Here is a 56,124-nt window from a genome sequence, read left to right as displayed (position 1 = left end):
CCTCAAGCCGGTGGGCGGCGCAGCACTGCTGGAGAAGACCGGCATCGACGGAACGCGGCGCGCGGAAACGCTCAGCGTCGAAGAATTTGTCGCTCTGGCAAATGCCTATCGCCCGATCGGGTAATCAGTGATGGCGGCTGCCCTTCCCGGAAGCCGTTTTCGTGGCTTCGGGCATCTTCGGGATAACCGGCAGCTTCATTTCGTTGACGATCTGGCCGACATGATCGATTTCTTCGCGGAAGCTGCTGAGTGACGAGCCCGTCAGTTTTTCACCCGCGTTGAGCCGAGCCGTCAGCGGATCGACATACTGATCGCCAACCTTGAGCTCATAGTAGAGATGCGGGCCGGTTGAGTAGCCCGTCGAGCCGACATAGGCGATCACCTCTCCCTGTTTGACGTGATCGCCGGCTTTCAAACCTTTTCTGGCCGAAGAGACATGGGCATAGGTCGTGCTGTAACCGCCCTGATGGCGGATGCGGACATATTTTCCGTAGCCTTTCTCGTAGGACACCAGTTCGACCACGCCATCGCCAGCTGCAACGATTGGCGAGCCGATCGGCGCGTCGTAATCGACGCCGTTATGGTGCTTGCGGACATGCAGGACTGGATGGACGCGCCAGCCAAAACCATCATTGAGACGGCCATTCGGCAATGGCTTCTGCATGAGATATTTCGTCATGGACGAACCGTCCTCATTGAAATAGTCCGCACCATTGCCGCCTTCGTGGCGGTACAGGCGGCGGCTTTTTCCGCCGGTCGTGAACTCGACAAAAACCAGTTCGGGTTCTGTCTCGGCGCTCCTGCGGAACAGCAAGTCGATCAGGTCCGGCTTTCTGACGCCGTCCAGCGCAATGCCGTTCTGCGAAGCCAGCTTCTCAACCTCACCAACGATCACTTTCGGCGCGCCTGCCTGCTCCAGTCGCGCCGGAATTGAGCCGCTGTTGCCGAATGCACTTTGCGGGCGATAGGCGGTGAGCATCGCATCCCGCGACAGGCGGGCAAAGAGGCGTTCATCGCCTGTGGCGCGGAACATGCCATCATCGGCGCGGCCATAGATAGCCTTGCTGAAATCGCCGTGTTCGAAGCGCGCAAGCGCTATGTGTTGTTCTCCATCGGGGCGCTGTCTGGATTTATCGACCAGCAGTTCGAGGTTGTCGCCGGGCACGAGTTCCGTGCGCGCCAAGGCTTCTTCAAGACGCTTGCTGTCCTCAACTGCGATACCGGCCGCTTGCAGCAATGCACCCAAGCGCTCACGCGACTGCGGCGCAACGATGATCTCGTGAACCTTCGCCCCAGTAGCGGAAGCCGGTTTGGCGAGGCTGACATTGATGGGAACGCCGCGCTCCAGTTCCTCCTCAGGCCGTTTCGACAGGGATTTCTGTGCCGAAATCCCGCCGCGCAGCGTGTCGTCGGCTCCGGCCCGCTGCGGCTCTTTAAGGTCGAGAACCACATGCTGATAGGTGTAAAGGCGCGCGTCGCCGTCCTCGACGCCCTCAGCGATATCGATACGGCGCGATATGGAGCTGGCCGGGTCGCCGATCACTGCCGGCGCCAGGCGCGCCTCCTTCGGCGCGGCGTGGCTGTGAACCAGCGTTGCAGGATTGACCATGACGGGCTGGGCAGCGTGGCCACGACGCACCAGCCGCCCCGTCGTGAACAGGAGCCCACCACCGGCGATGGCAGTGGCAGCCAACAGCGCCAGACAGAAGCGCATATGCGTATGGAGGGAGAAACGGACCTGCCGGAATGGCTTCAGGCTCTGGGGGGAAAGCGGCTCGCCCTTCAGGGCGGCGCCGAAGGCTGCAAGCTCACGCTCCGCCGTCGCAGCAACCTTTCTCTCGCTTGCTGGCGCTGACCAGAAGACCATACCGAAATTCTCCGTCGCGGATTATCGACGGAAGAAGGGCAAAGACCGCGGCTAAAATATGTCTTCCGGCAGGATATCCACCGGAAGAAAGGCCCATTTACGAATCGTGATGTTCAGCCCTTGGTCCGGCTGCGCCGATGCTCGACCAGCATCGACCAGGTATAGAGCGCCAGCCCCGCCCATATCAGGGCGAAAGCGCCAAGCTGGGCCATTGAAAACGGCTCGTGGAAGATGAAGATCGCAAAGAAAAACAACATCGTCGGCGTCATGTATTGCATGAGGCCCAGCGTCGTATAGCGCAGCAGCTTCGCACCGCCTGCATAAAGGATCAGCGGGATTGCCGTGAAAGGACCGGCCAAAAGCAGCATCGTCACATTGAAGGCCGGACCCGTAGAGAAATGGTCCTGACCATTTGCCGCCAGCCACAGCACATAGCCGAGGGCCGGAATGCACAGGATCAGCACTTCAAGGGTAAAGCCCTGGAGCGGCGCCATCGGCAGCGATTTGCGGAAGAACCCATAGAGACCGAATGTGAGCGGCAAGGCCAGGGAAACCCAGGGCAGACCACCGGCATTGACGGTGAGCAAGAGGACTGCCGCGAAAGCGAAACCGACAGCCACATACTGGACCCTTGTCAGCCGTTCGCCGAGAAACAGGCCGCCCAGAACGACATTGAACAGCGGATTGATATAGTAGCCGAGCGCCGCGCCCATCACCTGGTCGTGCGCGACCGCCCAGACATAAATCGACCAGTTGGCCGTGATGAGGGCGGCTGTCAAGGCAGCCATTGCAAGCATGCGCGGCTGGCGCACCGCGTTGAGAATGTCCCGGAACTGCCCAAGAGCGACCAGCAGGAGCAGCGCAACCGGCACCGACCAGATCACACGATGCGAGACGACTTCCATTGCCGGAATGTGGCCGAGAGCCTTGAGATAGAATGGCAGCGCGCCCCAGAGCCCATAGGCTGCCAGCGCCATCAGAAATCCGCGCGTACCGTCGGAAAGGCGCATATCGGTGATGGTCTGATCGGACATGCCTCTCTCCTCGTAAAAACAAAATGGCCCGCCTGCCGCAATCGGCAGGCGGATCACCATGGAACCGCTATGCGCTCAATGAATCATAAAATCCATTCAATTAAACTGATAAAAGCATCAAATCCCGTGAATAGATAAACTACTCGGCAGCGACCAGCCCGGCCATCGAACGGTTCTTCATCAGCTTGTAATTGACCGAGTCCATCAGCGCCTGGAAAGACGCGTCGATGATGTTGTCCGACACGCCGACCGTGCGCCAGCGGGCGCCGGTCGCATCTCCGGACTCGATCAGGACACGCGTGATAGCCGCCGTACCGCCATTGAGGATACGCACCTTGAAATCGACCAGCTCAAGATCCTCGATCTCGGCCTGAAAGCGCCCTAGATCCTTGCGCAACGCGATATCGAGCGCGTTGACCGGGCCATGCCCTTCCGCCACCGACATGCGAACCTCGCCATCGACCTCAACCTTGACCACGGCCTCGGATACGGTCTTCAACATGCCGTTGGCATCAAAACGCCGCTCGACAAGACAGCGGAAGGATTCGACCTTGAAGAATTCGGCCTGCGGATTGAGCATGTTGCGAGCGAGAAGCTCGAAACTGGCATCAGCGCCTTCATAGGCGTAGCCTTCCGCCTCGCGCTCCTTGACCAGCGCTATCAACGTATCGAGGCGCACATCGTCCTTCGCAACGCGAATACCCCGGCGCTCCAGTTCAGCAATGAAATTGGACTTTCCGCCCTGATCCGACACCATGACCCGGCGGCTGTTGCCGACCGATTCCGGCGGTATATGTTCATAGGTCTGCGGCTCCTTGAGCAGCGCCGACGCATGAATGCCCGCCTTGGTCGCGAAAGCCGAAGTGCCGGTATAAGGGGCCTGCTCCGTCGGCGGGCGGTTCAGTATATCGTCAAAGGCGCGCGAAATGCGCGTGATCCCCTTCAGCGCAGCCGGCTTGATGCCCAGTTCGAAACGCTCGGCCCAATAGGGCTTCAGCGCAAGTGTCGGGATCAGCGAAACGAGATTGGCATTGCCGCAGCGCTCCCCGATGCCGTTGAGCGTGCCCTGCACATGACGCACACCTGCGTCGATTGCGGCCAGCGAGACGGCAACCGCCTGTTCCGTATCGTTGTGCGCATGGATGCCCAGGCTTTCGCCCGGAACGACGGCCTTTACGGCAGCAATGATTTCGGCCACCTCCGATGGCTGCGTGCCGCCATTCGTATCGCACAGCACGATCCAGCGCGCCCCTGCGGAATAGGCTGCTTTGGCACAGGCAAGCGCATATTCGGGATTGGCCTTGTATCCGTCGAAGAAGTGCTCGCAATCGACCAGCGCTTCTCGCCCTGCCATGCGCGCCGCAGTCACCGAGGCCGTGATCGACTCCAGATTTTCTTCATTGGTGCAGCCGAGCGCAAGGCGCACATGATAGTCCCAGCTTTTGGCGACGAAGCAGACGGCATCGGCGGAAGCTTGCAACAGGCTGGAAAGGCCGGGATCATTGGAGGCAGAAACACCCGCACGCTTTGTCATGCCGAAGGCCGCAAATTTAGCACGCGTGGTCTGGCGATGCTTGAAGAAGGCCGTGTCGGTCGGGTTGGCACCCGGATAGCCACCTTCCACATAGTCGACGCCAAGCTCTTCAAGCAGCGCGACGATCGACTTCTTGTCCTCAACGGAAAAGTCGACGCCGGGCGTTTGCTGTCCATCCCGCAAGGTGGTGTCATAGATGTAGATGCGTTCGCGTGCCATTATTCTGCCCCCTGCATTCGGGCTGGACAGCAACCACCCGCTTCAATTTTTGTCCGTCCTCGCACGCTTCGCGGCTGCGGGCGGACGGGTGAGATTTGCTGTCCATCCCGCAAGGTGGTGTCGTAGATGTAGATGCGTTCGCGTGCCATTGTGCCTGCCTGTCGGTGGGTATGCGGTCCGGTCAACCTTGCTGTTGCGGCCAGCTTTCAGTGTCGTAATCGGGGTGCTGGTAGGAAATCATCGTTCTGACAAACTCGATGCTCTCCGGGTCGCGTTCCGTTATATAGCCGGGAAGACTTGCAAGCTTAGGCACATAGGGCAGCTGCTTCTCGATCCCCCATTGAATGGTTGGCTCGATCTCCTCCGGCGCGTCGAAAGCGCCGATGGCAAGCGCGATCCCGTCAGGTGCTTCATAGGTGAGCGGGGTGCCGCATTCAGGACAGAAGCCCCGCTGCACATGATTGGACGAGCGGAAGCGCTTCGGCTCGTTGCGCGTCCATTCCAGTCTGGCATTCCCCACTGAAACAAGCGGTGCATAGAAATTGCCGAAGGCCTTCTGGCACATGCGGCAGTGACAGATCGATGCAGAGCCCATCGCGCCATCGACGCGAAAGCGCACCGCGCCACATTGGCAACCGCCGGTATAGATCGGTTTGTTATCAAGCGTCATGTCGTCCTCCCTGCTTCAAAAGCTTGTTAAGCTACCACATCCCAGCTGGTTATGCGTTCGCCCGTTGCCGGGTCCTTGCCATCCTTGAGCTGAATGCCTTCCTTGAGCAGCTCGTCGCGAATGCGGTCCGCCTCGGCCCAATTCTTCTCATGAATGAAGCGAAGGCGGTCGGCGATACGGGCTTCGATAGCTTCGCTATCCACGTCTGCCTTTGCAAAGACCGGGATGTCTTCAGCCGAAACGAAATGCGGATCGAACAGGCCCAAGAGCGCCATGCCCTCGCCCAAACCCGCAACGTCCTTCGCCTTGAACGCCTTGCGCAAAGCCGTGATCGCCGTCCAGCTGTTCAGGTCGTCGGACAGGGCTTCCACCACCTCGCCAACTGCGGTGAGCGTTTCCGGCAGGGTGAAATTCCTGTCGCGCAGCAGGCCATACCAGCGGTGCAGCTCGTCGGCGGATTCCGCCAGACGCTGCGCCGTCCAGTTGATCGGCTCGCGATAATGCGTCTGCAACATCGACAGGCGCGCCGCCAGGCCCACCCAACGGTCACGCGCATCAACATCATCCCAGACACCCAGTTGCGGTAGCCCTTCGTTCAGCACATCGCGAATGGTGATGAAATTGCCAAGCGATTTCGACATCTTCTGCCCTTCGACTTGCAGGAAGCCGTTATGCATCCAGATGCTTGCCATCCGCTCCGTGCCGAACGCGCAGCATGATTGCGCGATTTCGTTCTCGTGATGCGGAAAGACGAGATCGATGCCGCCGCCATGAATGTCGAACTGGTTCTTCAGCGGATCGTCGCATTTGAGGCCACCGCCAAACGGCTCAAGCAGCTTTGCCATCGACATGGCCGAGCACTCGATATGCCAGCCCGGACGGCCCAGCACCTCGATCCCTGCTGGCGAAGGCCAACCCGGTTCGCCCTCCTTCGACGGCTTCCACAGGACGAAATCCATTTCGTCGCGCTTGTAGGATGCGACGTCCACGCGGGCGCCCGCCAGCATCTCGTCCAGCGAGCGGTGGGCGAGCGCGCCATAGCGCGGCCCCTTTCGCTCGTTCATGGCGGAAGGAGAGAAGAGAACATGATCCTCGGCCACATAGGCCACACCGAGCTTCACCAGACGATCGATCATGGCGCGCATCTCGTCCATATGCTCGGTCGCCCGCGGCTGAACGCTTGGCGCCAGATTGCCGAGCGCCGTCACATCCGCCTGAAACTGCGCATTGGTGCTTTCCGTCACCCGGCGGATTGCCTCGTTGAACGGCAGATCGGGATAATCACGCGCGGCGCGGGCATTGATCTTGTCATCCACGTCGGTGATGTTGCGCGCATAGGTGACATGATCCGCGCCATAGACATGACGCAGCAGGCGAAACAGCACGTCAAAGACGATCACCGGACGGGCATTGCCGATATGCGCGAAGTCATAAACCGTGGGACCGCAGACATACATGCGCACATTGTCGGCATCGATAGGGGAAAACTCCTCCTTCGTGCGGGTCAGCGTGTTGTACAGACGCAAGTTTGGCGCATGAGCCATCGTAAATATTCCCCAGGAAGACCATTGAAATAAGTGCGCAACTGAGCGCAGCCATCTGGCCGGGGCGTTATCATCCAATTTTTATGAAAGGGAGACGAAAACGGCCGGGCCAGCAAGCTGCTAGCCAATAATAATCGCACAAATACAAATGATCGTGGTCGGCGTTTTCATAGTCGCACTTATCCTCAGCGGGAGTGCTCCCGTCAAGAACTTTCGCCATGTGCCTGAGAGTTTAACCAGATCGCCGGGAATGTTGTATTTTTGCAACCCGCGAACGTCCCTTCCCGCATTAACCGGAAAACCCCAAAACCGGCTCCAAACAGCCTTCATTCGGTCTCAATCAATCACAAAATGGTGATCAGGCATTATGAAAGGAAGGACCAATGTCTAAGAATGAACTGCAACCCCGCCAAGACCGACTCGTTGATAAATACCGCGAGATCGGGCCTGCCGTGCTTGTTGCAGCATTGCTGAACGCAACACGGCGCACGACCGACGGCCGTAACGACAATCGCCGTCGCTCCATTCTCGCCGTCAAGAAGACCGGCTGAACAGTCTGACATCGTTCAGCGCCGAGCTTCACAGGCGCGACGAGAAGAGACAGCGGATTCGTAGAAACCAGCGCCAGTCCGGGAGACTGGCGACACGCTCAGAACATCGAAAGCTGCCCGCCATCACCGTCATCGGATCCGGGCTTGCTTTTCCGCTTCGGCTTTGCATTCTCCGAGGAAACCTGTTCCTCGATACGCTCCTGCAAGTCGGGCGTTGTGTTGGCCACCTTGTTGACCTTGTCCGACACGGGAATGGCTTCAAAGAAATCATCCTGAGCCGGACGCATGATATCCGCCACTTCGCGCGGCGGGAAGCGCTTGCAGTCCAGCCAGCGGGCAAAATCTTCCGGCTGCACGACAACGGGCATTCGTTCATGGATCGGACGCAACAGGCTGTTTGCGCTCGTGGTCAATATGCCGCCGGTATCGATCTGCGACCCGTCCCCACTGCTCCATGTCTCGATCAAGCCGCCGAAAGCCACGATGCCGCCCATGCGCGGGCGCACCCAGTAAGCTTGCGCCTTGTTCTTCCCCTCGCGACGCCATTCGTAGAAACCCGAGGCCGGGATCAAAACACGCCGGTGGTTCAAGGCAGCGCGAAACGAATTTTTCTCGCCAGCCGTTTCGGAGCGGATATTGAACATCAGCGGCCAGTCGTTGGGGTCCTTGACCCATGACGGAACGAACCCCCAACGCACCAGCAGACCGACGCGATCCGGCCTGTTGCTGCCTGGCGGGGGCGTTTCGCCATCCAGAATAGTCAATATGGGCTGCGTCGGCGCGATGTTATATCGTGGAGGAAAGTCCTCTGCGATCAATGCGGCCACGAAGGCTTCCAGCTCTTCCCGGCTTGCAGTCAATGAAAAACGTCCACACATAGTGGGCATGTTCAAGCTTTTTGGTGAGCGGTCAAGGGGCGCTTTGCCATTGCCAACCAGTGTCTGCACGATCATAGCTAGGGCATGATGAAAACAGTTCCCGTATTTCCGATTCCCGCCAAGGTTCATGGTGTGTCGCTGATCTGCCGGCGCGAGAGGCGCTTTCTTCTGGTCGAGCGGGGGAAAGAGCCATGGAAGGGCTGGCTTGCTTTTCCGGGCGGCAGCATTGAACCGGGTGAAACCCCGGAACAGGCCGCGATCCGCGAACTCAAGGAAGAAACGGCGCTCGATGCGCGGGAACTGTCCCACGTCATTACCGTCGATCTCGCCCTCGAAGGCCAGGCATATGACAGAAGCTATTACCTGTCCGTCTTCCGGGCCAAGGTGGTTTCCGGTCGGGAAACAGCCGGAGACGATGCCGCCTCCATTCACTGGCTGACGATAGAAGAAATGACGACCGCAAAAGTGACGGACAGTACGCTCGATGTCGCCCGGTCGGTGGCGGAGGCTGAAGACGAACGCTCGGATATTAATCCTGTTTAGCGATCTGCCTTGAAGAGGCCCCTATTTATAGCAATAGCTCATTTCCAAGTGAGAGGTTTTCGATTGAAAAGCATTCCGTTTTTTCGACCGGCTGCCTGCTTCTCGATTGCTTTATGGGTCGGGGCGGCATTTCCGGCTTTCGCTCAGGACGCGCCCTATGGAGGGAAGATGTTGCGGCTCGCCGAAATTCTCGGCTCGCTTCACTATCTGCGCAATCTGTGCGGTGAGGCGGGCAGCGAATGGCGCGACCGGATGGATGCGATCGTGACGGCGGAAAAGCCTTCCGAAGCCGAAAGGGTACGCCTCATTTCGAGCTTCAACCAGGGCTACCGCGTGTTCAGCGACAACTATACCCGCTGCACCCCTTCGGCGCTTGCGGCGATAGACCGCTACATGAAGGAAGGCGAGGCCTTGTCGAACGAGATCGTCTCGCGCTATGGAAATTAACCAATCATTCACTCTTGTGCGGATTGACAGGATTAGTTCGTTCAAATCCGTGATAATCTGTTAACACTGTCTTAAGAAGGCAGTCACGTTGCCAGGTGGTTGAGCTCCCGCAAAACGGTGAGACACCGACAGAGCAATAGAAAGGCGAAAGCCAGGATGAAGTCTATGGAACATGCACCGGCCGATCTGGACGAAATGATCGCGCGCGAGAAGAAGCTCGTCGCAATCGAATATCATAACGAGGCCTGGGCAGACGGTATCTCTGAAGGTATCGAACCGGAAATCCTTGCCGAAGCAGCCTTTGCAACTGCGCTCACCGAGTTGATCCGTGAAGCAGGCGACGACTGTGCGCTGGAACTGATCGAAAAAATGCGCGAACAGATCGTGGCGGGAACCTTCCTGCCGCAGCGCATTCTTCAATAGCACCGAAAGAACGCCGGTCGCGGGACCAGACCGGCGCAGCAGTTCCCTCCCGGCGTCCCTCTTCTTGCGCCAAATGTCATTCCCGATCAGGAACTCCGCTTCGCCCCGAATTTTATTGGCCGGGATAATCCTTGCCTGTGGCATCGCCTTGCCCGCAACTGCGTCGAACTCTTTTGACGTCGCACTGGTGGATCAGTCGGAATTCCTGCAACGCCCCGGCACCCGCGCGGTTGCCGACGAAAGTGACGGCGCCTCGGCCATTCCCCTCCCCGGTGCGCTTCCGCGTGCGGTGCCAAGGGTATCGCCGGACTACGTGCCTGCCGCAGCTGCCTCCAAGCCTATGCCGGAAATCCACCGGGATTTCGACAAGCTCCCGGAGCCCGTGAAGCTGATGCGGGAGCGCATGTTGCAAGCCGCCCGTTCCGGCGACATCGAGCAATTGCGTCCGCTTCTCGGCGTCGAGGACAAGGCCACCCAACTGTCGCTGGAGGATCACGAGGAAGACGTTATCGATTTCCTCAAATCGCTTTCGGGCGACGAGGCAGGCCGCGAGGTGCTGGCCATCATCGTCGATCTGCTGAACACAGGCTATGTGCATCTGAATGCAGGCAAGGACGATGAAGTCTATGTCTGGCCCTATTTCTACGCCATGCCTCTCGACAGGCTGACGCCGCCGCAGATCGTTGAGCTTTTCCAGATCGTCACCGCGGGTGATTTCGAGGATATGAAGAAAGCTGGCGGCTATATCTTCTACAGCATCGGCATCGGGCCTGATGGGAGCTGGCGTTTTTTCACTGCTGGCGAATAATCAGGCTGGAAGACGAACCCTGCTCGGCGGCTCGTTGTAGATGCGCTGCCAGACCCGGCGAAACTGCCGTGCAGAAGCAAAGCCCGCCTTTGTCGCAACATTCTCAATATCCAGTTCCGAATTGAGAAGTATTTCGCGGGCGAGACTGATCTTGAGCCGGTTGACATAATCCGTCACCGTCATTCCGGCATATTCGTTGAAAAGCCGCGAAAAATTGCGCGGGCTGGCCCCGCCGATATGTGCCAGCCTTTCCACCGACCAATCCGCTGCGGGATCATGCGCGATGGCATCCTGTGCGCGGTGCACGACAGGGTTCAGGTGATTTCGTCCCTCAAGCCAGGGTGATAGCTGCGGGTCGTTGCCGCTGCGCCGCAAGTAAACGACCAGATAGCGCGCGACGGCCAGCGCCGTGGCGTGATCGGTCAGTCCGGCAACTATGTGCAGCATGAGGTCGATGCCTGCGGTGATGCCCGCGCTCGTCAGCCGCTCGCCATCTTCCACGAAGAGCCTGTTTTCATAAACATGTGCTGCCGGGGCCAGCTTCTCAAGCTCACCGATCGTCAGGTGGTGGGTGGTGCAGGAATAACCGTCGAGCAGCCCGGCGCGCGCGGCCAGCAGCGCACCGGAGCAGATCGTTGCCAGCCGCACGCCCGGACGAACAGCGCGGCGAAGCCATAGAACGATCTCATTTTCCAGAGCCGCATCGGCGGATCGATCGATCTCCGCATTTCCGAGCGGAACATCAGCCGCGCCTGAAACAACAAGCAGAGCACCTTTCGGCAGCTCTTCGGGCAAGGGTTCTACCCCAGCCACCGGCAGGCCGATGGAACTGATCGCAGTTGGCGCAGGCCCGACATAGTGAACGTCGAACCGCACCTTGTTCTGTTCAAGATTTGCCTTGCGCAAAACCTCAAGCGGTCCCGCCACGTCGAGCAGAAGCACACGTGGCGGAATGACGACATAAACCGGGATCATCCGGGTAATGTCCGCTTGATTACTCATGCCGCCTTCCGTTCTCGGGGCGCAGCGAGTGCCTGTTCCACGGTTACGATACGGGCAAAGCGATTGGCCAGCACAAGCTCGGTGCGGGCCCTGATTTCAGCAGCGCTCCACTCACGGCCAGTTGCGTCCGTCATCGGGAAGGTCAATGTCGCTTCGCTGACGAAATCGACATCATATCCAAAATCCGATGCCTGCCGCGTTGTGGTCTCGCAGCACTGCTCGGTGCGAATGCCGGAGACCAGAACACGGCGGATGCCATTGGCGACCAGCCAGACGTCAAGCCCGCTTCCGACCAGCGCGCTGTGGCGACGCTTGCGGAAAACCGCATCAGGTTCAATCGATAGCGGCGAAATTGCCTTCACCAGACCCGAGGCTTCCGAGAACGGCCCTTCGTTCTCGACATGAAAAATCTGAACCACCGGAATACCGGCACGTTTAGCACCGGTGATCAGAGCCTGCTGGCGCTCGATATAGGCACCAACCTCTTCGTCCCGGTAATAAGGCCGATGGCGAAACGACTCCTGAGCGTCGATAACCAGCAGAGCTGTATTGTGAGCGGACATTTTTGTTCTCCCTATGAAAAGACTATAGGGAGAGAATATGCCTTGCAACCGGGACCGAAAGTCACCTTGCGGACAAAGAGAGGACAAATCACGCCAATTTTTTCCCGAAGAAAAACCGCCTTTTGACGCTCGCCCAGGAACAAGAAACGGTTTTCGAATAGAGGTGCGTCAGAACAACAGGACAAAGCGCCCATCTGATTTTCGATCAGATGGGCTCGCATTATCCTGTTATTGCCTCATACAGCCTTAAGAATCCACGCCTGAGCATCCGGATGGAGATATGCGGGATGAATAGATTCTGACATCAGGTGCAGGTATAGAGACGTGCCAGTAGCACTGATGTAATACTCGCCATCAACCCCACCTGTAGGCGTGAAAGTGAACATTAGCGGATCTGTTTCGTCCGGAGCTTTAGAAATAACATCCTTAAGACCCTCCGGGTTCTTCCAAGTGCTGGCGTATAGATATACCTCATGCCCCGATATATATGCATGAATCTTACTCTCAAGATAAGGTTCTACCTCGTCTATATCCAGATTCCAAACATCGACCGACGAGGATTTTCCGTAAACAGGAGCGTATAACCCGTCACCAGCATAGGATGATGTCAAATAAAGCCCAAGGCTCGAATTAAATAAGCTATAAGATGCCATTAATTTCTCCCTTAAATGTATAATATCCCTAATTTGAACAACTTAAAAAGTATACCTGACACATATTCCAGGTAACATTGTATATTCAATGCGAAGGGCGGTGGGGGCGATAAGGAGAGCGCAAACGGTAAATAGTTTCGCTTTTCCGAGAGCATTTGCGCTCGTCGAAATGCGGCTTCTGCAAGCGCTCTAGTCCCCGTGCCACGCTATAGCAGATGCAAGCCATCCGCTCTTGGAACGAGGCATCTACTTCGCCGTCTCAATCAGAATCGGTCCACCACAGGGTCAATCCAGACTTTTTCGGGCTCCGGCTCTGCTTTCCTAGAGGAGATCGCCCAACAGTGGAGAAAACTTCGCTGGCGTAAATTCAATGACATCATAAGTCGCCAGTTGATGCCGCCAGAAAGGATCAAGCTCAATTATCGCTTCCAGTTCGCTTCTGCTGACCTTGCCGTTTGCTAAGATCACGCCGCCGTCCCGTGGGTTTTTCGGCCCGGAAGCCAGAAAAACGCCATCCGCATATTGCCGGTCCAGAAACTCCCGATGCGCTTCGAGATGCCTCCCGATTTCTTCAAGAGGCTTGATGTAGGTCAGGTTGACAACAAACATGAGGAGCGGTCCTCAACGATGCGGCAGGGCTTCGAGGAACTCAACCGGCTCGCCCTTGTGGGCGTTCACGATTTCCGCCTCCCACATCACCTTGATACCGCGCACGAAAGTGCCAATCGGCCATCCGGTGACGGTCTTGCCGTGATAGGGCGTCCAGCCAGCTTTCGAACCGGCCTGCTCATGGGTGATCGTTTCGCGGCGCTTCATGTCCACGATGGTTAGGTCGGCATCGTAGCCGACAGCGATGCGTCCCTTGCGGGCCATGCCGAAAATGCGATTCGGGCCGTGGCTGGAAAGATCGACGAAGCGCTCCAGTGTCAGTCTGCCAGCATTGATGTGGTCGAGCATGATCGGCACCAGCGTCTGCACGCCCGTCATGCCCGAAGGGGAAGCCGGATAAGGCTTCTGCTTTTCTTCCAGCGTGTGCGGCGCATGGTCGGAACCGAGCACATCGACAATCCCCTGATCGATCCCTTTCCACACGCCATCGCGGTGGCGTTTGTCGCGGACAGGCGGGTTCATCTGGATGAGATTGCCGAGCGTCTTGTAGTCATCTGCCGACAAGGTGAGATGATGCGGCGTTGCTTCGCACGTCGCGACATCCTTGTGATCCTTCAGAAAGTCGATTTCTTCGGCAGTGGAGATATGCAGCACGTGAATGCGGGCGCCGGTATCGCGCGCGATGCGCACAAGGCGTTCCGTGCACTGAAGTGCTGCGATTTCATCGCGCCAGACCGGGTGGCTCGACGGATCGCCTTCAATACGCAGGCCCTTGCGCTCCTCCAGCCGGAACTCGTCTTCGGAATGGAACGCCGCGCGGCGACGGGTGTTCTTCAGGATTGAACGAACGCCGTCATCGTCCTCGACCAGCAGATCACCGGTTGATGATCCCATGAACACCTTGATGCCGGCAGCGCCCGGCAGGCGCTCCAGTTCGGCAACGTCCTTCGCATTGTCGCGCGTACCGCCGACCCAGAAGGCAAAATCGCAGTGCATGCGATGACGACCGCGACGAATCTTGTCTTCCAACGTCTCGGCGGAAGTGGTGAGCGGCTTGGTGTTCGGCATCTCGAAAACGGAAGTCACCCCGCCCAGAACGGCGGCAAGAGAACCGGTTTCGAGATCTTCCTTATGCTCAAGGCCGGGCTCGCGGAAATGCACCTGGCTGTCGACCACGCCGGGCAGGATATGCAGGCCGGTGCAGTCGATCACCTCGCCCGCCGTGTGGGTAGCAAGAGAGCCTATGGCAGCGATGCGCCCATTGCGAATACCGATGTCGCGCTGGCCTATACCGTCGTGGTTGACGATGGTTGCGCCCTTCAAAATCGTATCGAATGTTTCGGCCATGGTTGTCTCCTGCCAGATTGATGGGACTTGCGAGCCTGTCCATTGGGGCTTACGTAACGAGGGCGCGAAAGGCAAGGACGAAGCGATGACGACGGCAGCTGAAACGGTAAATCTTTCCAACAGGGCATTGGTTCATATCACGGGCGAGGAAGCAGAAAAATTTCTGCAGGCGGTGATTACCACCGATCTCGACAAGCTTGGACCGGACGACCTGAAACCCGGAGCATTGCTCGCTCCGCAAGGGAAAATCCTGTTCGACTTTCTCGTTTCACGCATCGATGGCGGCTTGCGCTTCGATCTCCCGGCAAGCATCGCCGCCGATTTTTGCAAGCGCATCACCCTCTACCGGCTGCGTGCGAAAGCCGAGATAACCCAGCAGCCAGAATCACTTGTCAGTGTTTCCTGGCAAAGTGATCCATCGTCTTCACAGAATGATTCAATCAAGCGCGACAGCCGCTTTCCAGCTGAGCTGAACGTCTATCGAATTTACGGTCGGGCCGGAGGCGTCCCCGACGAGAGCGCATGGACGAAGCTGCGTGCGGAATATGGCATAGCCGAAGGCGAAACGGATTTCGCCTACAATGACGTCTTCCCGCATGACGTCAACTTCGACCAGACCGGCGGTGTGTCCTTCCCGAAAGGTTGCTTCATCGGACAGGAAGTCGTGTCGCGCATGCAGCATCGCGGCACGGCCAGACGGCGCGTTCTGGTGGCGCGTTCCGAAGCCCCTCTTCCGCCAATGGGCACGCCGATTACTGTGGACGGGCGCGAGATCGGCACGATGGGAAGTTCGGCTGAAATGGTCGGCATAGCACTTGTGCGCATTGATCGCGTCAAGGATGCAATGGATGCCAACAGTGCCATTCTCGCCGGCGAGACGCCAATAACGCTTACCTTGCCGCCGCATGTGCGGTTCGGATTTCCGGAAGCCGAAGCGGGTAATGCCTGATGGCAAGCGCCGACCGATCCTCCGGCAAGATGCGTGCCTGGCAGCGCATGTTGTCGGGACGCCGTCTCGACCTGCTCGACCCCTCGCCGCTCGATATTGAAATCGAGGATATTGCCCATGGCCTTGCCCGTGTTGCGCGGTGGAACGGCCAGACTGTCGGCGAACACGCATTTTCGGTTGCGCAGCATTCGCTGCTGGTGGACCAGATATTCACCCGAATGGTGCCTGACGCCAGCATCGAGTGGCAACTCCTTTCGCTTCTGCACGACGCGCCGGAATATGTGATCGGCGACATGATCTCGCCCTTCAAGGCGGTGATGGGCGGCAATTACAAGATGATCGAAACGCGACTGGAAAACGCCATTCACCTGCGCTTCTCACTGCCGGTAACCGTTCCCGCCCAACTCAAGACGCTCATCAAGCGTGCCGATCAGGTGGCCGCATTCTTCGAGGCCACACGACTTGCTGGCTTTACCGAGGCTGAGGCCGTCAAATATTTCGGACGTCCGCGTGGCTTCGATCCGGCGGGGCTGGACATTGCACCGCGCCCCACGCAAGACGTGCAGACGGATTTCCTCGCACGGTTTGCAGCGTTGGAAGAGGCACGGCAGAACCGATGAGCCAGATCGTCGTGACGCCCTTGTCGCAACTGGCGGCGCAACTCGCATTGCATCGGCCAAGCCATGTCGTCACACTTGGAAGCGAGGCCCCGGCGCCCCTGCCTGATGGCTGCGGCGCGACCCGCCTGTCGCTGACATTCAATGATATTGTTGAACCGCGTGAGGGGTTGATTGCCCCCGATGAAAGCCACGTGCAGCAACTTCTGGACTTCGCTAAGGGCTGGCCCATGGCTGCGCCTTTGCTCATCCACTGTTATGCTGGCATTTCCCGTTCCACGGCTGCGGCTTATATCATCGCTTCGGCCTTGAACCCGACGCTTGATGAGAGCGAGCTTGCCCGCATTGTTCGCAGCCTGTCGCCATCGGCAACGCCGAATATCCGGCTGGTGGCGCTCGCGGATGAGATTTTAAATAGACAGGGCCGGATGGTCGCAGCCATACGCGCAATCGGGCGTGGAGCGGATGCCTTCGAAGGCGAAGTTTTCAGCTTGCCTGCGAGAGATTGATCGCCCGCGCGAGGGCGTTCAGGAACCCACCGCGCGCATCAGGTGGTGTGACGGCACGCGGTTCCCAGACGTGCCGCATCAGAAAATATCCGGTCATCGTGAAAGCATGGTCGATGTCGTCATACGACGCGGCGCGAACGGCAGTGTTGTTGACAAAGCCCGGAAGCAGCAGAAGCTTGTCAGCCCAGGGTGCGCCTGCATCGCGGCAGACTGCCCGGCCCGATTTGGGCGAAACATAGATCAGGTCTTCCTTGACCCCGGTCGCCGCGCATTCCTTCAGATCGAGACCGAAGCCCAGTTCTTCGAGCATCATCACTTCAAAACGCAACAGCAGTTCGCCGGAAGCAAGCGGATCGTCAAAATGCTCGATAATGAGCCGCAATGTCTCATAGAGACCGCGGTGTGGGTCACGTTCCGGCAACAGGCGCAGGTGGGAAGCCGCGAGCTGGATACCGTAAAGCGCTACCGGCGTTTCGATGAGACGGGCCGCAGCAAATTCCAGCGGTTCGATGGTAAAGCTGCCCATATGCTCATCCAGCCGCGCCCACCATGTCACATCCACATGATTGCCCGGCTGCAGCAGAGGCTGCATGCGGCGGGAACGCCCGCCGCGCACCATACCCATATGGCGGCCATGCTCACGGGTCATCACTTCCACGATGGCGCTTGTCTCGCCATGGCGTCGTGTCCCGAGAATTATGCCTTCATCGCGCCATTCCATGGTTGCCAGTGTTATAATTTAGGTTGGGAAATCAAGGCCCATCTCGCGATAACGTTCGGGATCGTTGCCCCAGTTCTCGCGCACCTTCACGAAAAGGAAGAGATGCACCGTCTGCTCCAGTATTTCGGAGATTTCCTTGCGCGCCGCCTGCCCGATCGCCTTGATCGTATCGCCCTTGTGACCGAGCACGATCTTCTTCTGGCTTTCACGCTCGACATAGATGACCTGCTCGATGCGAACGGAACCGTCCTTGCGTTCTTCCCAACGCTCCGTTTCCACGGTCGACGCATAAGGCAGTTCTTCATGGAGGCGCAGATAGAGCTTTTCGCGCGTGATTTCAGCTGCAAGCTGGCGCATGGGCATGTCGGAAATCTGGTCTTCCGGATAGTACCACGGGCCATTCGGCACATTGTCGGCCAGATATTTCGCCAGATCCTTGCAACCCGAGCCGTTCAAGGCCGAGACCATAAAAGTCTGGTCGAAAGCGACAAGCTCATTGGCCTTGCGGGCAAGATCCAGCAAAACCGGCGGGTCGATACGGTCGACCTTGTTGAGCACCAGCACCTTCTTCTGGCGCACATCCTTCATGCTCGAAAGCAATGCTTCGGCATTTTCGTTCAAACCGCCTTGCGAGTCGAGAAGCACGAGAATGATGTCGGCATCCTTCGCTCCGCCCCAGGCCGTCGTGACCATGGCGCGGTCGAGCCTGCGCTTCGGGCGGAAAATACCGGGCGTGTCCACGAGAACGATCTGCGCGGGCCCTTCGATAAATATGCCGCGCACCAGCGCGCGCGTCGTCTGCACCTTGTGCGTAACGATCGAAACCTTCGTTCCCACGAGCTGATTGACCAGTGTGGATTTCCCCGCATTCGGCGCCCCTATCAACGCCACGAAGCCGGAACGGGTCTGTCCTGCTTCGTTTTCGCCGTCAGCCGGCGTCGTCCGATTGTTCATTGTTTATCCTTCCAGACGATATTTCCTTGCAGAACGCCGCCATCCTCCTGCACACAACGGCGTTCCGTATACGACAACGCTGCCCACGAAAGCGGCATTATCCGTATCAGACCAATTATAACCGATCACGATTTAAAAAATGCCAATTCTTGCATCAGGCCGAATTGTCACGCTTCCAGACGCCCTCGCGATAGAGCATTGTTTCCGCCGCATTCTGCTCGGCTATCCGTTTCGAGCGCCCTTCGCCCGTTTCCGCAGCAAAGCCCTTGACCGTGACCTCCACCATAAACAGCGGGTCGTGGTCCGGACCAGTGCGGCTGATGATGGAATAAGAGGGGTGGACATTGCCCTGCTGGTGCGCCCATTCCTGCAGTTCCGTCTTGGCATCCCGGCGGGCGGCCCCGGTTTGCAGGGATCGCTTCTTCCAGTAACGCTTGACGAAGGGACGCACGGCGTCCAGTCCGCCATCCAGATAGATCGTGGCGATCAACGCCTCCACGACGTCTGCGCGCACGTTCAAAAGACGCTTGTCATTCAATGATTTAATGTCGGAACCGGTATGGATGAGATCGGCAAGGCCGATCTCGTCGGCAATCGCCGCGCAGGTTTCCGCGTTCACCAGCGCATTGAGACGAACCGACAGTTCGCCTTCGGAGGCTTCCGGAAACTCGTCGAATAGCATTTCCGCGACCGTCAGTCCCAGAACGCGGTCGCCGAGAAATTCGAGACGTTCATAATTCGCCCGCGAGGGCGCTTGCACACTTGAGTGGGTGAGCGCACGATCCAGCCGCTTCAAGTTGAGAAAACGGTGTCCGGTGCGCTCTTCCAGAATTGCTGCTGCCTGATTTGCCGAAGCCATTTCAATTTCCGGTTACGGCTGTATGCGGTGTGCCTGCGACTGAACTGAACAGTCGGCCAAAGCGTACTTCAGTCGGCCATTTCCAGATTTCAAGCGGGCTCGCCTTGTCGGCAATGGAGAAGAAGATGATGTTCGCCCGCCCGACCAGATTTTCAAACGGCACATAGCCAACGCTGAAGCGGCTATCCAGCGAGTTGTCGCGGTTGTCGCCCATCATGAAGTAATGGCCGGCCGGAACCTCGAAGACACGCGTATCGTCACCGATGGAATTCGGCGCGAGATCGAGCGTGTCGTAGGTTACGCCTTCCGGCAAGGTTTCCCGGTAGACATCGACCGGACGGTTCTGTTCGGTCACGTCGGGATTGTCGATCGTGCCGATCCGCTCGCGCTTTACCGCCTGATCGTTGATGTAGAGCACGCCGCCACGCATCTGCACCCGGTCGCCGGGCAGGCCGATCACGCGCTTGATATAATCGACGGACGGGTCGCTTGGCAGCTTGAACACCACCACGTCACCGCGCTTGGGCTCTGCGCTCCAGATACGGCCCGAAAATAGGTCCAGTCCAAACGGCAGCGAATAGCGCGAATAGCCATAGGCATATTTCGACACGAACAGATAATCGCCTTCCAGAAGCGTCGGACGCATGGAGCCGGACGGTATGCTGAAAGGCTGGAAAAGAAGGGTGCGGATGACCAGTGCCAGCAGCAGCGCCTGCACGATAACGCTGATGGTTTCGCCAAGGCCGCCGGTTTTTTTTGTCTCACTCTTGCTGGACACGCTCATTGTATCTCCGCTTCCGATAACGCGATCTAATAACGACTATGAATGCATGACGCAATCAGGCCGCCGGCAGAAGGCCGGTTTATCGCACGATAATGAGCAGGAGTTACCTGCCACAATCACAATTTTTACGTCTCAGGCAAAGCTTCGATGATAACGAACGCCTGCGCGAGAGGAAAATCATCGGTAATTGTCAGATGTATGGCGGCGCGGGTTCCGGCGGGCAAGAGTTTCTGCAACTGTTTCGCCGCACCGCCCGTCAGATGCATCGTGGGCTTTCCGGAAGGAGCGTTGACCACGCCCATATCCCGCCAGAACACGCCCTGGGCTATGCCGGTTCCGAGCGCCTTCGCACAGGCTTCCTTCGCCGCGAAACGCTTCGCATAAGACGCGGCGCGCTGCTTGCGTCCGTCCGATTTCTTCTGCTCGATCTCGGTGAAGACCCGGTTGCGGAAACGGTCGCCATGCCGTTCAAGCGTGCTTTCAACACGACGAATGTCGATGAGGTCGCTGCCAATACCAACGATCATACTTGCTGAGACTCCTGTGCGCGGTGCAGGCGGTGCTTTTCTGCAAGGCGCTCGATACGGCGACGGCGGAAAGCCGAAACCGCAAACCGGGTGACGAAATACACCACCACGGCGAATGCGGCGCCCAGAATGGTGGAACCGAACAGCATCGGCTTCAGGAGCGGGGTCCAGATTTCATCGAAGTGCATGGTTTCCAATGCCCGCCCCAGATGGACCGGCGGCGCGTCATCGATGCTTCCGTTCATGATGAAACGGCCAAGCTCGAACGTGCTTCCCCAGATAAACGGCAGCGTCAGCGGGTTGGCGAGCGTCGTGCCAAGCGCTGCGGCCGCGATATTTCCGGCAAGGACATAAGCCAACACGATTGCAATGATGAGGTGGAAGCCGAAGAAAGGCGTAAAGGCAGAGAACACGCCAACGGCCAGTCCGGCTGCGACCGCATGGGGCGAGGCGGTGATACGCAGAATCCGCTTGCCACCGTACCGGAGGGAACGGGAGAAGGAGCGGCGCGGCCAGACCAGAAGCCTTAGACGCTCTTTTCTGGTCGGTGGGATACGGCGTTGAAACAGCATGTGGCCCTATTAATGCGCTACCATCGCAGAGACAATTGTTATTATTCCGCCGCGACGCTATCGCTGCGTTCAAACGGAACAGTGTCCAGCCGCGGCAAATAAAACCGCGGCGAAACACCGAGCATCCTGCGGAACATCGTCGTGAAAGCGGAAACGCTGTCATAACCCAGATCCAGCGCCACGCTCGTTACCGCCTCCCCTTCCGTGAGGCGCGGAACCGCAGCGAACAGGCATGCCTGCTGGCGCCAGACTGAAAGGCTTACGCCGGTTTCCCGCTGGAAATGCCGGGTGAACGAGCGTCGGCTCATCGCCATCCTGTCCGCCCAGTCGTCGATCGTGGCACGCGAAGAAGGCTTTTTCACGAATTCGCGACACAGTTTCTGCAGGCGTGGATCGGATGGAAAAGGCAGCCCCAGAGAGCGTTGCGGCAATGTGTGAAGGTCCCGCAATATAAGCTCGATCACCAGCGCATCGCGACTGTCAGGTTCCGGCGTGCTGTCTTGCGCCGTTGCATCGGTTATGAGGCACCGCATGAGATCGGTAAGCCCGACCACATGAAGATAATCCGGTACACCAGACACGGCATCGACGCAGATATAGATCGACCGCATGAAGACTTCGCCGAGAATTTCAACCGAATGCTCCACGCCCGCCGGTATCCACATGGCGTGATCGCTCGGAATCATCCAACGTCCGGCATCGGTCGTTACCAGCACCACCCCTTGGGATGCGCACAGAAGCTGCGCCCGGCTGTGACGGTGGCGCGGCACGAAATAGCCGTCGGGATAGCGCGTCGGCAAAGCAATCACCGGCCCGCTCATGTCTTCCAGCATTGCGATGCGCTGCTCGTGGAACTTCTGCAGTTCCTCGCTTCCCGGCAGCAGCAGACCCGGCGGCGACTTCGGTTTCATTGCAATCCTGGCTTCTATTTGGCCCACTCTCAAAACTATTGGACCAAATCACGAAAGCGGGCGAGTGGCAATAGTCCTATTAATAGCGTGCTGAGAATGGGTCGCGACATTCGCTGGCGGAAAGAATTTGACGTTTGAGCAGGGCGCGTGCCTGTTCAGACATCAAATTCGTAAATTTTCGCCGGTTTCTCATCAAAACCCCGCAATTTCCTTGAAGTCACGTTTCCTGTCGTCAGATAGTATCGGCAGGAAATACACCAGAAGACTGGCTTTCATCTTCGGAGTAGCAGTATGAGCATGAGTGCTGCACAGCAGCCATCAAACAGCGGCGCGGACAATACTGTCCTCGCCATTATTCTGGCCACCAGCATGGGCCATTTCCTGAACGACATGATGCAGTCGCTCCTTCCGGCCATCTATCCGATGCTGAAGGATAACTACAGCCTGTCATTCTGGCAGATCGGCCTTCTGACATTCACCTTCCAGATGACGGCATCGATCCTGCAGCCGCTCGTGGGTATCTATACCGACCGCAAGCCGATGCCTTATTCCCTCCCCTTCGGCATGGGTTGCACGCTTGTCGGCCTCGTCTTTCTGGCGACCGCGCACCACTATTCGGTCCTGCTTCTGGGGGCGGCCTTTGTCGGCTTCGGCTCGTCGGTCTTCCATCCGGAAGCGGCGCGCGTGGCGCGGCTTGCCTCCGGCGGACGGCACGGTTTCGCGCAGTCGCTGTTTCAGGTGGGCGGTAATTTCGGTTCGTCGATCGGCCCTCTTCTGGCAGCGTTCATCGTCCTGCCGTTCGGCCAGATCAGCGTGTCGTGGTTCTCTGTCGCCGCGCTCATCGGCATGATGCTGCTCTGGTATGTCAGCAACTGGTACAATCGCTACCGGATTGCCAATGCCAGCAAGGCGAAGCCGGACAAGACCCTTCCGCTGCCGCGCAACAAGGTTCTTGTCTCGGTCGGCGTTCTGGCGATGCTGGTCTTCACCAAGTATATCTACATGGCCAGCCTGACGAGCTATTACACCTTCTACACCATCAGCCACTTCGGCGTGACTGTGCAGACATCGCAACTGCTTTTGTTCCTGTTCCTCGGCGCAGTTGCCGCGGGGACGATCATCGGCGGCCCCATCGGTGACAAGATCGGCGCGCGCAAGGTGATCTGGGCCTCGATCCTTGGCGTCCTGCCGTTCACGCTGGCCCTGCCCTATGCCAACCTCGAAATGACGGCTATCCTGACGGTCATCATCGGCCTGATCCTCGCCTCGGCCTTCCCGGCCATCGTGGTATTCGCGCAGGAGCTGCTGCCGGGACGTGTCGGCATGGTGTCGGGCTTGTTCTTCGGCTTCGCATTCGGCATGGCCGGTATTGCCGCCGCCGTCCTTGGCGTTGTGGCTGACCACAAGGGGATCGAGTATGTTTACAACATCTGCTCGTATCTGCCTCTGCTTGGGCTGCTGACGATTTTCCTGCCCAAGCTGGAAAAGAACCGCAAAGCCTAATCGATATGAAAAATGCACAGCCCGAAAGCCATTCAAGCTTTCGGGCTGTGCTCAAAATAGTGGAGCACCGCACGTCCCCCAACGGCGGTGCTCCCATGCCACTGACCTTTTGACGGCCCGGTGCAGCAGCATTCCCTCGATAGAGCACTTTCGCTCTACCTCTTTGTTCCAACGCAAGTTCACACGGCGAAACTGAAGCCGTGCATCGTCTCCCTGCGAAATTCATCAAAAGCGGCGGCCACGAGACGTATCAGCGGCTTGCCGTCACTTGTCGCACTGATGACCCCGCCACGGACCTCCACCAGTCCATCAGCCACCAGAGGACGCAACAGCGCCAGCTCATCGGAAAATTCCACGCCCGGCGCTGTCATGTTCAGATCAACCCGGAAATTGCACATCAACGCTGTGATGATGCCGGCGCGGATACGGTCGCTCTCGCGCATCGCATAGCCGCGGACCGTTGCAAGTTCGCCCGCTTGAACGCGCTTGGCATATTGCGTCACGTCCGAAATATTCTGGGCATAGCCGCCCGGAAATTGCGAAATCGATGACGGGCCGAGGCCGATCAAGGTCTGGCAGCGATCATCCGTATAGCCCTGAAAATTGCGATGCAGCGTACCGTTGCGCGCGGCAACGGCCAAACTGTCATCTGGCAGCGCATAGTGATCGATCCCCACCGGTTCGTAACCGAAACCGATGAAGCTATCGGCAACGACGCGGGCCTGCGCGAAGCGTTCATCGGCATCCGGCAAGAGGCTCGCATCGATGAGGCGCTGATTGGCGCGGCGCTGCGGAAGATGCGCATAGCCGTAACAGGCAACGCGATCAGGTTTGAGGGCCGCAACCTTTTCGCAGGTCTCGCGCAATGTCTCCACCGTCTGCAACGGCAGGCCATAGATAAGATCGAAGTTGAGGCGATCGATGCCGACTTCGCGCAGAAGGCTCGCGGCCTTGGCAACCGTCTCTATCGGCTGAATGCGGCCGATGGCTTTCTGAACCTCGGCGTCGATATCCTGCACGCCGAGGCTGGCGCGGTTGACGCCCATGAGCGCAAGCATACGGGCGAGCTGTGGCGTGACGGTGCGCGGATCAAGTTCGATGGCATGTTCCATCTCGGGCGAAAAGTCGAACGCAACACGCAGGGCCGCCAGAATGCTGGTAAACTGACGCGGGTCCAAAATGGAAGGCGTTCCCCCGCCCCAATGAAGATGGACCACGTTTGGCCGCGCAGTCAGGCTCTGGCTGACGGTCTCGATTTCGCTGAGCAGAGCAGTACAGAAATTCTCGACCACGTCGTTGCGGACTGCCATTTTTGCATGGCAACCGCAGTAATGGCAGAGCTGCCGGCAATAAGGCACATGGATGTAAAGGGAGACGCTTTCTTCCGGCCCGATCTGGCGCAGCCAGCGATGCGTCGTTTCCACACCGACCGGTATGAAATCCGCAGCCGTTGGAAAGGACGTATATCTGGGGACAGCCAATGCCGCATAGCGTCTTATCGCTTCTTCATGCATAGCGCATCCACCTTGAGTGTTGGGCGCTCCGGCGAGGCCCGGCCAGAGATACGCGCACCCGAACCGGGGCGACATTCTGCGGGACAAGATGGCATGATGCGGCACGGAAGCCCGCATGCATGACAGCCGATATTGCAATTCCCAGCCACAACAGCACCTGTTTTCCCCATTTTGAACGGCGCGATCCTGACGGTCGCGTCAACTTCCATGGTCAGGGATAGGCTGTTCCGCCGGACACTGCATTGATTTGAATCAACGGAAATACGCGCGACGATGGCTCGAAATCAGCGTGTTTTCTAAGCAATTTTGCCGGAAAGCTCTAAAGGCTCTCCGGGTCCATTCCGGCAACGGCCGCCAGCGAACGGCGGGACAGGATTTCCACCGTATTGGCGTCTATCAACTGAATGAGGCCTTGTGTCTTGAGCTTTGTGAAGCTGCGGCTGACAGTTTCGATCGTCAAGCCCAGATAATCGGCAATGTCGGTACGATTCATCGACAGATGAACAGGATTGGGCTTCTCGCCGCGTTTCTCCGCCCGGGCGGAAAGAACCAGAAGGAAGCTCGCGAGCTTTTCCACCGGTGCGAGGCGTCCGAGAACAAGCTGGTTGTCGCGCGCTGTGCGCAGTGCGGCCCGCGTCATTTGATGCAGGCGTTCCTTCAGCTTGGGAAAGCGCTCCATCAGATCGTCCATCTCCCTGGTGGAAAATGCACACAGAACCGAGGGCACGACAGCTTCAACCGACTGGGAGTAAGTCTCGTCGTCAGCCAGACCGAGATAATCGCCGGGGAACAGGAAACCCGCAATCTGCCGCCGCCCGTCTGGAAGAGACGTATAGATGCGCAGCATGCCGGAAGTGAGGCTGAAGACACGGCGCTTCGGCTCGCCCTCTTCCACCAGCTGCTCATTGGCATCAAGCCGCTTGGAGGTCATGATGGCTTCCAGAGCGCCAAGATCGCCGTCGTCCAGGGCAGCGCAAACCGCCATCCGCCGAACATCGCAATCCGCGCATACCCCACATGGCGCACGGTAGGGCGATCTGGGATCGAATATGATAGGCGCTACACTCACGATGGAATCCTGTTTGTGGAAGCGGAAGGACGTCTTTGCGGCATCCCTTAAATAGGTAACTAGAACGCGTCCCGCAAAGCGGAATTTCGCCGCAGGGGTGTATTGCCCCTGCAGCGCATCGAAAGCCGTGGGCTTGCCTTGCTTAAATGTTGCGGCTGCCGGGCTTCACAGCCGGAATTGCAGCAAGCTCCGGCGGCAATTTATCCGCGGGATAGGCTGGAACTTCGTATTCGGCGAGCGAAATCAGCTTCGTGCCGACATCGGCCTTCCCCGCCGAGCGGTCGACGATGCAGGCCGCAGCCACGACTTCGATACCGAGGTCCTTCATGCAGTCGATCGTTTCGCGGATGGAAAGTCCGGTCGTGACGATATCTTCCACGATGACCACGCGCGCGCCTTTCGGCACATCGAAACGCCGCAGGCGGAATACGCCGTTTTCGCGCTCAACCCAAACCGACGGAACGTGCAGATGCCGCGAGGTCTCATAGGAAGGAATCAGCCCGCCAATCGCCGGCCCGACCACGTAATCGATTGTCCCGAGATCTGCCGCCTCGATCTTTTCCGCCAGTGCCTTGCAAAGCTTTTCCGTCTTGTCGGCATGCATGAAAACACGCGCCTTCTGCAGAAAAACGGGGCTGCGCAGGCCTGACGTCAAAATAAAGTGGCCCTCAAGGATCGCTCCCGCTTCGCGGAAGACGGCAAGCACATCTTCAGTGTTCATCTTAGTCCTATCCGTTCACGCGTTTCGCGCCACTGACGCTCGCGCTTTCTTTCAATTGGGAAATGATACGGTTGAGATGCTTGAGGTCCCAAACCTCGACATCGATAATCATCTCGGTGAAGTCCGGTGCGGTGCGCACCATGGAAAGATTGTGAATATTGGCGTCGTTGGCCGCCACGATCTGCGCTATTTCCGCGAGCGAGCCCGGCGAATTGATGGCCGATACGCTGATCCGCGCCGGGAACCGCTCGCTCATCTGCTCGTCGATATCCCAACGCACATCGATCCAGCGTTCGGGCTGATCGTCATAGGCTGTCAGCGCAGGCGACTGGATCGGGTAGATCGTTATACCGGCGCCGGGCTGAAGAATGCCGACAATACGGTCGCCCGGCACGGCACCTTCCGGGGCAAAGCGCACCGGCAGGTCGGAATTGGTGCCGCGAATCGGGAGGGCCTTTTTCCCCGGCTTCGGCGCGGCCTCGGCATCGGACTTTGTCGCGTCTTCGCTGCCCTCAGGAACCTTGAATATCATGCCGGCGGCGTTCTGGATATTGAACCAACCCTTCTCGCCGGTCTTCGCCGGGTTGTTCTGCGAGGTCACGCGTGTATCCTGATAGTCGGGATAAACGGCCTTGACGACATCGGTTGACGGCAGTTCACCGCGTCCGACAGCCGCCAGCACATCCTCCACATCCTTGCGCGCAAGGCGCGGGAGCCCCGGTTTCAGTATATCCTTGCTGAATGGCTTTCCGGCGCGCTCGAAAGCGCGTTCAAGAATGCGCATGCCAAGCCCCGAATATTGCTTGCGGACAGCCGAACGCGTTGCGCGGCGGATGGCGGCGCGTGCCTTGCCGGTTGCGACAAGCGACTCCCAGGCGGCAGGGGGAACCTGCGCCTTGGAACGGATGATATCGACTTCATCGCCGTTCTTCAGTTCAGTCATCAGCGGCATGATGCGGCCATTGACCTTCGCCCCGACGCAGCTGTCACCGATATCGGTGTGAACGGCATATGCGAAATCAATGGGCGTCGCGCCGCGCGGCAAAGCGATCAGTCGGCCTTTCGGCGTGAAGCAGAAGACCTGATCCTGGAAAAGCTCCAGCTTGGTGTGTTCGAGGAACTCTTCCGGATTATCGCCTTCGGAAAGCTGCTCGATGGTCTGGCGCAACCATGCATAGGCATTGGTTTCGGTGGAAATCTTGTGCGGGTTGTTCGCGCTGCCGCGATCCTTGTAGATCGAGTGCGCGGCGACGCCGAACTCGGCAATCTCATCCATTTCGCGGGTGCGTATCTGCAACTCGATGCGCTGGCGCGACGGACCGATGATGGTGGTGTGGATCGACCGGTAGTCGTTCTGCTTGGGCGTGGAAATATAGTCCTTGAACCGGCCCGGAACCATCGACCATGTCGTGTGAATGAGACCAAGCGCGCGATAGCAATCCTGCACCGTATCGACCATGACGCGGAAGCCGAAAATGTCGGAAAGCTGCTCGAACGACAGGCCCTTGGTCTCCATCTTGCGAAAAACGGACCATGGCTTTTTCTGGCGGCTCTTCACACTGGCCTTGATGCCATGCTTCTCGAAAATTTCCGACAGGTCCTTTTCGATCTTCTGCAGCAGGCCACGATTCTTTTCCAGAAGTTCGGCCAGACGATCCGTAACCGCGCGCCACGCATCCGGATTGATATAGCGGAATGCCAGCTCTTCGAGCTCCTCGCGCATATCCTGCATACCCATGCGGCCAGCAAGCGGGGCATAGATATCCATCGTTTCCTCGGCGATGCGCAAGCGTTTGTCTTCCCGCATCACGCCGAGCGTGCGCATATTATGCAGACGGTCCGCCAGCTTGACGAGAAGCACACGGACATCTTCGGAAATCGCCAGAAGCAGCTTGCGAAGGTTTTCCGCCTGCACTGCCTTCTTCGAAACGAGGTCGAGTTTTTTGAGCTTGGTCAGCCCTTCTACGAGCTTGCCGATTTCGGGGCCGAAAAGCTGATCGATTTCCTGCCGGGTGGCCGTCGTGTCTTCAATCGTATCATGCAGGAGCGCGATCGCAATCGTCGCTTCGTCGAGATGCATATCGGTGAGGATCGCGGCGACTTCCAGAGGATGGGAAAAATAGGGATCGCCGGAAGCACGTTTCTGACTGCCATGCTTTTGCATGGCATAGACATATGCCTTGTTTAGAAGCGCCTCATTCACGTCAGGCTTGTATCGCTGTACACGCTCCACAAGCTCATATTGGCGCATCATCTACGAAAACTCCCTTTGGAAACCGATACTTGCTAACATATCGGGCATTGTGACCCAAAATCGCCGAAAATCGAACAGTTCTCGGCATTTAGGCTTAATTTTCTGCCGACAATATTAATTTCCGGCAGAAATGGCTCGTCATTAAAGGGTCGCGCATCCTTTCGGCCCACAAAGGAGGGGCTGGGACCAATGACGCAGGCGTTTCATCAGCGCATAAAAACATGCGCCACGACTGGAAAGTCGCAGCGCATGCAAAAAAAGATAATCCGGACGACGATTAGAAGTCGTCGTTCTTCTCTGGCGCGACGAGGCCTTCGATACCGGCGAGCAGCTCTTCTTCCGACATGCGGTCGAAAGCCACCACATCTTCTTCGGCAGCGTCTGCAATGCCTTCCGCAACGTCTTCCGAAGAAGAGGCGATCTGGGCAGGTGCGGCCGCTTCCGGCTCGTCGACTTCCACATGCTTCTGCAGCGAATGGATGAGATCTTCCTTCAGATCGTCCGGCGACAGGGTTTCGTCGGCGATCTCGCGCAGGGCAACGACGGGATTCTTGTCGTTGTCGCGGTCGATGGTGATCTGTGCACCCTGGGAAATCTGGCGAGCACGGTGACCAGCCAGCAGAACCAGCTCAAAACGGTTCTCGACCTTATCTACGCAGTCCTCAACAGTGACGCGGGCCATGCGCGGTCCCTTTCATTTCTCGAACTTTAATGGATTTTTCCCCACATAACGCTTGTGAAGCCAAATTACAAGCAAAAGCGGAATTGCTCCTGCAGTACCGCGTGAAATCTGGCAAAATAACGTCAAAATTCATGGATTCGCCCCATAAAACACGGCGACGCGTCAAAACGGCACAATATTTTGTAAACGCGACAGGCATTAACGGGACAAGACTCACTTACTGGTAATTTAGTGGGGGCAAATAACAACCAGTGGTTGCTTGTTTTTCTGTGATATGTCCTTAGAAGGCAATAAACGCACTGGTAAATTTCGATACCACCCGCCGTTTAGAAAACAAACTGAATAAGCGGTCGCCGGTCCACTCCCGTCCGGCCGTAGAGTGGATATATTGCACGATGTTCGATTCTCGTGAAAAGATTGCGCTTTTTATTGATGGCGCCAATTTATACGCTGCCTCAAAGACCCTGGGGTTCGATATTGATTATCGGAAGCTTTTGAAGGCATTTCAAAAGCGTGGCTATCTGCTCCGCGCTTATTATTACACCGCCCTCGTCGAAGATCAGGAATATTCCTCGATCCGTCCGCTGATCGACTGGCTGGATTATAACGGCTACAAGGTCGTCACTAAAGCCGCCAAGGAATTCACCGATTCCACCGGACGCCGCAAGGTGAAGGGCAACATGGACATCGAACTGACGGTTGATGCCATGCAACTCACCGATACAGTCGACCATTTCGTGATCTTTTCCGGCGATGGCGATTTCCGCTCGCTGGCGGAAGCTCTTCAGCGCAAGGGCCGCAAGGTTTCGGTCGTCTCGACCCTCACCACGCAGCCTGCCATGATTTCGGATGAATTGCGCCGCCAGGCTGATCATTTCATTGATCTGGTCTCGCTCAAGGCCGAGATTGGCCGCGATCCATCAGAACGTCCGGCACGCCGTCAGGATGATGACCTCGACGACAGCTATTGACGCCATCGTCGAGCCGGTTCATGCAAGGGCATGAATTCCGAACCATCTCCTAACTGTCACATCTGTCCGAGACTGCACGCCTTCCTGCAAGAATGGCGACGCAAGGAGCCGTCATGGCATAATGCCCCGGTTCCTCCGTTCCTGCCGGCGGATGACGCCGATGTCCGGCTCCTGATCGTAGGGCTGGCGCCGGGCCTGCGCGGCGCCAACCGGACCGGACGCCCCTTCACCGGGGATTATGCCGGTGATCTTCTCTATAGCACGCTCTGCGAATTCGGATTTGCCACCGGCAAGTTCGAGGCCCGCCCGGACGATAGCCTGCGCCTGCTGGATGCGAGCATCGTCAATGCGGTCCGCTGTGTCCCGCCGGAGAACAAGCCAATCGGCTCCGAGATCAATAATTGCCGCCAGTTTTTGTCGCCAATGCTGACCCGGTTTCCAAATCTGCAAGCCGTGGTCACCTTGGGAACTATCGCTCACCAATCGACCGTTCGCGCACTGGGGGCGCCGGTGGCGCGACATCCCTTCGGCCACGACAGGGCAAGCGATATCGGCAGCTTGCGTATTTTTTCCAGCTATCACTGCTCACGCTATAATACGAATACCGGGCGGCTGACGGATGCCATGTTCCGCACCGTATTCCGGAACGTGCGCGATTATCTGAATCAAAAGAGCGCCTGAGGCGCTCTTTTTACTTTCCTGTGTTCAACCGCGGTCCCGCAGCAAGCGGGCCTTTTCGCGGTTCCAGTCGCGCTTCTTTTCCGTCTCGCGCTTGTCGTGAGTCTTCTTGCCTCGCGCCAGCGCCAGTTCCAGCTTCGCGCGCCCCCGATCATTGAAGTAGAGCTTCAAGGGGACCACGGTCATCCCGTCGCGGGACACGGAGTTGAACAAGCGGGACATTTCGCGCTTGCTGATGAGCAGCTTGCGCAGACGCCGCGGCTCGTGATTGAAGCGATTGCCCTGCGTATATTCGGGAATATACGAATTGATGAGCCAGAACTCGCCATTTTCAAAGCTCGCATAGCTTTCCGCTATGTTGGACTGATTGGCGCGCAGCGACTTGACCTCGGTGCCTGTCAAAACGAGACCGGCTTCGAGCGTATCAAGAATTTCAAAATTGAAGCGCGCCTTGCGGTTTTCCGCGATGATCTTGCGCACAGGAGAGTTCTTGGGCTTGTTCATGATGGCACCATATAATGTGCAATGCCTGAAATGAAAACGCTCCCGAAGCTACGGGAGCGTAAAAATCAGAGAAAGCGGCAAAGTTTGCAGGTCAGTTGACGAGACCCGCGTGCTTCATGGCCTGATCGATCTTCTCTGCCGTCGCGGCTTCGACCGTCACCATCGGCGAGCGCAGCGCATTTTCCACGCGGCCAAGTCGCGACAGGGCATATTTCGGACCAGAGGGATTCGGCTCGATGAAGAGCGCCTTGTGCAGCGGCATGAGGCGATCCTGTAATTCGAGCGCCCTGGCGAAATCGCCAGCCTGACACGCATCCTGAAATTCGGCGCAAAGGCGCGGCGCGATATTGGACGTCACCGAAATGCACCCTACCCCGCCATGGGCGTTGAAGCCGAGAGCGGTGGCATCTTCACCGGAGAGCTGGATGAAGTCCTTGCCGCAGGTAGCACGCTGTTCCGAAACGCGCTCGATCTTGCCGGTGGCATCCTTGACGCCCACGATGTTCTTGTGGTCTCGGACCAGAGCCCCCATCGTTTCCGGCGTCATGTCGATGACCGAACGACCGGGGATATTGTAGATGATGAGCGGGACCGAAATGGAACGGGCCACGCGCGAGAAATGTTCGTAAAGGCCACGCTGGTTCGGCTTGTTGTAATAGGGCGTGACGACGAGAACGGCATCAGCACCGGCCTTTTCGGCATGCTGCGCCAGTTCGATCGCTTCCACCGTATTGTTGGAGCCGGCACCGGCAATCACGGGAACGCGGCCAGCGGCAACCTCGATACAAACCTCAATGACGCGCTTGTGCTCATCATGCGACAGGGTCGGCGTCTCGCCGGTCGTTCCGACGGGAACCAGTCCTTTTGTACCTTCTTCGATCTGCCAGTTTACGAATGCGCGAAAGGCTTTCTCGTCGAACGCTCCTTCGGAATCGAATGGCGTGACAAGCGCGGTAATTGAGCCCTTCAGCATTAGTGAACTCCTGAAAAAAGAAAGATGGGACCTCATTCCCCGATCATCTTGGGCATGCGATCAGGTTGAGGCGTTGCACAATAGTCTTGCCACACGAGCGGAGCAAGCGGGGTATGCTGGCAAAACAAGCGTAATGCGGCACTTTTGCGGCAAAATCTGTTGCTGGTTCCATGTACTGCCGATGATACGCCGAGATTGATTAAAGGAAGATCAAACGTCGCGGAGTGAGTGCGCCCGGCAGAGGTCGAAGATAACGCTTTGTTAAGGATAGATTCATTCCTCAAGCCTAACCTTGCAGGAGAAATCGACAGCCAAAAGCCCGGCTAAGAAAAGCCTGATTTCAACAACATATTGCGCATCAACCAAGTCTTTGTTCTAGTTAGCCAATGTCAAAACAAGCCGTAGCGATATCCTTGAAGAAAAAAGCACTCCTTGCGAGTTGCTTTGTTGCGGCTGCCTTGCAGCCGGTGATTTCGCTCGCGCAATCGTCGCTGCCGTCGGATATTCCAACTCCGCTGGCGCGCCCGTTTGCACCGACCACGACGCATCAGTCGCCAATGAATCTGGTGACGCCGAAGCCGCGTCCGGCTACGCCCGATCCGGTCGTGACTTCTGCGGTCAGCCGTATGGAAAACCCGGCCGCGATCGGCGGAGCGCTGAAAAGCGGACTTGATGCGCTTTCCTCCCGCGACACCGCAAGTGCGATAGCATTTCGCAACGCCATGCCGCATGGCTCTCTCGACCGTCAGATTCTGACCTGGGCAATTGCCACGTCCGGCCTCGACGGTGTGCCAAGCGCAGAAATTGCAACCGCAGCGACGGATCTGCGCGGCTGGCCGGGAATGTCGGTTCTGCGCAGCAATTCGGAACGGGCTCTGTTCAAGGAAAATCCGGCTCCCGCAACGGTAATCGCCACATTCGGCAGCACGCGTCCCCAAACAACACAGGGCATGATCCTTCTCGCCCGCGCCTATGTCGGCACCGGGAACACAGCCAAAGCGCGCGAGTTACTGTCGCCGTGGTGGTCGACGCAGCGCCTTTCCGCCGATGACGAGCAAAAGATTCTGAAAGAGTTCTCGGGTGTCCTGGCGCGTGAGGACCATCAGCGCCGCATTCTGCGTTCTCTTTATAATGACCGCATGCAATCGGCAAAACTGCTTGCGGGTCCGGCGCAGGCACAATCGCTCTACAATGCCTTTGCGGCGGTTGCACAGAAGTCTCCAAACGCGGCCAAGGCGATAGCGGACATCGACCGCACCTGGCAGGGCAATGCCGCCTATCAGTTCCTGAAGATTCGCTATCTGCGGCGCGCCGAGCGCTACAACGAAGCAACGGACCTCATGCTGAAAGCGCCGCGTCAAGCCTCGGCACTGGTCGATCCGGATGCATGGTGGGTTGAACGGCGTATCCTGTCGCGGGAACTGCTTGATCAGGGCAAGCCACAACTCGCCTACAAGCTGGTTTCCGCCCACGCCGCCGAATCCCCCACGATGGCGGCAGAAGCGGAATTCCATGCCGGATGGTATGCGCTCCGCGCTCTGAACCAGCCGAAGATGGCGGCGCCGCATTTTGCGAAGATCGCAGAAATTTCATCGCGGCCGATTTCCGCCTCCCGCGCCTTCTATTGGCTTGGACGGTCGGCTGAAGCAGGTAGCGGCGGCGATGCGCGCGCGTATTATCGTCGTTCCGCTCATTTCGGTACGACCTTCTACGGGCAGCTTTCAGCAGCCAAGCTGGACGAAAAGGCGCCGGAACTCATCTATCCGAAACCAACGGATGCGGATCGCACACGCTTTGCCGGCCGACCTGCCGTGCAGGCTATCAAGCGACTGGAACAGGTCGGCTACAGCAACCGGGCAACCGCGCTCTATAACCAGCTTTCGCAGGAGCTCGACAGTGTAGGCGAGCTGGCCCTGCTGGCGGTTATGGCCGAACGCAACGAGAATCATTACCTGGCGCTGCGCGTCGGCAAAACTGCTGCCCTGCGCGGCCTTGACGTCGGCGCCTTATCACATCCGCTGGGTGCAATTCCTGCCAGCGCGAATATAAACGGGTCGGGCAAGGCTCTCGCCTATGCAATCGCGCGACAGGAAAGCGAATTCAATGTCGGCGCAGTCTCGAAAGCCGGAGCACGCGGTTTGCTGCAATTGATGCCGGCGACTGCGAAAAGCGTGGCAACGCGTAACGGCATGAACTTCTCCGCACCGCGTCTCACGACCGATGCAGGATACAATGCCACGCTGGGCGCCCATTTCCTCGGCGAACAACTCGACCGTTTCAACGGGTCCTACGTCCTCACCTTTGCCGGATACAATGCCGGACCCCGCCGCGCATCGGAATGGGTCGAAAAATACGGCGACCCGCGCGGCAAGCCAATCGATCAGGTCGTGGACTGGATCGAACGTATTCCCTATTCCGAAACACGGAACTACGTTCAGCGCGTGATGGAAAACTACGAGGTATACAAGGCTCGCCTGACCGGCAGCGCCGATATCCAGGCTGACCTGATTTACGGCCGCCGTTAGGCCAAAATATACAAGGCAAAGAAAAAGCAGGCTATTCGCCTGCTTTTTTTGTCCGTCGCGGTTTTGGTTTGGCAGCTGCCTTCCGAGGCTTTTCCGCTCGTTTGGCACTCGCTTTGTTTGCCGCATTCACCAATTTTGCAGCTTGCGCGATCCAGTCCTCACGCTCCACACGGCGCGGAAAACCTATATTACGCTCGATCCAGCGCGATTCTTCATCGTTCCAGCCGGCAATCTGGTCGTAGTGAAACACGCCGATACCGTTGAGCAATTCCTGAACTGCCCTGCCGATACCTTTTATGGCGGTGAGATCATCGGGTTTTCCGAGACGGGCGGCTTCGAGAAGCTCCGGACGGCCCGGGTCGCGAACGAGTTCCGTTTCTGCTGCCGGATCTTCGCCCGGCGAAGGCCAGTTACCAACCACTTCCGCTTCCGGCACGACCTTCACCGGAAGTTTCTCCGGTTCGCCCGGCTGCGGTGAAGCCCTGGGTTTTTCGGTTTCTGCCGGTGCTTCGGCTTCCTTGGGCGGTTCCGGCTTTTCGTCGACAGGCAATGTGGCGTGTGCTGCGGCGATGATTGTGCGCTCGCGATCCGGGATCGCAGCGTTTCTACGCCTTGCGAAGCGGCCTAAAAGGCAGCCTATAACAAAGGCGATGGCAACAAGAACAGCCAGTTGGACAATCAGCAACGGCATATGGTTTCCTCGTACTCCAAATTACTCAAGCCCGGCGAACATTGTCGCCGTCAATTTTCCTCGCCCCAGATTCGCCACCACTACTTCGAACCAGTCAGCCAGCCCACGCCTGCGCCGATCAGAACCGCCATAACGAGAACCGGCCAAAACGATACGGCTAAATATAACATTGTCAGGTCCGCTTTCTGTTCCGGAAACGGAACATATGCTCCGCTATGCCTATTCATAATGAGAAAGGAAAGGCCCGAACAGGCGGGCTGTCAATTCCGAACAGAAAACAGCGGAGATGCAGTCCAAACCGGGCCGGTCTTCGTCACTAAAAGAGCTCGGGCTCGCCAATCTCGACCCGTTCGGCTTTCAAACCGAAAGGAAGCGGAGACTTCAATTGGGATTCGAGCTTTTGATAGCTGGCCCGGTCCGCCGCCCTTCCCTTGATTGAAATATCAAGATCGGAAACCTCGACCTCCCCTTCCCGCAGGCCAGACAGAAGCTGCAAGGCAAATTCCACCGAATCAGCGAAGTTCGCCGGGTTGCCTCGGCCTACCGCCATTTCATCGTCGAGCGGGATGCCCGGAGCCGCATTTTCGGCAGCAGTCATGATTCGATCCCTGATGTCATTATCCGGAACAGAACCGGACAGGATAATTCCGTCAGCGCTCTTCTTTATCTGTAACACATAGGGGGACACGACGGGCAGAACACTCGTCAGATCGGTGATTTCCCGAATCCCCCATACCTTTTCCAGCGCGTCTTTCGCAGCAGACTGCGCCTCTGGATCGGGGGCGATGCCTTTCAGCGTGACATCGCGGCCATCCACATCGAAGCCCGTCCACACGAATGGGGCGAGCGCCTCGCCGGTGCGCGTTGCGATATCCGTCTCGACCCGATCGGCCCCGAACCAGAGCGCAAGCGCTGTCAGCGCTGCGGTCCATGTTAAGCCGGGCCAAAACCATTTGAACATGTCGCCTCCACGCCGGAAATCACGAGAACCCAAGCGGCGAAAACCCGCCGCGTCTTACTCGTACAAAGACGGAGTTTTCGGTGAAAGCAAGATCACAACTGTGAAAAATCGAAAAACAAAAAACCCGGCAGCGATGCTGCCGGGTTCTTTTGAACAATCCCTGAGGGATTAGAACGAGCGCTGGAAGCGAACCATGCCCTGCCAAGCATCCTTGCCGTCGAGGCTGATGTTTTTGTCGTCCCACTTGGTGTAGGAGACTTCAGGCGTGATCGTGAAGCCAGGAACCAGTTCGTAAGCAACGTTTGCGGTTGCTGCGAAGGTCTTGGAGTCGTCGTAAGCGAGCTGCAGGTTGAAGGTAGCCTTGTCGGTTGCCTTGAATGCAGCGCCACCCCAGACAGCCCAATCGCCGCCCCACGTGCCGTAGAAGCTGGTGACCGCACGGTAGGTGTAAAGACCACCGTTACCATCCGACGCAGCGAAATATTCGTCGTCGTTAGACTTGTAAGCGCCCTGTACCCAGACCGAGAAGCGGTCCGTGATGTTGACGTCGCCGCGAACCTTGGCAGCCCACTCTTCGTTACGAGCGTCGTAAGCACCAACAGCTGCGATCGAACCCCAGCCGCCAGCGTACTTCAGGCCGCCAACGATGTGCGGGGTGTAGTCCTTGAGCGTTACGTCAACGTCAGCATCGCCGTTGCCGCCTTCTTCGAGCGACAGGATGGCCGAGAAGCCGTTGCCGCCGGTGAAGGTGTAGCTGATGAGGTTGGTGCGGTAGCCGCCAGCGAGGATCACGTCGTCGTTGATGACGTTGCCGAGGTAACCCGTGAAGGTCACGAATGCCGATTCATCGAGACCAACGCGCAGACCGCCGAGCTGGATGTAAGCATAACGCAGCGAGCTGTTTTCGCTCGAGCCGTATGCATCTTCTTCGCCGTCGCCGCCGCCGTTCCAGTTGTAACGCAGTTCGGTGAAGGTCTTCAGGGTGCCGAGTTCGGTTTCCGAAGCGGTCGAGAAGCGGAGCGTTGCACGAGCAAGCTTGCCCCAGGTGTCACGGTCCAGGTCGCCAGGCGTACGAGCGTAAACGCGGTCACCGCCGGTTGCGTCGTAACGAACATAACCATGGATACGCAGGCAGGTTTCGGTGCCTGGGATGTAGAAGTAGCCGGCGCCGTAAGCATCGCAGACGCGGACATATTCAACGGCTTCTGGCTCTGGCGCGACGATTGCGTCGGCAGCCTGAGCGCCGGAAGCTGCAACCAGAGCTGCAGCGGAGCCAAGGAGAAGGCTCTTGATGTTCATTTCTGACCTCCAGTCAAAGTTAAAAATGGGTCTGGGCATTCTGATTTGGCTGAAGGACAACCTGTCCCCATCCCCTTTTGAAAAAGTCACCCCGAAGCGCTCCTTCTTCTGGATGTGAAGATACTCGCCCGCTTTCTCGTTTCAACATCGAATGCACTCTCCCAACCTTTCTGGTGCTTCTATGAGGGAGCGCTGTTGCAGAAAAGACACGAAATTGCCCGTTTCTGGATGGGAGATTTAGAGTTTATTAACATAAGTAAATTGGAATTAACGGGTCTTAACGCTTGAAAACACGCGATATTTGGCATTGCACCCGACCTGGATAAGCGAATCCATGACTTCCCGCGCTACAGGCAGAGAATATGTCAGACTGTCGTCACAAACCGCCACATTAGCGAGGACCAGCACGAATCTCCCTCCCACAGATCCGCAAAACAACACCTTTGCCCCTTGGTGAAAGCGGCTGATTCCACATAACATTCCGGAGCGCGTATATATAAAGTGCGATAATTCGCAGGAAATTTTACCAGTTGGCGCGCAATTCGCTTGAAATGACAAAGCGTACCGGCTATCTCGCCCTTACCGGAGAGGTGGCCGAGTGGTCGAAGGCGCTCCCCTGCTAAGGGAGTAGACCTCATAAGGGTCTCGTGGGTTCGAATCCCATCCTCTCCGCCAGCTGCTTCAGGCATATTCTTCCGAAAAATCAGATCCCGATGCGCCTCTTGGCGTGCGATTATATGCCATTGTGCACCATATCCGCGACGTCTCCGCCAGGCCCTCCAACTTCCTGTTTTTTGTGTCGCGAATTCCAAAAATCAGCAACTATTTGAATAATATACATTATTCCGCTTGCCTCCGATTCTTGACTGGAGGTCAGAAATGAACATCAAGAGCCTTCTCCTTGGCTCCGCTGCAGCTCTGGTTGCAGCTTCCGGCGCTCAGGCTGCCGACGCAATCGTCGCGCCAGAGCCAGAAGCCGTTGAATATGTCCGCGTCTGCGATGCTTACGGCGCCGGCTACTTCTACATCCCAGGCACCGAAACCTGCCTGCGTATCCATGGTTATGTTCGTTACGACGCAACCGGCGGTGACAATGTTTACGGCCGCGGCTTCACCGATCGTAACGGCGATGTCGATACCGACCGTGACACCTGGTCGAAGCTTGCTCGTTTTGCCCTCAAGGTTTCGACGGCTTCGGAAACCGAACTCGGCACCCTCAAGACTTATTCGGAAATGCGTTTCCAGTGGGCTGACGGCGCTGACTCTAGCTCGACCGGCACCCTGCGCTTCGGTTACATCCAGCTCGGCGGCCTGCGCGTTGGTCTCGACGAATCGGCCTTCGTAACCTTCCCGGGTTACCTCGGCAACGTCATCAACGACGACGTGATCCTCGCTGGCGGCTATCGCACCGGCTTGATCAGCTACACCTTCACCGGCGGCAACGGCTTCTCGGCCATCCTGTCGCTCGAACAGGGTAACACCGTCGATGTTGACACTGGCACGTACCGCGACGTCAACACTGGTGCGGAATACACCATTTCCGGCAAGATCGACGACTACATGCCACATGTAGTGGGTGGTCTGAAGTATGCTGGCGGCTGGGGCTCGATCGTCGGTGTCGCGGCTTACGACGCTTACAACGAAGAATGGGCTGGTAAGATCCGCGCTGACATCAACGTCACTGACCAGTTCTCGGTCTGGGTGATGGGTGGTTATAAGTCCAACGACGACACTTATGAATACGTCTACACCGACGCCAACGGTCGTGATCGCGGTATCCGCCAGATCAACAGCTTCTACGGCACTTGGGGCGGCGATTGGGCTGTTTGGGGTGGCGCTGCTTACAAGGCAACCGAAAAGGCTACCTTCAACCTGCAGCTCGCCTATGACGACTCTGAAACCTTCGCAGCAACCGCGAACGTTGCTTACGAACTGGTTCCTGGCTTCACCATCACGCCAGAAGTTTCCTACACCAAGTGGGAAGACAAGAACTCTGTCCTCAAGGGCGAAGACGCTTGGCAGGGCATGGTCCGCTTCCAGCGCTCGTTCTAATCAGATCGACGCTTAAGCAAAAAGCGCCAACGGGAAACCGTTGGCGCACATTCATTTGAAACGATGCTCACGAATGCGTGCATTTGATCCTTCAGAAATGGGGATTTCGAAAAGGGTCAAAAACCGAGGGGAGTAACGGGGGACGACAGAAAGCTGGGGGCAATTATCGGTCTTTTAGAAGGATCTAAAAATGTCTCCGCATAAAGTTAGCTCACTTATCTTGTGTTCTGAGAATTATTTCATTAATTGTGCGTCTCATAAAGCTATGGGGGGCGTGCAATGATCGTCGTTGGGGAAACGAAGATCGACATGGGCGACAAATTTGCGCCGATAGTCGACTACAACTTAAAATACACATCCAGCAAAAGTCCGAACCATCGGCTTGTCGAACAATTTTCGGTGGCGGAACTGACGGGGAAATATATCAACATCCTGTGGGATGATGGGTCGCACAAGTATAATGTGAAGTCGTTTCTCGGCGAAATTGATGAGATTCTGAAAGGCGAGCGCTTTTCAGGTTTCGATCAGGAAATGCTCGACTCCGTCATCGGTTCGCTCCGTGAGCGCGGCAACAGCAATGCAACCATCAATAGAAAGATGGCTGCGCTGAGCAAGCTGCTGCGAAAGGCGCACAAGATGGGAGATATCTTCAATTTACCGGAATTCATCCGGCAGAAAGAGCGAGTCGGACGTATTCGATTCCTCGAATATGAGGAAGAAAAACGCCTGTTCGCTGCGATCAAGTCGCGCTGCGAAGATAGCTACCGGCTTTCCCTGTTCTTGGTCGACACGGGTTGCCGTCTCGGCGAAGCGATCGGCGTCACCTGGAACGATATTCAGGATCAGCGGGTTACATTCTGGCTCACCAAGTCGAATCGCAGCCGCACTGTTCCCCTCACCCGGCGCGCACGAAAAGCAGCACATATCTCGCGTGAGAAGCTCAAGGGGCCCTTCTCTATGCTCAATCAGGTCCGGTTCCGCCAGATCTGGAATGAAGCAAAGATGGAAGTCGGGCTTGGCACGGACGATCAGGTCGTGCCGCATATTCTGCGCCACACCTGCGCATCTCGCCTGGTTCGAGGCGGAATCGATATCCGTCGTGTGCAGATGTGGCTGGGCCACCAAACCCTGCAAATGACCATGCGTTATGCCCATCTTGCGACACATGACCTCGATTCCTGTGTGAAAGTGCTCGAAGTCCATTAACGCGCATTTCTAAAGCTGCGCAGCGGTTTTCGGACAACATGTCCGGAAGCAGATCAGAACACCCGTCTGATTCAACCAACTCGGACTGTGTTCGTAGCGCATTCGGCATTTTAGGGATTTGAAAGCCAGCTTTAACTGGCGCGGCTGTGGTATTTGCGATTCTTATATTCGGGCTTATGCCGGATCATCCGGCTTGGCCGGATAGATCATTTGCATCAATCGACCGTCAGCCTGATCGTTGGGTCCATTATTCAGCCAACGCAGAATCATTGTGATGGCACCGGCGAATACAAGTTGCTATGCCTTTCTCAGCAGGACAGGTGGAGGTGACTGACAGCTTTAACCAGCCGCCCGACTTGTCCGCATTGTGCCGGACTGAGAATCGACTGGAAATCATCATGGGATCGCCTCGCCTTACACCACTCGTAGCAAGCCTGCCGTCTACCGTACCTTTTACTGGTCCCGAGACGCTGGAATTGCAACGCGGAAAGTCCTTCAAGGCGCGAATCGGCGCGAATGAGAGCAGTTTTGGACCGGCGCCTTCCGTACTTGAAGCTATTCAGGACGAAGCACACGAAATCTGGAAGTATGGCGACCCGGAAAATTATGGATTGCGTCACGCAATTGCAGCACATCACGGTGTAAAGCCAGAAAATATTATGCCGGGAGCGGGCGTCGATGCTCTGCTTGGCCTTGTGGTCAGGCAATATGTTCAGGAGGGCGACAGGGTTATCAACTCGCTCGGTGGCTATCCAACTTTCAACTACCACGTTGCCGGTTATGGCGGCAAACTGGTCACCGTTCCCTATATCGACGATAAATCGGACCTTGGCGGACTTCTCGATGCAGCGCGCAAAGAAAATGCAGCCATCGTTTATCTTGCCAACCCTGATAATCCGATGGGAACCTGGCATGAGGGGACGGATATCCAGTCCTTCATTGAGCGCGTTCCGGAAAACACGCTGCTTATTCTGGATGAGGCCTATTGCGAAACGGGACCCGCATCTGCCTTCCCGCCCTTCGAAACCGACCGCCGGAATATTCTGCGGATGCGTACTTTCTCCAAAGCCTATGGTCTTGCCGGAATCCGGTGCGGCTATGTGGTAGGCGCTGCCGAAGCCATCAAATCTTTCGATAAGATTCGCGATCATTTCGCGGTGAACCGGCTCGCGCAGGCGGCAGCTATAGCGGCTCTCAAGGATCAAGCCTATCTGAACGACGTGGTTGGGAAAATACAGGCTGGTCGGGACCGTATCGCTGCAATCGCCGACGCGAACGGTCTTTCAGCCATTCCATCCGCTACGAATTTCGTCGCCATCGATTGCGGTAGGGATGGAGCGTTCGCCACGACAGTTCTCAACGGGCTGATCGCGCGCGACATTTTCGTCCGTAAACCCGGAGCCCCGGTTCTGGATCGCTGCATTCGCGTGAGTGTGGGCATTGACGAGCAACTTGATCTCTTTGAAGCTGCTCTTCCCGCAGCTTTGGAAGATGCTCGCAAGCATGCAGATATTCGCGAAACTGCCTGAACGGTGGAGCTCCATATGCAGATTCGACCAGATAATCGGCAGCAGAACATTCTTTTCAGTACGCTGGCCGGACTGTGTGGCGCGCTCGCCATTGCAGCTTATGCAGGTGCTGCCCATGGCGGGGAGAACCATCTGGGCAATATTGCTCCATTGCTTCTCGGCCACGCGCCTGCATTTCTGGTGCTGTCCCTCATCGTACCGAGAAGTCGCGCCGCTTATCTGGGCGGGGCATTGCTTGTTATCGGTCTCGCCCTGTTCTGCGGCGATCTCTTCATGCGTGACATGACGGGCGACCGGCTCTTTCCAATGGCCGCACCGACGGGCGGATCATTGATGATTCTCGGCTGGCTTGCCGTCGCGGTCACAGGCTGGTTCTCACGAACCAAATAAAAAGGGGCCGAAAGGCCCCTTTCTGGTTTCCAAATACCGAATAAATCAGGAGTTACCCTTCAGGCGCGCGTTGCAGAGACTGTAATAACCGCCGCCCTTCTGCACCCACTTCAGGCCGCCGAGTGCATTGGCGTCCTTCAGTGCATGGTACTGTTCGAGGCAGGTGTGCATGCGAGCCTTGCCAGCGGATTCGCTGGAGTACTTCGCTGATACGGCGGTCGGGAACTTCACGCCCTTCGGCGCAGCAACCGTGGGGGCTGCGGGTTCGGAATTACCGTCCGTGCTGAGCGCAACCGGATCGGCGCCCGGGCCGCACTCGGCCTTGCGGAAATCGTTCCACTTCGCACCATTGTCCGTGCCGGCATCCTTGGCAGCCTGGTACTTGGCGCTGCACTGCTTCATCGTCAGGCCCTTGGCGCTGTCGTCTGCAGCAGGGGCAGCGGCACTTTTAGCGGCAGGTTTTGCCGGAGCGGCAGGTGCGGGCGCAGCCGGAGCCGCGGCGGCATCCGCGCCGTCACCGCACTGGGCCTTGCGGAAATCATTCCACTTCATGTTGCCAAGCGTACCCGCATCCTTGGCGGACTGATACTTTGCGCTACATTCCTTCATCGTCAACGCATTGGCAGGCGATGAAAAAGCGAACGCAGCGGCACTCATGATAATGGCTGTGCCGGCCATAGCTGTGATGGATCGAATAGACATCTTGTCACTCCTGTCGAATGCAGCTCTCACGATCACCTGGCATATTTCCTGCCTTGCGATCTTGCTAATATAGAAGAACGGTAGGCGTCGCCGTTGTTCTGGCCCGTTCCGCTTATACGTCAACATTGCGCCTCGCAAAGTTGACTGTCAATCATTTGATCAATATTACCCGCAACTCCAATACAAATTTTCTAACCGACTTTCTTTGCTCGTTATGGTCATGCAGGTGCCATGAAGTAAAATTATAGTACTTCACACCTCATGTCCGATTTTTATTCGAACAGAGTTAAAATCCGGAGATATGCGGGTGATAAAGCGGATCATGATCATTGGCGGCGCCGGATCGGGCAAATCAAGCCTCGCGCGTGCGCTTGGCGGCATTACCGGCTTACCCGTCGTTCATATCGATACCCTCTATTGGCAACCGGGCTGGGTGATGCGGCCGCGTGAGAAGATCGGTCGCCTCACCATCCAGGCGGCGGATCAGGACGCATGGATATTCGAAGGCAATCATAGCGAAACTATGAATTATCGAGCCTCGCGAGCGGATATGCTGATTTTCCTCGACATATCGACCGTGAGGCGGCTGTGGCGCGTTCTGAAAAGGACGGTAAAGCACTATGGTCGCTCCCGCCCGGATATGGCGGAAGGTTGCGTAGAACGTTTTGATTGGGACTTCCTGAAATGGGTGGCAGGCTATCGCAAGAATGGTCGTATTCGTGCACTGGCTTTTTTGGAGCAGGCGCCTTCGCATCTCGTCAAGCACCATTTGCGCAGCCCGCATGAGGTCGAACGCTTTCTCGCGCAGATGACACGCGAAATAAAATAAAACAATTCGCCCGCCCCATTGCGATAAATCAACAAAGTCAAACGTGAAATAACAATATTCCAAGCCGTGCGAAGCACCGAAACGGCTGTTATATTAGCCCGTCTCCCAAGACTTTACGCTGCGTGCTCTGGCTCGGCCATCTGCACAGCGCGAATGCATACATGCCGGATTCCTTTCCGGCACCGTAATCTTTTTGCCGGTTTGCCGGCTCCTCGCTGTTCTGGAGTTTACCCGTGGCCGATATCGCTGATAACGCCGCCCCGCTCACCGATGCTTCAAAATCCGCCGCGCTGGACCGTCACCGTCTTTATGAAGACGCGATGGCAATGCTGATCGGCACATCCTTCATCGCGCTCGGCATTACACTCTATAGCCAGGCCATGCTGATGACCGGCAGCACCGCCGGCATTGCCCTGCTCATCCAATATGCGACGGGCACAGAATTCGGATTGCTCTATTTCGTGATCAATCTGCCGTTCTACTACTTCGCCGTACGGCGGATGGGCTGGGCATTCACAATCAGAACATTCGTAGCAGTGGTTATGATGTCAGGCTTTGCGCGACTGATGCCCTTGAGTATCGATTTTTCAAGCGTTCATCCGCTCTTTGCGGCACTCATGGGCGGCACCTTGATGGGCATGGGCGTGCTGGCACTCTTCCGGCATCGCTCCGGTGTCGGCGGCGTCAACATTCTGGCGCTCTATCTACAGGACACTTATGGGGTCAGAGCGGGCTGGTTCCAGCTTGGGCTTGATGGCGTGATCATGCTTGCGTCGCTGTTTTTTATTCCATGGGAAAACATGGTGCTTTCCCTGATCGGCGCGATTGCAATGAATCTCATCATCGCGATCAATCACAAGCCGGGTCGATATCTCGGTATAAGCTGATAAAATAGAAAGCCGCCCGAAAGGCGGCTTTCTTCATACATGAGGAGCTCATCAGTGGGTGGTCATCCACTCGCGCGCGCCACGCAGGGCCGCAGCCAGTTCGCCCTTGCTCATCGTGGCAGCCACCTGATTGCGCATGCGGGCAGCCTTTTCGCTACCGCGGATCGCGGCAATGTTGAGCCATTTGTGGGCTTCCACCACGTCGATCTCGCAATCGCGGCCGATAGCGTATTTCATGCCCATTTCCAGAAGAATGCGATCCTGTGCGATAGCGTTGTTCTTATTCGTAAAGCTCTGAAACTGTGCCATTTTCATTTGTCCCTGTTAAATCCCGAGAACCGTCCGGTCTTTGTTTTCAAAGCCTGATTTCATTGCTTTGAAACTGCCGTCTCTGTCGTTCCGTTCATGCTCTCAAAGCTACGGGAAAGGGTTGAAATGCGCGTTAAACCAGATGCTTAACGAGCAACCAACAAAATCCGAACAAGGGGTAAACTTGGGATTTTGTTAAACATGCAAGTGCCGCCGATTGCTGGATTTTTGCAAAAATTCGATTCAAATCCGCATGATCGAACGAAACCAGTTGCTAACTATAGACAACATTCCAATGCAGCCATGCATATAGAAAGCAGACTGTTTCAGGGGTGGTTTGCAGGCGCAACTATCCTCTTCCGCTTGGTCAAAAACTGTATTACGTTTACGTTTGCGTAAGTTTGACAGGCGGTCGAGGAGGCTTCTGTTTCAAACTTCAGAACGCATCACAGCGGTTTCATCGCTGCGACCGGCAAAGCCGGGACCAGTGGCGATTTGGGAGGAACGAATGATCCGCACACTTATTCTTGGAATGACGCTTGCAGCCACCTTTGCCGCTCCTGCCCTTGCCGAGGAAGGAATTGTCGGCACATGGAAGCGCCCGAATGGTACGATCATCAGTTACGCGGCCTGCGGCGCCAACAAGTTTTGCGGCACGGTGCAGACCGGAGAATACAAGGGAAAGTCGATCGGCACGATGTCGGGCACTGGCGGCAACTACAAGGGTGAAGTCAACAAGCTCGACGAAGGGAAGACCTACACCGGCAAGGCCAGCGTCAAGGGAAACACGCTCTCGCTTTCAGGCTGCGTCATGGGCGGCTTGATCTGCAAGAGCGAGAGCCTGACGCGCCAGTAATATCGACGGCAGGGGAATCGAAAAGGGCGGCCCGAGGCCGCCCTTTCTTATATTCGTCCGCTCAGCGTGCTTTCTGGCCGAAGAGAATTTTCTGGGCTTCCTTGTCTGTTGCCAGATTGGATTTCTCCCGCTCCTCTTTTCCGAGCAGCAGGCCGCGCTGCACTGCCGGGCGAGCGTTCATCGTCGCATGCCAGCGCTTCAGGTTCGGGAAATCATCAAGGTTCTGGTCATAGTTCTTATAAGCGTTGATCCAGCCGATCGAAGCCATATCGGCGATTGAATATTCGCCCGCGATATATTCCTTGCCTTCCAGCTGCCTGTTCAAAACGCCGTAGAGACGGTTAACCTCGTTGGTATAGCGGTCGATGCCGTACTGGACTTTTTCGGGAGCATACATACGGAAATGTCCGGCCTGCCCCGACATCGGGCCGAGACCGCCCATCTGCCACATCAACCACTCATCGACGGCCACGCGCTTGCGCTCGTCGGTCGGATAGAACTTGCCGAATTTGCGCCCGAGATATTGCAGGATTGCGCCAGACTCGAAAACTGAAATCGGTTCGCCGCCCGGACCTTCCGGGTCGATGATGGCGGGCATGCGATTGTTCGGCGCGATCTTCAAAAAATCGGGCTGAAACTGATCACCCTTGCCGATATTGATATATTTAACCTCGTAGGGAACGCCCAGTTCTTCCAGCATGATACTGATCTTGAAGCCGTTCGGCGTCGGCCAATAGTACAATTCGATGGGCTTGATCTGTTGGGCCATGGGCTCTCTCCCGCTGATCCTGACGTTGCGCGGGACACGGTCCCGCATTCCAATGATGGGAAACATAAGACCGTTTCGGGCAGGCACAAGAGCCGCGCGCTGCAATAAACGAAACATCAATATTTTTGAACGCCGCATGAACGACGCCCTCAGGGATGGTTCAGGCGCCATGGCTAAATTGAACAGGGAGAACGGAAATCAGAACGGCTCTGGGGGTTAACCAGTATGCTTCGGCGTTTCACAATTGTCTGTCTGATGATCGCTGGCTTTGCCGCTGTCGCAAGCATTTTCGTCGACCAGAGATATAATGTCTACCGGGACCAGCCGGTGATCGGACCTCTTGCCGCATTTCAGAAGCCTGCCGGAGAGCGGCCATGAGAAGAACCCAAGCCATCGCCGCAATCGCGTTTCGCGTTTTCCTCTTCACAGCCATTTTCACCGGCCCGGCAGCCACCTTCGCCTATACGCAGATAGGCCAGCATTCCCAGATGAGCGGCGCCGGCCTCGTCCTTTATGTGAGCCTGCAGCGCGCCGCATAAACTGGGTCATGCAACGGTCATCGGTTTTGTTATACTAGTGTCCTGATTCTGAAATTTGCATCGGGGCGATATCAAGCGAGATGCAAATTTCAGAATCAAAAGGGCACTAGCAGCTTGTTTTCCTAGTGTCGTTTCGGTCTCGAAGTTCGCTTAAGACTACGATATCGAAACATAGGCGAACTTCGAGATCACGACACTAGGCCATGACACAGCGCATCGAACATCCATTTCTGACCGAGATCAAAACGCCTCCGACGGTTGACCCGGAGATTTTCACCGATGCCGGTGCGGCGGTTGCCGCCCTGCAAAAACTCTATGATCGCAATACAGCCTTCTTGCGCGATGCGTTCGAGAAGGTTGCGCGCGGTCAGGTCCCGCCGCAGCGCTACCGTGCTTATTATCCGGAAATCTGCCTGTCCACATCCAGCTTTGCGCATGTGGACTCGCGCCTGGCCTATGGCCACGTCTCGACGCCCGGCGATTATTCCGCGAACATCACGCGGCCTGATCTGTTCGATCATTATCTGAACGAGCAGATTCGCCTTCTGATGCGCAATCACGGTGTGACGGTGACGGTGAAGGAATCCTCGACGCCGATCCCCATCCATTTTGCTTTCAAGGAAGGCACCTATGTCGAAGCCTCCGTCGCCAGCGCCTTCACGCATCCGCTGCGCGATCTGTTCGACGTGCCGGATCTGGCTGCAACGGACGACAAGATCGTCAATGCCGATTTCGAGCCCGCGCCCGGCGAACCGATGCCGCTTGCGCCCTTCACGGCCCAGCGCGTCGATTATTCGTTGCATCGGCTGGCGCATTACACGGCGACAAGTCCCGCCCATTTCCAAAATTTCGTGCTGTTCACCAACTACCAGTTCTATATGGACGAGTTCTGCGCCTATGCCCGCGAATTGATGGCGGCGGGCGGCGGCGGATATGAACGGTTCGTGGAGCCGGGCAACATCGTTACCCTGGCGGGGGAAACCGCGCCAAGCAACGGCAATCAGTTGCAGCGCCTGCCTCAGATGCCAGCCTATCACCTGCAGCGGTCGGACCATTCGGGCATCACCATGGTCAATATCGGCGTTGGCCCGTCCAATGCCAAAACCATTACCGATCATATTGCGGTGCTTCGCCCTCACGCCTGGCTGATGCTCGGTCACTGCGCGGGCCTGCGCAACAGCCAGCAGCTTGGCGACTACGTTCTGGCACACGCCTATATGCGTGAAGACCATGTTCTGGACGATGATCTGCCGGTCTGGGTGCCACTGCCGGCGCTCGCGGAAATTCAGGTCGCGCTGGAAGAGGCCGTTGAGGAAATCACCGGTCTGCAAGGCTACGATCTCAAACAGATCATGCGCACCGGCACGGTCGCGACCATCGATAATCGCAACTGGGAACTGCGCGACCAGCGCGGTCCGGTGCAGCGGCTCTCGCAGGCGCGCGCCGTCGCGCTGGATATGGAATCCGCCACGATTGCCGCCAATGGTTTTCGTTTCCGTGTGCCTTACGGCACACTGCTCTGTGTTTCCGACAAGCCGCTGCATGGCGAATTGAAACTGCCCGGAATGGCGACCGAGTTCTATAAGCGGCAGGTGGCGCAGCATCTGCGCATCGGTATTCGCGCGATGGAAAAGATCGCCGCCATGCCGGATGAGCGGCTGCATTCCCGCAAGCTTCGCAGCTTCTACGAGACGGCTTTCCAGTAAGGTAAGGGAGTAAGGGAGTAAGGGAGTAAGGGAGTAAGGGAGTAAGGGAGTAAGGGAGTAAGGGAAGAGGATCATTTATTTCTGGGCATGACAAATATTTTGCTTGCCCAACCCCCATCCGCTTCGCACCCTATTCTCCTATTCTCCTATTCTCCTATTCTCCTATTCTCCTATTCCCCTTACTGCCTTCACCTTCATCATCGCGCCGCAATCAACACGTATGGGCAATTTCATGTCGAAAAGCCGTGAAAACCTTTCATTCCTGTTGCTTCTGGCCGCTATCGCTGTGTCGGTCCCGCTCGTGCTTGGATTTCTAGGCCCAGTGCATCCGGCCCTTGATTCCTTTTCGCATTTTCGAGCTCATCTGTCCGTCCTGCTGGCGGTGCTGACCCTTCCGTTGTTTTTCACCAAAATGCGGCGCGAAGCGGCGATGCTTCTGCTTTTTGCCGTCATGTCTCTCAGCACGACTATCGGTGCCGCGCGCGATTTCCTGAGCGGATCAACCGGCGCACAGGCGGATGAACCGGCTGGAGCACGCTACAGCATCGTTCAGATCAATCTGCGCGAAGACAATCCTGAGCCGAAACGGGTTCTTCAAATGATTGCGCGGGAGAAGCCCGACGTAATCACCTACGAGGAAGCGAGCGAACAATGGACCAAGTGGCTTACCATTCTCCAGAGCTCCTACCCCTATCATTTAAATTGTGCAGATGATCCCGACACCTGGGGCGTGGGAATCCTGTCGAAGCGGCCTTTCAGCGAAGATGCACAGACGGCCTGTGTCGGTGACGGCTTGCTGGCAATTGCCCCTATCAATTTTGGCGGAACGACCGTGCACGTCGCGGCGCTGCACTTTTCATGGCCTTGGCCGCGCTGGCAGCCGCATCAACTCCGCTATATCGAACCGGAACTGCAGAAGCTGGGTGGCCCTCTGGTCATCGCCGGGGATTTCAACGCCGCCCCGTGGAGCAATGCGGTTCGTCGTGTCGAACACGCGTCCGGCACCCGCCATCTGACGGGTATCGGCGGCACGTGGATGACACATCTGCTGCCCGTTACGCTGGCGCCTTATCTGGGCCTGCCTATTGACCAGATACTGGTAAGCCCCGAAATCGGAGGGGCGAAAGTTTCGGCGCGTGAAGATGCTGGCTCCGATCATCTGCCGGTGCGGCTTGATTTTTCCGTTCCGCCGCCCGTTCGACCTGATGAGGAAGAACCGGAAACGCAGTCTGTGATGCTGCAATAAAAAAGGCGGTCCCGGACCGCCTTTTTCTTTTACATGTTTACGTAAACAGGCCCTTCGCCGCCTTGTGGCGGAACCCAGTTGATGTTCTGGTTCGGGTCCTTGATGTCGCACGTCTTGCAGTGCACGCAGTTCTGCGCGTTGATGACGAACCGCACGTCCTTTGCCTGCGGATCGGCAGCAGCGTTGCCGTCGGCATCCACCCACTCATAAACGCCCGCGGGGCAGTAACGTGTCGACGGACCGGCGAAAACATCGTGTTCAGAAGCTTTCTGCAGTTCCATGTCGCGGACCTGAAGATGCACCGGCTCATTCTCGTCATGGTTGGTGTTCGACAGAAACACCGACGACAGACGATCGAACGTCAGAACGCCATCGGGCTTCGGATAATCGATCTTTGCATGTTTCGCAGCAGGCTCAAGCGATTGTGCATCGGTCTTGCCGTGCTTCAGCGTTCCAAAGATGGAGAAGCCGAATAGCTGGTTGGTCCACATATCGAGCCCGCCCAGCGCCACACCGGCAATCGTGCCGAACTTCGACCACAGTGGCTTGATGTTGCGCACCCGCTTCAGATCCTTGCCGATCAGGCTTGAACGCCAGCTGTTTTCGATCTCGACCGGCTCGTCATTGGCACGTCCCGCAGCAATCGCCTCGGCGATCTTGTCAGCGGCCAGGATGCCCGACAGAACCGCGTTGTGGCTGCCCTTGATGCGCGGCACGTTGACCAGACCAGCGGAGCAGCCGATGAGCGCTCCACCCGAGAACGAAAGCTTTGGCACCGACTGGAAGCCGCCTTCGGTAATCGCACGTGCACCGTAGGAAAGGCGCTTGCCGCCCTCGAACACCTCGCGAATGGCCGGATGTGTCTTGAAGCGCTGGAATTCCTCAAATGGCGACAGATACGGGTTCTTGTAGTTGAGATGCAGCACGAAGCCGACCGCAACCATATTGTCTTCCAGATGATAAAGGAACGAGCCGCCGCCGGTCTTCATGTCGAGCGGCCAGCCGAAAGAGTGTTGGACCAGACCGGGCTTGTGCTTGGAAGGATCAACCTGCCACAGTTCCTTGAGCCCGATACCGTATTTGGCCGGTTCGCGGCCTTCATCGAGCTTGAACTTCGAGATCAACTGCTTGGCAAGCGAACCGCGCGCGCCTTCACCGACCAGCGTATATTTGCCGAGCAGCGCCATGCCGCGCGTGTAGTTCGGCCCATGCGTTCCGTCGCGCTCAACGCCCATATCGCCCGTGGCGACGCCGATGACCGCGCCGTCGTCATTATAGAGCACTTCAGTTGCCGCAAAGCCCGGGTAGATTTCCACGCCGAGTTCTTCGGCCTTGGTGCCGAGCCAGCGGCAGACATTGCCGAGCGACACGATATAATTGCCGTGATTGTTCATCAAAGGCGGCATGGCGAAATTCGGCAGGCGCACCGAGCCCGCTGGCCCCAGCACGAGGAAATGATCGGCTGTCACCGGCGTCTTGAAGGGGTGCCCCTCCTCCTCGCGCCAACCTGGCAGAAGCTGGTCGATGCCCACCGGATCGACGACAGCGCCGGAAAGAATATGCGCGCCGACTTCCCCGCCCTTTTCGAGAACGACGACCGAAAGCTCAGGATTCGCCTGTTTCAAACGGATTGCCGCAGCAAGGCCCGCAGGGCCTGCGCCGACGATCACAACGTCGAATTCCATGCTTTCGCGTTCGGGAAGCTCCTGATTTGCATATTCTGGGGCTTCAGACATTCATCCCTCCGTCCGGTGTAATATCGTCTTCTCACTATGATAGCCCAGACGACACATCCAATTGTTTTTGTGCATGATCTAATCGCGAATATCCATGAACAAACTGCCCGTCAGCACTGGCGCCCGCGAAAAGACCCTGCCGTTTCCCCGTATTCCGCCTTACCCTGTCGCAGAGTTGAAGACTGTCGCAAATGCGTCCAATTGTCCAAAATGGGCGTCTTACGTCCTCAATCATATTTACCTTAACGTAAACGTCAAATCTATTTCATTCAATAAACTGCGATGAGAATTTGTCCGGGACTGTAGAGGAAGCATAACTTCATGTCATATTGAGGGTGCTCAGGCCCGCGCATGAAACAGGGTACGAACTGGAACTAATGGGCCAAACACCCCCAAAATCTGAACAGACCTATTGCATTCACCTGCAAAATTCGCCACCTCAGAGGTGAGGTATATTAATGGCTGATAATCGCGAAACGCTGGATATTGAAGGTTTGCTCCGCTTCTATGCGGAAGCGGGCGTTGACATGCCGCTTTCCGAAACGCCGATAGACCGGTTTGCAGAACCGCAGCGCCCTGCCCCTTCGCAACCAACGGCGCAAATGTCGAATTCGCCGGAGCGCGCCCGGCAGCAGCAACCACGTCCGGCCCCGACACCTGCCCCCACCAGCAGGCCTATTCAAGCCGCAGCCGACCTTCCCGACACGGCGCAGATTGCGCTCGCACGCGAGGCGGCGGCACAGGCTTCGACGCTGGAGGAATTGCGGGAGAAGCTCGCTGCATTCGACGGCTGCAATCTTAAATTCACGGCGAAGAATCTTTGTTTCGCTGATGGCGATCCCTCATCCGACATCATGTTCATCGGTGAAGCGCCCGGACGGGACGAGGACATGGAAGGGTTGCCGTTTGTCGGAAAATCCGGCCAGCTTCTCAACCGCATGATCGAGTCCATCGGCCTGAAGCGAGAAAGCGTTTATATCGCCAACACGATCCCTTGGCGTCCGCCGGGCAACCGCACTCCGACGCCGCTTGAGACGGAACTTTGCCGGCCTTTTATCGAAAGGCAGATCGAGCTTGCCGCGCCGAAAGTGCTCGTCGCGCTCGGCGGTCCGGCAGGTAAAGCGCTGACCGGCGCGACGGAAGGCATCCTGCGACTGCGCGGTAACTGGAAAATTCATCAAACGCCGTCCGGCCTCGAAATCCCCGTCATGCCGACACTGCATCCGGCCTATCTTCTGCGCACTCCGGCGCAGAAGCGTTTCGCCTGGCGCGATTTTTTGGCTGTGAAGCTGAAATTAGCCGAATTGACTAGTTGATATCCAGACAACTCAGTGGCATCGGCAGGCGGCGCAGGCTGCATTGTCACCAACATGCCGCAAACTTGTTCTATTTCGCCGCTTGCCAAACCGCCTCGCGGCGACATGTACCCTAAATTCTGGTTGATAGAGCGCGATGCGCTCTATCTGTTTGTTTTTACGCATTATCCGACGCAAAACCGCTTCGCACTTTTGCTGGAAATGCTGTAGTGGAGTTTTTCATGGCCGGCCAGCTCCTGCCGATAGCCGCTTTGCTTGCAAGCACTTTTCTCATGCTGCTTGCAGGTGGCCTTGCGGGCATTCTCCTGCCTCTGCGTGGCGGTATGGAAGGCTGGTCGACCACAACCATCGGCTGGATGGGCACCAGTTACTCCTTCGCCTTCACGATCGGCTGCATTGTGGTGCCGCATCTGGTGCGGCGTGTGGGCCATGTGCGCGTCTTCTCTGCATTGCTGACGCTGCTTTCGATGGCGCTTCTCTTGCACGCGCTGCTCGTCAATCCGGTTGCGTGGATGATCTTCCGTGGCGTCGCGGGCTTCTCGCTCGCCGGCAGCTACATGATCATCGAAAGCTGGCTGAACGAGCGCGTGACGAATGAATCGCGCGGCCGCATCTTCTCGATCTATATGATCATCACGATGCTCGGTCTGCTGTGCGGGCAGTATATACTGCCGTTCGGCGATGCGGGAACGCAGACGCTCTTCATCATCTGCGCCATCATCTATGCCAGCGCGCTGCTTCCGACAGCCCTTTCAAGCGCGCAATCGCCCAATCCGCTGACGCAGGTTTCACTGGACCTCAAAGGGCTTTACCGGCGGTCGCCGGCTGCGGCAGTGGGATCGCTGATCGCCGGTGTCGTTGCTGGCACATGGAATTTCCTCGCCGCCATTTACGGTGAGATGAACGGCCTTTCGACCTTCGGCATCGCGACCATGCTTGCCTGCGCGATGATCGGCGGTGCAATCTTCCAATATCCGCTTGGCCGGGGATCAGATTTTGTGGACCGTCGCTATGTGATGGTGATAGCCGGAATCATCGGCTTTGCCCTGTCGATGGTGATGGTGCTGTTCCATCCCACCTCGCCCTCAGCACTTTACATCATGATGTTTCTGTTCGGCTCGGTGATTTACCCGATCTACAGCCTTAACGTCGCCCATGCCAACGACTATGCGGATGCCAGCGAGTTCGTGAAGGTTTCCGGTGGATTGCTCATCATCTATGGTGTCGGCAGTGTCATCGGCCCCGCGCTTTCCGGCCCATTGATGGATCTGATCGGTGCTTCGGGCTTCTTTGTGACCATGGCTATCGCTTACGGCCTCTACGGCCTGCATGCCTTCTGGCGCATTCGTCGCTTTGAGCGTCCGGCCATCAGCGACCAGAAGACCGAGTACAAGTTCCATACGCCGGACGGCCAGTCCACGCCGGAGACCATGCAACTCGATCCTCGCGCAGAAGGCCCACCTGGCCAGAGTTGATTACTGCGTCTGCGGCGCGTTTACCTTGTGCGGTGCGATGGCAAGCTTGTGCTCGCGATAGATGATAAAACCGCCTGCCGCCATGACGACGGCGCTTCCGATAAGCATTTCGAAAGTAGGAATATCGCCGAACAGCA

Annotated in this window: 60 protein-coding genes and 1 tRNA gene (2 of these 61 cut by a window edge); 28 read left to right on the top strand and 33 right to left on the bottom strand. The window is 57.2% G+C overall.

Annotated features, from left to right (window positions below; translation table 11 throughout):
- Nucleotides 1-124: the 3' portion of a 16S rRNA (adenine(1518)-N(6)/adenine(1519)-N(6))-dimethyltransferase RsmA gene (gene rsmA / locus J9800_RS13955; protein ID WP_114215756.1), read on the top strand. It extends 713 nt beyond the left edge of the window; 124 of the gene's 837 nt are visible here — the last part of the coding sequence; its start codon lies off the left edge, out of view; its stop codon occupies nt 122-124.
- Here the strand turns inward: rsmA and J9800_RS13950 are convergent, their stop codons facing one another.
- From J9800_RS13950 to cysS, 5 genes are all read right to left on the bottom strand, one after another.
- A complete protein-coding gene (locus tag J9800_RS13950; RefSeq protein ID WP_114215757.1) occupies nt 125-1,867 on the bottom strand; it encodes a M23 family metallopeptidase in 1,743 nt (580 codons plus the stop codon).
- Nucleotides 1,868-1,980: 113 nt separating this feature from the next.
- The gene (gene rarD, locus J9800_RS13945) at nt 1,981-2,901 is read right to left on the bottom strand and encodes an EamA family transporter RarD (protein ID WP_114215758.1); all 921 of its coding nucleotides are present in this window, start codon (nt 2,899-2,901) and stop codon (nt 1,981-1,983) included.
- A gap of 139 nt (nt 2,902-3,040) precedes the next feature.
- Complete coding sequence (gene cimA / locus J9800_RS13940) at nt 3,041-4,654, bottom strand: citramalate synthase (RefSeq protein ID WP_114215759.1); 1,614 nt, start codon at nt 4,652-4,654, stop codon at nt 3,041-3,043.
- Nucleotides 4,655-4,835: 181 nt separating this feature from the next.
- Nucleotides 4,836-5,324, bottom strand: coding sequence for a GFA family protein (locus J9800_RS13935; protein WP_112592102.1), 489 nt, complete (start codon nt 5,322-5,324; stop codon nt 4,836-4,838).
- A gap of 26 nt (nt 5,325-5,350) precedes the next feature.
- Nucleotides 5,351-6,868 (bottom strand): cysteine--tRNA ligase, encoded by a 1,518-nt coding sequence (cysS, locus tag J9800_RS13930; protein WP_210845855.1) that lies wholly within the window; start codon nt 6,866-6,868, stop codon nt 5,351-5,353.
- Nucleotides 6,869-7,251: 383 nt separating this feature from the next.
- Between cysS and J9800_RS13925 the strand changes: the two genes are divergently transcribed.
- Entirely contained in the window at nt 7,252-7,419 is a 168-nt protein-coding gene (locus J9800_RS13925; RefSeq protein ID WP_112592107.1) for a hydrolase, read from the top strand.
- A 98-nt stretch (nt 7,420-7,517) separates the two neighbouring features.
- On the opposite strand, the gene J9800_RS13920 is transcribed toward J9800_RS13925, so the two are convergent.
- Nucleotides 7,518-8,297 (bottom strand): SOS response-associated peptidase, encoded by a 780-nt coding sequence (locus tag J9800_RS13920; protein WP_114215783.1) that lies wholly within the window; start codon nt 8,295-8,297, stop codon nt 7,518-7,520.
- Between the two features lie 87 nt (nt 8,298-8,384).
- On the opposite strand from J9800_RS13920, the gene J9800_RS13915 reads away from it, so the two are divergent.
- The 4 genes from J9800_RS13915 (at nt 8,385) to J9800_RS13900 (ending at nt 10,518) form a co-directional block, all read left to right on the top strand.
- A complete protein-coding gene (locus J9800_RS13915; RefSeq protein ID WP_205315920.1) occupies nt 8,385-8,840 on the top strand; it encodes an NUDIX hydrolase in 456 nt (151 codons plus the stop codon).
- Between the two features lie 72 nt (nt 8,841-8,912).
- A complete protein-coding gene (locus J9800_RS13910) occupies nt 8,913-9,287 on the top strand; it encodes a TIGR02301 family protein (protein WP_502696721.1) in 375 nt (124 codons plus the stop codon).
- 165 nt (nt 9,288-9,452) lie between these two features.
- Nucleotides 9,453-9,710: a hypothetical protein gene (locus J9800_RS13905; RefSeq protein WP_205315918.1), complete on the top strand. Its 258-nt coding sequence runs from the start codon at nt 9,453-9,455 to the stop codon at nt 9,708-9,710.
- 73 nt (nt 9,711-9,783) lie between these two features.
- On the top strand, nt 9,784-10,518 hold the full coding sequence (locus J9800_RS13900; protein ID WP_114215764.1) for a hypothetical protein: 735 nt from the start codon (nt 9,784-9,786) through the stop codon (nt 10,516-10,518).
- Here the strand turns inward: J9800_RS13900 and J9800_RS13895 are convergent, their stop codons facing one another.
- The 5 genes from J9800_RS13895 to J9800_RS13875 form a co-directional block, all read right to left on the bottom strand.
- A complete protein-coding gene (locus J9800_RS13895) occupies nt 10,519-11,520 on the bottom strand; it encodes a GlxA family transcriptional regulator (RefSeq protein WP_114215765.1) in 1,002 nt (333 codons plus the stop codon).
- Nucleotides 11,517-12,083, bottom strand: a complete 567-nt coding sequence (locus J9800_RS13890) for an isochorismatase family protein (protein ID WP_114215766.1) — start codon at nt 12,081-12,083, stop codon at nt 11,517-11,519. Before J9800_RS13890 ends, J9800_RS13895 begins: the two co-directional genes overlap by 4 nt.
- Before the next feature lie 236 nt (nt 12,084-12,319).
- Nucleotides 12,320-12,736, bottom strand: a complete 417-nt coding sequence (locus tag J9800_RS13885; RefSeq protein WP_114215767.1) for a hypothetical protein — start codon at nt 12,734-12,736, stop codon at nt 12,320-12,322.
- 321 nt (nt 12,737-13,057) lie between these two features.
- Entirely contained in the window at nt 13,058-13,345 is a 288-nt protein-coding gene (locus J9800_RS13880) for a YciI family protein (protein ID WP_114215768.1), read from the bottom strand.
- Nucleotides 13,346-13,357: 12 nt separating this feature from the next.
- Nucleotides 13,358-14,692: a dihydroorotase gene (locus J9800_RS13875; protein WP_114215769.1), complete on the bottom strand. Its 1,335-nt coding sequence runs from the start codon at nt 14,690-14,692 to the stop codon at nt 13,358-13,360.
- A gap of 85 nt (nt 14,693-14,777) precedes the next feature.
- Between J9800_RS13875 and ygfZ the strand changes: the two genes are divergently transcribed.
- The 3 genes from ygfZ to J9800_RS13860 are packed head-to-tail and all read left to right on the top strand — an operon-like array spanning nt 14,778 to nt 16,767.
- Nucleotides 14,778-15,641, top strand: a complete 864-nt coding sequence (gene ygfZ, locus J9800_RS13870; RefSeq protein ID WP_286167514.1) for a CAF17-like 4Fe-4S cluster assembly/insertion protein YgfZ — start codon at nt 14,778-14,780, stop codon at nt 15,639-15,641.
- The gene (locus J9800_RS13865; RefSeq protein ID WP_114215771.1) at nt 15,641-16,261 is read left to right on the top strand and encodes a YfbR-like 5'-deoxynucleotidase; all 621 of its coding nucleotides are present in this window, start codon (nt 15,641-15,643) and stop codon (nt 16,259-16,261) included. Before ygfZ ends, J9800_RS13865 begins: the two co-directional genes overlap by 1 nt.
- Nucleotides 16,258-16,767, top strand: a complete 510-nt coding sequence (locus tag J9800_RS13860) for a tyrosine phosphatase family protein (protein ID WP_114215772.1) — start codon at nt 16,258-16,260, stop codon at nt 16,765-16,767. Before J9800_RS13865 ends, J9800_RS13860 begins: the two co-directional genes overlap by 4 nt.
- Here the strand turns inward: J9800_RS13860 and recO are convergent.
- The 7 genes from recO to J9800_RS13825 form a co-directional block, all read right to left on the bottom strand.
- Complete coding sequence (gene recO, locus J9800_RS13855; protein WP_114215773.1) at nt 16,745-17,488, bottom strand: DNA repair protein RecO; 744 nt, start codon at nt 17,486-17,488, stop codon at nt 16,745-16,747. The two genes, J9800_RS13860 and recO, sit on opposite strands and share 23 nt — an antisense overlap.
- 18 nt (nt 17,489-17,506) lie before the next feature.
- Nucleotides 17,507-18,442 (bottom strand): GTPase Era, encoded by a 936-nt coding sequence (gene era, locus J9800_RS13850; protein ID WP_112592125.1) that lies wholly within the window; start codon nt 18,440-18,442, stop codon nt 17,507-17,509.
- A 154-nt stretch (nt 18,443-18,596) separates the two neighbouring features.
- Nucleotides 18,597-19,301, bottom strand: a complete 705-nt coding sequence (gene rnc, locus J9800_RS13845) for a ribonuclease III (RefSeq protein WP_114215774.1) — start codon at nt 19,299-19,301, stop codon at nt 18,597-18,599.
- Between the two features lies 1 nt (nt 19,302).
- The gene (gene lepB / locus J9800_RS13840) at nt 19,303-20,085 is read right to left on the bottom strand and encodes a signal peptidase I (protein WP_112592128.1); all 783 of its coding nucleotides are present in this window, start codon (nt 20,083-20,085) and stop codon (nt 19,303-19,305) included.
- Between the two features lie 125 nt (nt 20,086-20,210).
- Nucleotides 20,211-20,612 carry a holo-ACP synthase gene (acpS, locus tag J9800_RS13835; protein ID WP_112592130.1) on the bottom strand — a complete coding sequence of 134 codons (402 nt, stop codon included), beginning with the start codon at nt 20,610-20,612 and terminating at the stop codon, nt 20,211-20,213.
- A complete protein-coding gene (gene bspA / locus J9800_RS13830; RefSeq protein ID WP_112592131.1) occupies nt 20,609-21,184 on the bottom strand; it encodes a type IV secretion system effector BspA in 576 nt (191 codons plus the stop codon). The genes acpS and bspA overlap by 4 nt, the downstream gene beginning before the upstream one ends.
- A gap of 41 nt (nt 21,185-21,225) precedes the next feature.
- Nucleotides 21,226-22,065 (bottom strand): AraC family transcriptional regulator, encoded by an 840-nt coding sequence (locus J9800_RS13825; protein WP_205315924.1) that lies wholly within the window; start codon nt 22,063-22,065, stop codon nt 21,226-21,228.
- Between the two features lie 321 nt (nt 22,066-22,386).
- On the opposite strand from J9800_RS13825, the gene J9800_RS13820 reads away from it, so the two are divergent.
- Complete coding sequence (locus tag J9800_RS13820; protein ID WP_112592134.1) at nt 22,387-23,598, top strand: MFS transporter; 1,212 nt, start codon at nt 22,387-22,389, stop codon at nt 23,596-23,598.
- 179 nt (nt 23,599-23,777) lie between these two features.
- Here the strand turns inward: J9800_RS13820 and hemN are convergent, their stop codons facing one another.
- From hemN to rpoZ, 5 genes are all read right to left on the bottom strand, one after another.
- Entirely contained in the window at nt 23,778-25,112 is a 1,335-nt protein-coding gene (gene hemN / locus J9800_RS13815; RefSeq protein WP_112592136.1) for an oxygen-independent coproporphyrinogen III oxidase, read from the bottom strand.
- Nucleotides 25,113-25,431: 319 nt separating this feature from the next.
- On the bottom strand, nt 25,432-26,097 hold the full coding sequence (locus tag J9800_RS13810; RefSeq protein WP_286167516.1) for a helix-turn-helix domain-containing protein: 666 nt from the start codon (nt 26,095-26,097) through the stop codon (nt 25,432-25,434).
- A 226-nt stretch (nt 26,098-26,323) separates the two neighbouring features.
- Entirely contained in the window at nt 26,324-26,902 is a 579-nt protein-coding gene (gene pyrE / locus J9800_RS13805) for an orotate phosphoribosyltransferase (RefSeq protein WP_112592139.1), read from the bottom strand.
- A gap of 7 nt (nt 26,903-26,909) precedes the next feature.
- Nucleotides 26,910-29,156, bottom strand: a complete 2,247-nt coding sequence (locus J9800_RS13800) for a RelA/SpoT family protein (RefSeq protein WP_112592141.1) — start codon at nt 29,154-29,156, stop codon at nt 26,910-26,912.
- 277 nt (nt 29,157-29,433) lie between these two features.
- Nucleotides 29,434-29,838 carry a DNA-directed RNA polymerase subunit omega gene (gene rpoZ, locus J9800_RS13795; protein WP_112592142.1) on the bottom strand — a complete coding sequence of 135 codons (405 nt, stop codon included), beginning with the start codon at nt 29,836-29,838 and terminating at the stop codon, nt 29,434-29,436.
- 395 nt (nt 29,839-30,233) lie between these two features.
- Here rpoZ and J9800_RS13790 point away from each other — a divergent pair, with 395 nt between their 5' ends.
- A complete protein-coding gene (locus J9800_RS13790) occupies nt 30,234-30,809 on the top strand; it encodes a LabA-like NYN domain-containing protein (protein WP_112592144.1) in 576 nt (191 codons plus the stop codon).
- 30 nt (nt 30,810-30,839) lie between these two features.
- On the top strand, nt 30,840-31,490 hold the full coding sequence (locus J9800_RS13785) for a uracil-DNA glycosylase (RefSeq protein ID WP_112592145.1): 651 nt from the start codon (nt 30,840-30,842) through the stop codon (nt 31,488-31,490).
- Between the two features lie 24 nt (nt 31,491-31,514).
- Here J9800_RS13785 and smpB read toward each other — a convergent pair whose 3' ends face one another.
- Nucleotides 31,515-31,991: an SsrA-binding protein SmpB gene (gene smpB, locus J9800_RS13780; protein ID WP_112592147.1), complete on the bottom strand. Its 477-nt coding sequence runs from the start codon at nt 31,989-31,991 to the stop codon at nt 31,515-31,517.
- 91 nt (nt 31,992-32,082) lie between these two features.
- On the bottom strand, nt 32,083-32,964 hold the full coding sequence (dapA, locus tag J9800_RS13775) for a 4-hydroxy-tetrahydrodipicolinate synthase (protein ID WP_112592149.1): 882 nt from the start codon (nt 32,962-32,964) through the stop codon (nt 32,083-32,085).
- Between the two features lie 386 nt (nt 32,965-33,350).
- On the opposite strand from dapA, the gene J9800_RS13770 reads away from it, so the two are divergent.
- The gene (locus tag J9800_RS13770) at nt 33,351-35,489 is read left to right on the top strand and encodes a lytic transglycosylase domain-containing protein (RefSeq protein ID WP_210845854.1); all 2,139 of its coding nucleotides are present in this window, start codon (nt 33,351-33,353) and stop codon (nt 35,487-35,489) included.
- A 31-nt stretch (nt 35,490-35,520) separates the two neighbouring features.
- On the opposite strand, the gene J9800_RS13765 is transcribed toward J9800_RS13770, so the two are convergent.
- From J9800_RS13765 to J9800_RS13755, 3 genes are all read right to left on the bottom strand, one after another.
- Entirely contained in the window at nt 35,521-36,180 is a 660-nt protein-coding gene (locus tag J9800_RS13765; protein WP_112592151.1) for a helix-hairpin-helix domain-containing protein, read from the bottom strand.
- A gap of 316 nt (nt 36,181-36,496) precedes the next feature.
- Nucleotides 36,497-37,141 (bottom strand): BON domain-containing protein, encoded by a 645-nt coding sequence (locus tag J9800_RS13760; protein WP_112592152.1) that lies wholly within the window; start codon nt 37,139-37,141, stop codon nt 36,497-36,499.
- 168 nt (nt 37,142-37,309) lie between these two features.
- Nucleotides 37,310-38,440: a porin gene (locus tag J9800_RS13755; protein ID WP_113462495.1), complete on the bottom strand. Its 1,131-nt coding sequence runs from the start codon at nt 38,438-38,440 to the stop codon at nt 37,310-37,312.
- 584 nt (nt 38,441-39,024) lie between these two features.
- Here J9800_RS13755 and J9800_RS13750 point away from each other — a divergent pair.
- The 5 genes from J9800_RS13750 (at nt 39,025) to J9800_RS13730 (ending at nt 43,617) form a co-directional block, all read left to right on the top strand.
- A tRNA-Ser gene (locus J9800_RS13750) sits at nt 39,025-39,115 on the top strand.
- 204 nt (nt 39,116-39,319) lie between these two features.
- On the top strand, nt 39,320-40,492 hold the full coding sequence (locus J9800_RS13745) for a porin (RefSeq protein ID WP_113462494.1): 1,173 nt from the start codon (nt 39,320-39,322) through the stop codon (nt 40,490-40,492).
- Nucleotides 40,493-40,771: 279 nt separating this feature from the next.
- Nucleotides 40,772-41,698 carry a tyrosine-type recombinase/integrase gene (locus J9800_RS13740; protein ID WP_112590603.1) on the top strand — a complete coding sequence of 309 codons (927 nt, stop codon included), beginning with the start codon at nt 40,772-40,774 and terminating at the stop codon, nt 41,696-41,698.
- 398 nt (nt 41,699-42,096) lie between these two features.
- A complete protein-coding gene (locus J9800_RS13735) occupies nt 42,097-43,227 on the top strand; it encodes a pyridoxal phosphate-dependent aminotransferase (RefSeq protein ID WP_112590604.1) in 1,131 nt (376 codons plus the stop codon).
- A gap of 15 nt (nt 43,228-43,242) precedes the next feature.
- Complete coding sequence (locus tag J9800_RS13730) at nt 43,243-43,617, top strand: DUF423 domain-containing protein (RefSeq protein ID WP_112590606.1); 375 nt, start codon at nt 43,243-43,245, stop codon at nt 43,615-43,617.
- 45 nt (nt 43,618-43,662) lie between these two features.
- Here the strand turns inward: J9800_RS13730 and J9800_RS13725 are convergent, their stop codons facing one another.
- Entirely contained in the window at nt 43,663-44,319 is a 657-nt protein-coding gene (locus J9800_RS13725) for an antifreeze protein (RefSeq protein WP_112590607.1), read from the bottom strand.
- Nucleotides 44,320-44,620: 301 nt separating this feature from the next.
- On the opposite strand from J9800_RS13725, the gene J9800_RS13720 reads away from it, so the two are divergent.
- On the top strand, nt 44,621-45,148 hold the full coding sequence (locus J9800_RS13720) for a P-loop NTPase family protein (protein ID WP_112590609.1): 528 nt from the start codon (nt 44,621-44,623) through the stop codon (nt 45,146-45,148).
- 233 nt (nt 45,149-45,381) lie between these two features.
- Nucleotides 45,382-46,035, top strand: a complete 654-nt coding sequence (locus tag J9800_RS13715) for a YitT family protein (RefSeq protein WP_112590610.1) — start codon at nt 45,382-45,384, stop codon at nt 46,033-46,035.
- Nucleotides 46,036-46,086: 51 nt separating this feature from the next.
- Here J9800_RS13715 and J9800_RS13710 read toward each other — a convergent pair whose 3' ends face one another.
- Nucleotides 46,087-46,344: a sel1 repeat family protein gene (locus tag J9800_RS13710; RefSeq protein ID WP_112590612.1), complete on the bottom strand. Its 258-nt coding sequence runs from the start codon at nt 46,342-46,344 to the stop codon at nt 46,087-46,089.
- 508 nt (nt 46,345-46,852) lie between these two features.
- Here J9800_RS13710 and J9800_RS13705 point away from each other — a divergent pair.
- Nucleotides 46,853-47,200, top strand: a complete 348-nt coding sequence (locus J9800_RS13705) for a DUF2147 domain-containing protein (protein ID WP_112590613.1) — start codon at nt 46,853-46,855, stop codon at nt 47,198-47,200.
- Between the two features lie 61 nt (nt 47,201-47,261).
- Here J9800_RS13705 and J9800_RS13700 read toward each other — a convergent pair whose 3' ends face one another.
- Nucleotides 47,262-47,969 carry a glutathione binding-like protein gene (locus J9800_RS13700; protein WP_112590615.1) on the bottom strand — a complete coding sequence of 236 codons (708 nt, stop codon included), beginning with the start codon at nt 47,967-47,969 and terminating at the stop codon, nt 47,262-47,264.
- Between the two features lie 225 nt (nt 47,970-48,194).
- Between J9800_RS13700 and J9800_RS13695 the strand changes: the two genes are divergently transcribed.
- The 4 genes from J9800_RS13695 (at nt 48,195) to J9800_RS13680 (ending at nt 51,460) form a co-directional block, all read left to right on the top strand.
- Nucleotides 48,195-48,347: a hypothetical protein gene (locus J9800_RS13695; protein ID WP_210845853.1), complete on the top strand. Its 153-nt coding sequence runs from the start codon at nt 48,195-48,197 to the stop codon at nt 48,345-48,347.
- Nucleotides 48,344-48,508 carry a hypothetical protein gene (locus J9800_RS13690; protein ID WP_205315854.1) on the top strand — a complete coding sequence of 55 codons (165 nt, stop codon included), beginning with the start codon at nt 48,344-48,346 and terminating at the stop codon, nt 48,506-48,508. Before J9800_RS13695 ends, J9800_RS13690 begins: the two co-directional genes overlap by 4 nt.
- 203 nt (nt 48,509-48,711) lie before the next feature.
- A complete protein-coding gene (locus tag J9800_RS13685; RefSeq protein ID WP_112590616.1) occupies nt 48,712-50,214 on the top strand; it encodes an AMP nucleosidase in 1,503 nt (500 codons plus the stop codon).
- Between the two features lie 232 nt (nt 50,215-50,446).
- Nucleotides 50,447-51,460, top strand: a complete 1,014-nt coding sequence (locus tag J9800_RS13680; RefSeq protein ID WP_210845852.1) for an endonuclease/exonuclease/phosphatase family protein — start codon at nt 50,447-50,449, stop codon at nt 51,458-51,460.
- 29 nt (nt 51,461-51,489) lie between these two features.
- On the opposite strand, the gene J9800_RS13675 is transcribed toward J9800_RS13680, so the two are convergent.
- Nucleotides 51,490-53,196 carry an electron transfer flavoprotein-ubiquinone oxidoreductase gene (locus J9800_RS13675; protein WP_210845851.1) on the bottom strand — a complete coding sequence of 569 codons (1,707 nt, stop codon included), beginning with the start codon at nt 53,194-53,196 and terminating at the stop codon, nt 51,490-51,492.
- A 458-nt stretch (nt 53,197-53,654) separates the two neighbouring features.
- Between J9800_RS13675 and J9800_RS13670 the strand changes: the two genes are divergently transcribed.
- Genes J9800_RS13670 through J9800_RS13660 form a run of 3 tightly spaced genes read left to right on the top strand, consistent with a single transcriptional unit; the run spans nt 53,655 to nt 55,987 of the window.
- A complete protein-coding gene (locus J9800_RS13670; protein ID WP_112590621.1) occupies nt 53,655-54,512 on the top strand; it encodes a uracil-DNA glycosylase in 858 nt (285 codons plus the stop codon).
- Nucleotides 54,513-54,527: 15 nt separating this feature from the next.
- The gene (locus J9800_RS13665) at nt 54,528-54,722 is read left to right on the top strand and encodes a hypothetical protein (RefSeq protein WP_112590622.1); all 195 of its coding nucleotides are present in this window, start codon (nt 54,528-54,530) and stop codon (nt 54,720-54,722) included.
- A gap of 11 nt (nt 54,723-54,733) precedes the next feature.
- The gene (locus tag J9800_RS13660; RefSeq protein WP_112590756.1) at nt 54,734-55,987 is read left to right on the top strand and encodes an MFS transporter; all 1,254 of its coding nucleotides are present in this window, start codon (nt 54,734-54,736) and stop codon (nt 55,985-55,987) included.
- Here the strand turns inward: J9800_RS13660 and J9800_RS13655 are convergent, their stop codons facing one another.
- Nucleotides 55,988-56,124 carry the end of a DMT family transporter gene (locus J9800_RS13655; protein ID WP_112590624.1) on the bottom strand. Its footprint extends 823 nt past the window's final position, so only the last 137 of its 960 coding nucleotides appear in the window; its start codon lies off the right edge, out of view; its stop codon occupies nt 55,988-55,990. It abuts the gene before it with no gap.

Source organism: Ochrobactrum sp. AP1BH01-1 (assembly GCF_018066705.1).
GTDB lineage: Bacteria > Pseudomonadota > Alphaproteobacteria > Rhizobiales > Rhizobiaceae > Brucella.
Note: the sequence above shows the minus strand (reverse complement) of the source record. Positions and strands in the feature narration are given on the sequence as shown.

Coding starts and splice junctions, on each gene's coding strand:
- J9800_RS13790 (WP_112592144.1), top strand. CDS start 30,234: ATGTTCGATTCTCGTGAAAAGATTGCGCTTTTTATTGATGGCGCCAAT.
- pyrE (WP_112592139.1), bottom strand. CDS start 26,902: ATGAACACTGAAGATGTGCTTGCCGTCTTCCGCGAAGCGGGAGCGATC.
- J9800_RS13820 (WP_112592134.1), top strand. CDS start 22,387: ATGAGCATGAGTGCTGCACAGCAGCCATCAAACAGCGGCGCGGACAAT.
- J9800_RS13900 (WP_114215764.1), top strand. CDS start 9,784: ATGTCATTCCCGATCAGGAACTCCGCTTCGCCCCGAATTTTATTGGCC.
- lepB (WP_112592128.1), bottom strand. CDS start 20,085: ATGAGCGTGTCCAGCAAGAGTGAGACAAAAAAAACCGGCGGCCTTGGC.
- J9800_RS13920 (WP_114215783.1), bottom strand. CDS start 8,297: ATGTGTGGACGTTTTTCATTGACTGCAAGCCGGGAAGAGCTGGAAGCC.
- ygfZ (WP_286167514.1), top strand. CDS start 14,778: ATGACGACGGCAGCTGAAACGGTAAATCTTTCCAACAGGGCATTGGTT.
- era (WP_112592125.1), bottom strand. CDS start 18,442: ATGAACAATCGGACGACGCCGGCTGACGGCGAAAACGAAGCAGGACAG.
- cimA (WP_114215759.1), bottom strand. CDS start 4,654: ATGGCACGCGAACGCATCTACATCTATGACACCACCTTGCGGGATGGA.
- J9800_RS13720 (WP_112590609.1), top strand. CDS start 44,621: ATGCGGGTGATAAAGCGGATCATGATCATTGGCGGCGCCGGATCGGGC.
- J9800_RS13925 (WP_112592107.1), top strand. CDS start 7,252: ATGTCTAAGAATGAACTGCAACCCCGCCAAGACCGACTCGTTGATAAA.
- J9800_RS13765 (WP_112592151.1), bottom strand. CDS start 36,180: ATGCCGTTGCTGATTGTCCAACTGGCTGTTCTTGTTGCCATCGCCTTT.
- J9800_RS13890 (WP_114215766.1), bottom strand. CDS start 12,083: ATGTCCGCTCACAATACAGCTCTGCTGGTTATCGACGCTCAGGAGTCG.
- smpB (WP_112592147.1), bottom strand. CDS start 31,991: ATGAACAAGCCCAAGAACTCTCCTGTGCGCAAGATCATCGCGGAAAAC.
- J9800_RS13690 (WP_205315854.1), top strand. CDS start 48,344: ATGAGAAGAACCCAAGCCATCGCCGCAATCGCGTTTCGCGTTTTCCTC.
- J9800_RS13710 (WP_112590612.1), bottom strand. CDS start 46,344: ATGGCACAGTTTCAGAGCTTTACGAATAAGAACAACGCTATCGCACAG.
- J9800_RS13905 (WP_205315918.1), top strand. CDS start 9,453: ATGGAACATGCACCGGCCGATCTGGACGAAATGATCGCGCGCGAGAAG.
- J9800_RS13935 (WP_112592102.1), bottom strand. CDS start 5,324: ATGACGCTTGATAACAAACCGATCTATACCGGCGGTTGCCAATGTGGC.
- J9800_RS13745 (WP_113462494.1), top strand. CDS start 39,320: ATGAACATCAAGAGCCTTCTCCTTGGCTCCGCTGCAGCTCTGGTTGCA.
- J9800_RS13725 (WP_112590607.1), bottom strand. CDS start 44,319: ATGTCTATTCGATCCATCACAGCTATGGCCGGCACAGCCATTATCATG.
- J9800_RS13950 (WP_114215757.1), bottom strand. CDS start 1,867: ATGGTCTTCTGGTCAGCGCCAGCAAGCGAGAGAAAGGTTGCTGCGACG.
- J9800_RS13865 (WP_114215771.1), top strand. CDS start 15,641: ATGGCAAGCGCCGACCGATCCTCCGGCAAGATGCGTGCCTGGCAGCGC.
- J9800_RS13685 (WP_112590616.1), top strand. CDS start 48,712: ATGACACAGCGCATCGAACATCCATTTCTGACCGAGATCAAAACGCCT.
- J9800_RS13770 (WP_210845854.1), top strand. CDS start 33,351: ATGTCAAAACAAGCCGTAGCGATATCCTTGAAGAAAAAAGCACTCCTT.
- rpoZ (WP_112592142.1), bottom strand. CDS start 29,838: ATGGCCCGCGTCACTGTTGAGGACTGCGTAGATAAGGTCGAGAACCGT.
- rarD (WP_114215758.1), bottom strand. CDS start 2,901: ATGTCCGATCAGACCATCACCGATATGCGCCTTTCCGACGGTACGCGC.
- cysS (WP_210845855.1), bottom strand. CDS start 6,868: ATGGCTCATGCGCCAAACTTGCGTCTGTACAACACGCTGACCCGCACG.
- J9800_RS13705 (WP_112590613.1), top strand. CDS start 46,853: ATGATCCGCACACTTATTCTTGGAATGACGCTTGCAGCCACCTTTGCC.
- J9800_RS13660 (WP_112590756.1), top strand. CDS start 54,734: ATGGCCGGCCAGCTCCTGCCGATAGCCGCTTTGCTTGCAAGCACTTTT.
- hemN (WP_112592136.1), bottom strand. CDS start 25,112: ATGCATGAAGAAGCGATAAGACGCTATGCGGCATTGGCTGTCCCCAGA.
- bspA (WP_112592131.1), bottom strand. CDS start 21,184: ATGCTGTTTCAACGCCGTATCCCACCGACCAGAAAAGAGCGTCTAAGG.
- J9800_RS13885 (WP_114215767.1), bottom strand. CDS start 12,736: ATGGCATCTTATAGCTTATTTAATTCGAGCCTTGGGCTTTATTTGACA.
- J9800_RS13785 (WP_112592145.1), top strand. CDS start 30,840: ATGAATTCCGAACCATCTCCTAACTGTCACATCTGTCCGAGACTGCAC.
- J9800_RS13740 (WP_112590603.1), top strand. CDS start 40,772: ATGATCGTCGTTGGGGAAACGAAGATCGACATGGGCGACAAATTTGCG.
- J9800_RS13670 (WP_112590621.1), top strand. CDS start 53,655: ATGGCTGATAATCGCGAAACGCTGGATATTGAAGGTTTGCTCCGCTTC.
- acpS (WP_112592130.1), bottom strand. CDS start 20,612: ATGATCGTTGGTATTGGCAGCGACCTCATCGACATTCGTCGTGTTGAA.
- J9800_RS13735 (WP_112590604.1), top strand. CDS start 42,097: ATGGGATCGCCTCGCCTTACACCACTCGTAGCAAGCCTGCCGTCTACC.
- J9800_RS13880 (WP_114215768.1), bottom strand. CDS start 13,345: ATGTTTGTTGTCAACCTGACCTACATCAAGCCTCTTGAAGAAATCGGG.
- J9800_RS13875 (WP_114215769.1), bottom strand. CDS start 14,692: ATGGCCGAAACATTCGATACGATTTTGAAGGGCGCAACCATCGTCAAC.
- J9800_RS13760 (WP_112592152.1), bottom strand. CDS start 37,141: ATGTTCAAATGGTTTTGGCCCGGCTTAACATGGACCGCAGCGCTGACA.
- J9800_RS13755 (WP_113462495.1), bottom strand. CDS start 38,440: ATGAACATCAAGAGCCTTCTCCTTGGCTCCGCTGCAGCTCTGGTTGCA.
- J9800_RS13895 (WP_114215765.1), bottom strand. CDS start 11,520: ATGAGTAATCAAGCGGACATTACCCGGATGATCCCGGTTTATGTCGTC.
- J9800_RS13810 (WP_286167516.1), bottom strand. CDS start 26,097: ATGGCGGTTTGCGCTGCCCTGGACGACGGCGATCTTGGCGCTCTGGAA.
- J9800_RS13800 (WP_112592141.1), bottom strand. CDS start 29,156: ATGATGCGCCAATATGAGCTTGTGGAGCGTGTACAGCGATACAAGCCT.
- J9800_RS13860 (WP_114215772.1), top strand. CDS start 16,258: ATGAGCCAGATCGTCGTGACGCCCTTGTCGCAACTGGCGGCGCAACTC.
- rnc (WP_114215774.1), bottom strand. CDS start 19,301: ATGGCTTCGGCAAATCAGGCAGCAGCAATTCTGGAAGAGCGCACCGGA.
- dapA (WP_112592149.1), bottom strand. CDS start 32,964: ATGCTGAAGGGCTCAATTACCGCGCTTGTCACGCCATTCGATTCCGAA.
- recO (WP_114215773.1), bottom strand. CDS start 17,488: ATGGAATGGCGCGATGAAGGCATAATTCTCGGGACACGACGCCATGGC.
- J9800_RS13915 (WP_205315920.1), top strand. CDS start 8,385: ATGAAAACAGTTCCCGTATTTCCGATTCCCGCCAAGGTTCATGGTGTG.
- J9800_RS13675 (WP_210845851.1), bottom strand. CDS start 53,196: ATGTCTGAAGCCCCAGAATATGCAAATCAGGAGCTTCCCGAACGCGAA.
- J9800_RS13695 (WP_210845853.1), top strand. CDS start 48,195: ATGCTTCGGCGTTTCACAATTGTCTGTCTGATGATCGCTGGCTTTGCC.
- J9800_RS13730 (WP_112590606.1), top strand. CDS start 43,243: ATGCAGATTCGACCAGATAATCGGCAGCAGAACATTCTTTTCAGTACG.
- J9800_RS13680 (WP_210845852.1), top strand. CDS start 50,447: ATGTCGAAAAGCCGTGAAAACCTTTCATTCCTGTTGCTTCTGGCCGCT.
- J9800_RS13700 (WP_112590615.1), bottom strand. CDS start 47,969: ATGGCCCAACAGATCAAGCCCATCGAATTGTACTATTGGCCGACGCCG.